The following is a 54,163-nucleotide window of genomic DNA, read 5'->3' as shown; positions in this document are numbered from 1 at the left end:
AGCCACATGAAAATAATGTTCTCTGTTAGCTGTTTGGCGATTTGTCGAGAGGAATAAATCCGGGTGGCATATGCATAAAGAATGACTTTTAGCATCATTTGAGGATGGTAAGGCGGCCGGCCTCCACTAGGATAAAGAGAGAGAAAGATTTTTGGGTTCATCTGGTCGACGGCAAGATCAATCAATCGGGCAAGGTGCTCTTGAGGAATCAATACTTGAATGTCCATTGGAAGGGTCAATTGGTTTGTGTTATAATTTTTGTACAAGAAAATCTCTCCTTCTGTTTGTTTTGTTGTGGTGACTTAATTATAACAAAAGAGGGATTTTCTTGTATTTTTTTGCGTAAAAAATGAATTAGAAACCTGAGTTGATTGGAGTGGAAGGCGCGTAGACTCCTGCGGCGCAGCTGGTCAGGTGAGACCCCGCAAGAGCGAAGCGATGAGGAGGCTCAGCGCCAGCCCCGCGGAAAGCGAAGCGCCTGGAACGGAAATCAACGGACTATTTTTACAAGCAGTCTAAAAAATAAAGAGGGTGCCCAAAAGTTTATACTTTTGGGACACCCTCTTTTTAACGGTTCAATTAATCTTCCATTGTAGACAGGTCGCCGGTTGGAAGGTCAAGTTCCCATGCCTTCAACACGCGGCGCATGATTTTACCGCTTCGTGTCTTAGGAAGCTTATCGCGGAATTCGATTTCACGAGGTGCTGCATGTGCTGCAAGACCTTTTTTCACGAATTGGCGGATTTCTTCGATCAACTCGTCAGATTGCTCATAACCGTCACGCAATGCGATGAACGCCTTGATGACTTCGCCGCGGACTGGGTCCGGCTTGCCGATGACACCTGCTTCAGCGACTGCAGGGTGTTCAACGAGCTTGCTTTCTACTTCAAATGGTCCGACACGCTCACCTGAGGTCATGATGACATCATCGATCCGTCCCTGGAACCAGAAGTATCCATCCTCATCCATGTATGCTGAGTCACCGGAAACATACCAGTCGCCAGGCATGAAATACGATTCATACTTCTGCGGGTTGTTCCAGATTGTGTGCATCATCGATGGCCAGCCTTTTTTGATTGCCAGATTGCCCATTCTGTATGGAGGCAGTTCATTTCCCTGGTCATCAACGATTGCCGCTTGAACACCTGGGATTGGCTTACCCATTGAACCAGGCTTGATTTCCATGCTTGGGTAATTACAGATCAGCTGTGCACCGGTTTCAGTCATCCACCAAGTATCATGGATGCGCAGGTTGAACACTTTCATTCCCCATCTGACTACCTCAGGGTTCAGCGGTTCACCAACACTCAGGATATGGCGCAGACAGCTCAGGTCGAATTTTTTCACGACCTCATCCCCCGCACCCATCAGCATCCTGAAGGCCGTCGGAGCACTATACCAGACAGTCACTCCGTACTCTTCAATCATCTTGTACCATGTCTCAGGATTGAAACGCCCGCCAATAATTACATTTGACGCTCCTGCAAGCCATGGTCCGAAGATTCCGTATGAAGTCCCTGTTACCCATCCTGGATCCGCTGTGCACCAGTAGACATCCTCTTCTTTAAGGTCTAGAACCCATTTTGCGGTCTGGTAATGCTGGATCATCGCATTATGGACGTGCAGTACCCCTTTTGGCTTTCCAGTTGAACCGGAAGTGTAATGCAAAATCAGTCCATCCTTGCGGTCAACCCATTCGATATCCAGCTTTTTGCTTGCTTCAGAAAGCTTTTGTTTAAAATCAATATACCGATCATTAGCTTCCAGGTTGTCACCAACAAGAAGAATATGCTTCAAGTCTGGCAGCTCATCGACAGGAACACGTTCCAGCAGCTCAGGTGTCGTGACCAATACCTTTGCACCGCTGTCTTGAAGCCTGTCCCGGACAGCTCCCTCCATGAACGCTTCAAATAATGGGCCTACGATTGCACCAAGTTTTACCGCCCCGAGAACTGCAAAATACAGTTCTGGAGAACGAGGCATAAAGATAAATACGCGGTCCCCTTTTTCCACATCCGCGTATGTTTTAAATACGTTACCAGCTTTATTGGTAAGTTCCTTCATTTCTTTGAAGGTATATTTTTCCTTGCGCACCCCATCCTGATAATATAGCGCAATCTTATTTTTTCTGAAACTTTCTGCATGGCGGTCAATTGCTTCATATGCAATGTTGACCCTTCCTGTATCAGACCAGGAAAACTCTTTTTCAGCTTCACCCCAATCAAATTGGCCATGAAGCTCTTCATAATTTTTTAAGTTATGATTCCCTTGCGTCACTGGCAGCGCTTCCACTTTCATGTATCCATCCCCCTTGGCTTATTTATTTAAAATACATTATAGTATAAAAATTCGATTTTCTCAATTTTTAAAATATTAGTAGAAAAGAAAGTCTGGTTTCCCTGCCAGCTTTTTCTGCTGATAAAGTCCTTGTCTAAAAACAGAAAATTTTGTGAAAGCGCTTTTATTTGTTAGATTTTATGTATAATAGAATTATCGTTTTAATTGTTGACGGGTGGTGACTGAATGGAACATAAAAAGACTTATAACGCAAAAGAACTGAAGACTCCTCATGGCCGTTTGATCATTGAAGGCCCGATTTCTCCTGAAAAACTGGCAAGCTATGAATTCCACGAAGATTTGGTGGCTTTCCGGCCTCCAGCCCAGCAGCACAAGGCGCTGGTTGAGATTTCCGGTCTGCCTGAAGGACGGATCATTGTGGCTCGTTCAGGGCATATGATCGTCGGCTATGTAACTTATCTGTATCCAGACCCGCTTGAGAGATGGTCTGAGGGAAAAATGGAAGATTTGATCGAACTTGGTGCAATCGAGGTCATACCTGAATTTCGCGGGTGCTCAGTCGGCAAGAATTTGCTGATGGTTTCCATGATGGATGACGCGATGGAAGATTATATCATTATAACTACTGAATATTACTGGCATTGGGACCTGAAAGGAACAGGGCTCAATGTATGGGAATATCGAAAAGTCATGGAAAAAATGATGAATGCAGGCGGTCTTGTCTGGTACGCGACAGATGATCCTGAAATCAGTTCGCACCCGGCAAACTGTCTTATGGCACGGATTGGCAAGAGAATTCCCCCTGAATCTGTGCAAAAGTTTGACCAACTGCGGTTCATGAACCGTTTTATGTATTAAAGCTTAAAAGATACCTCATCAGTCAAGGAGGAAGGAATTATGATCGTCGAGGAAATTATGAAAAAGAACGTCACGACGCTTTTTCCTGAAGATACCATTGCAGCCGCGATCAAACTGATGGCGGAAAATAAAATTCGGCATATTCCCATAGTGAATAAGGACCACGCAGTGATCGGACTCGTTTCCGATCGCGATATCAAGGATGCTGCCCCGTCGGTTTTCCACTGGGATGAACATAAGGGGGAGCTTGATAATCCGGTAAAATCAATTATGACCACAAATGTGATCACCGGGCACCCTTTGGATTTCGTCGAAGAAATATCAGCTGTGTTCTATGAACATAATATCAGCTGCCTTCCAATCATCAATGACAGGAAGCTGGTAGGTATTGTAACAGAAACAGATCTGCTGCATACGCTTGTAGAGCTTACAGGCGCCCACCAGCCCGGCTCCCAGATTGAAGTAAAGGTTCCCAACAAAGCAGGCATGCTTTGCGAGATAGCATCCTTGATCAGTATGCGGAAGGCAAATATCCAAAGTGTACTTGTCTACCCTGACCAAAAAGATGAGCGGTACAAAATCCTCGTTGTAAGGATTCAGACGATGAATCCAATCGCAGTGATCGAGGATCTGAAAAAAGCGGGACACCAAGTACTCTGGCCTAATCTCCCGGGTGTTTCATCATGACCGACCGCTCTGTGTTTGTCTTTTCAGACGAGCTGCTGAACTACCGGTTCAGCAGCAACCATCCTTTTAACCAGATGCGGTTGAAGCTTACGCTGGATTTATTGCGTAAAATCGGCGCAATTGAGGACAGTCAGATTGTTGCGCCACGGATGGCCACGGATGAGGAACTTCACCTCGTCCATGATCCCAATTTTGTAAACGCTGTTAAGCTTGCCGGCCAGGGAAAGCTTAAAGCTGAAACCGCGGAAGGATATGGACTGGGAACGGAAGACACGCCGATTTTTGACAATATGCATGAAGCAAGTGCTTTGCTTGTTGGCGGCACGCTGACGGCAGTGGATTATGTGATGAACGGAAAGGCTGATCATGCTTTGCACCTAGGCGGAGGCCTTCATCATGGGTTCCGCGGCAAAGCTTCGGGCTTCTGCATTTACAATGACAGTTCTGTTGCGATTAAATACCTGCAGAAAAAATACAATGCACGGGTATTATATATCGATACCGATGCCCATCACGGCGATGGCGTTCAATGGTCATTCTATGATGACCCGAATGTATGCACATTATCGATCCATGAAACCGGCCGCTATCTTTTCCCCGGTACAGGCAATGTGAATGAACGCGGGCAGGGCAAAGGCTACGGGTATTCTTTCAATATCCCGGTCGATGCTTTCACAGAGGATGACTCATGGCTTGATGCCTATCGAACATCACTGATTGAAATAGTCGAATTCTTCAAGCCTGATGTCATTCTGACGCAAAATGGTGCGGATGCCCACTATCTTGATCCATTGACCCATCTGTCGGCAACGATGAAAATCTATCGGGAAATTCCCAAGCTTGCCCATGAGGTTTCCCATAAATATTGCAGTGGCAAGTGGATTGCGGTTGGCGGCGGAGGCTACGACATTTGGCGCGTGGTACCAAGAGCCTGGTCACTGATCTGGCTTGAGATGATTGAAAACTCAAACTGTTATGGCAGTTTGCCGCAGGAATGGATCGATGAATGGAAGGATCAGGCACCTGTTGAATTGCCGCTTGAATGGGATGATCCAGAAAACTTATACCCGCCAATCCCGCGAAAACCGGAAATTACAGAAAAGAATGCCCAGACAGTCGAGAAAGCATTATATCCAATCCGCTCTAATAAAAAATCAGAAACTGTGTAAGTGCGAAACCGGGTGTTTGTATCCCGGTTTTTTGTTTTACAGAAGGGAGATATGCTGCAGGCAAGGTCGACATTTCGAGTTGGTCGAAAAAACTTGAAATGTGGTCGAAAAAACCGAAAATGTGGTCGAATTAATTTGAAATGTGGTCGAAAAAACTGAAAAAGTGATCGAATTAATTTGAAAAGTGATCGAATTAATTCAAAAAGTGGTCGGCTTACTTTAAATTGTAGGCGTTAAGGTTAAATAAAAGCAGCCGAGACTTTCATTGGTTAGTGCTGTATCAGAAGATTTGGCAGTATTTTTTTATATCACGTTGGATTTCACGTAATTTTGCTTAAAAAAGCCCCTTGCATTTGCTGCAAGAGGCTGCTCAGATTATTTCGTTGAATCCCTGTTTTCGATCCGGTGTGGCAGGACGACGATATTCTCATCCACTTTTTCTTTGTTCATGTATTTCGTCAATAAGCGCATGGCAACTGCTCCGATATCGTATAAAGGCTGGACAACCGTTGTAAGCTGAGGGCGTACCATTAATGTCAATCTTGTATTGTCCGAAGCGATTACTTCGAAATCTTTTGGAACGCTGTATCCTCGGTCAAAAGCACCGTGGATGACTCCAAGTGCCATTTCATCCGACCCGACCAGGATTGCTGTTGGCTTCTTGTCGAGCTCGAGGATTCTTTCAATTGCCTCGAGACCTGAATCATACGTATAATCTCCCTCGACCACAAGCTCTTCGTTATACTGAATTCCTGCGTCTTTTAATGCACGCTTGTATCCTTCAAGCTTTTTATCCTTGTTGATTGGCTCCAGCTGCGGCCCAATCACGAATGCAATTTCCTTATGGCCTTTTTCTACAAAAGTAGAAACTGCATCGAATGTCGCCTGCTCATAGTCGATATTTACAGATGGTATTTCACCTGTTTCCTCGATTGAGCCTGCGAGGACGATTGGCACTGGTGACTTTTTGAATTCCTCAACATGTTCTTCCTTAATATTGCCACCCATGAAAACAATTCCATCAACTTGTTTGCCAAGCATAGTGTTCAGCAAATGCAGCTCTTTTTCAATGTTTTGGTCAGAGTTGCTCAAGATAATATTGTATTTATACATTGTAGCAATATCTTCGATTCCCCTTGCCAGCTCCGCAAAAAACGGGCTTGCAATATCGGGAATGATTACGCCGACAGTTGTTGTCTTTTTGCTTGCCAGTCCGCGTGCAACCGCATTCGGACGGTAGCCAAGACGGTCAATGACCTCCATGACTTTCTTTCTTGTTGCTGGCTTAACATTCGGGTTTCCATTGACAACACGTGAAACCGTTGCCATTGAAACGTTCGCTTCCCGTGCAACATCATATATTGTAATATTCATCTATTTCACTCCTTAAGGTAATAAACGGCACTTTTCGCTTAGTTTACAGCAAAAATTGAAACTATAATCATTTTTTGAGTTTGTGATTATATGTACAAGTTTAATTATGTTATTAATCATACGATATCCACAACAATCCCGCAATCTGAACATCTTATTTTTATATATTTTTATTGCGATCAGGATATTGTCTTCTTTTTAAGTTACCCCTAATTGCTCAAGAAAAAAACCTTCCTTTTTAAAGGAAGGTTTCTGAACTTTACACTCTTACGAATGGAGTGGATTTTAATCCCTCTAAAAATTCATCAAACTGTTTAAGATCCATTTGCTGTGCGTTATCCGACAAAGCGACTGCTGGATCTGGATGCACCTCTGCCATGACGCCATCTGCTCCGATTGCCAGTGCGGCTCTAGCTGCCGGCAGCAATAAATCCCTTCTGCCAGTTGAGTGGGTAACGTCCACCATGACCGGCAGATGTGTTTCCTTTTTCAGGATAGGCACTGCGGAAATATCAAGCGTATTCCGGGTAGCTTTTTCATATGTCCGGATTCCGCGCTCGCATAGAATGATTTGGCCATTTCCCTGTGCCATGATGTATTCAGCGGCATTAATGAATTCTTCAATCGTAGCGGCAAGCCCGCGTTTTAATAAAATCGGCTTGTTCACTGCCCCTGCTGCTTTAAGAAGCTCGAAGTTTTGCATATTGCGGGCACCGATCTGTATGACATCCAGATAATCCACGGCAATTTCAATGTCAGCAGGTGTGACGATTTCACTGATGACAGCTAGATCATACTCATCCGCAACTCTTTTTAAAATCTTCAGTCCTTCGACACCTAATCCCTGGAAGTCATAAGGTGAAGTCCTTGGTTTAAAAGCACCGCCGCGAAGCAACTTGAAGCCTTTCGCTTTAACTGCTTCCGCCACTGTGGCTACTTGTTCATATGACTCGACTGAACATGGACCGAAAACAAAGTCCGGAGTTCCATCGCCAATTTTCAATCCTTTAATATCTATTATCGTATCTTCAGGCTTTTTCTTCCTGGAAACAAGAAGAGCTTTGCGGTGGTCATCTGATTGAAGTTCAAGTCCGGCTTTGAAAATTTCCTTGAAGATATGCTCAATCGTGGAATTTTCAAAAGGACCATTATTGCTTTCCTTGATCAAATCGAGCATTTCTCGTTCACGAACAGGGTCATAACGATAGACGCCCTGTGTTTCTTTTGCACGGCCAATTTCCTGGACGAGCAGGGCTCTTTCATTAATTAATGAGAGAAGCTCTAAATTCAATTCATCCACACGATTCCTAAGCTGGTCAAGATTTTTTGTCATTTTCCTTCCCGTCCTTTCGAAATTCATTTTAGCCCTACCTTTAAGAATCATCAAGAAAAGAACACCAGGTTCTTTTAATGCCAGGATGAGAAACAGTGATCACCTGAATCTTCTTTATAGCGATAGAGTTGTATGGTGCTTTTTTAATATCGTCGGCTTTCTGGAGCCCTGGCCTAAAGCAAAGGCATCAGAGACCGATAATATTAAGAGGGCCTTATGTAAAGAGCCTCATGTACTGTGGTTAAGCTATACAATATAATAAAAGTAATTATATCTGAAAAAAATATCGTTGTCACGCATTTTTCTTTAATAATTAAACGCTTTTAAGCGATAAAGCATCATATGATACTTTAAGTTAGAGGGTGCACAAATTTGCAAGTTAATAATAAACTATTTGCGTTAGATATCGGGACGCGTTCCGTAGTGGGAATCATCCTGGAAGAAACTGATGGACATTATGAAGCAATCGAAATCATAATCCGTGAACACAAGGATCGAGCGATGCTGGACGGCCAGATCCATGACGTCCTCTCCGTATCAGACATCATTTCTGAAATCAAAGAAGAATTGGAAGTTACACATGGCCCGTTATCCAAGGTTTGTGTGGCTGCAGCCGGCCGCGCCTTGAAAACAGAACGTTCAAAAGCAATTATCGATATTTCTGGCAATCCGATGTTTTCGAAGCAAGATATCCTCCATCTTGAACTAAGTGCTGTCCAGCTTGCACAAGCTGCCGTAGCTGGAGAAAAAAGCAATGATCTGGGACATCACTATTATTGTGTCGGATATTCTGTGCTTTATTACCAGCTTGATGGAGAAGTAATCGGGAGCCTGATCGATCAGCGCGGATCAGAGGCTTCTGTTGAAATCATTGCAACCTTCCTTCCTAAAGTGGTCGTGGAGTCACTGCTTGCCGCTTTGGATCGGGCTGGTCTGGAGATGGACGCCCTGACACTCGAACCGATTGCCGCAATCAATGTATTGATACCTGCTTCAATGAGAAGATTGAACGTTGCCCTCGTTGATATCGGTGCGGGGACATCAGATATCGCGCTCACGGATTCAGGGACTGTAATCGCGTATGGAATGGTGCCAGTTGCCGGAGACGAAATAACTGAAGCTGTCAGCGATGAATTCCTGCTCGACTTCCCTCTTGCTGAAAAAGCAAAGCGGGAGCTGCTCGAAAATGAATCCATTACCATTACCGACATACTTGGGTTCGAGACTGTCATCAGCAAAGAGGAAGCGATCGAAAGGATCACCCCTGCGATTGACCGCCTGGCAGAAACGATCGGTGATGAAATCCTGAGATTGAATAACGATAAATCACCAAAAGCAGTCATGCTTGTCGGTGGGGGCAGCCTGACACCTGATTTGACCAGAAGGCTTGCAAACAAGCTGAACCTGCCGGACAACAGAGTTGCCATCCGAGGTCTTGATGCCATCTCATCTGTTTCATTTGCGAGCCATATCGCGAAAGGACCCGAGCTTGTCACGCCAATCGGAATCGCGATTGCGGCAAGACAATCCCCTGTCCAGTATCATACGGTATACGTGAATGGACAGCCGGTGAGGCTTTTCGAAGTCAATAAATTGACCGTAGGAGACTGTCTGCTGGCCGCAGGCATCAAAATGAATAAGCTGTACGGCAAACCGGGACTTGCGATGATTGTCAGCCTGAATGGCAAGAATGTGACCATACCCGGCAAACATGGGCAGCCACCTGTTTTACTGAAAAATGATATACCTTGTACTTTTGATGATCAGGTGGATGGAGGCGATCAGCTGACTGTCGAGAAGGGTCAGGATGGTGTCAGAACAGCGCTGACACTCGAAGATTTGATTGGAGAGCTTCCTGCCAAAACTATCATCCTCAATGGAGAAAGGTATGAAATAAGGTCAAAATTGACCTGCAATGGCCTGCGTGTCCCGATTTCACAGCAAGTTGCCGACAGGGACGAAATCAGCTTTGAGATGGCAGACACAATTGAAGACGCACTGAAGGAACTCAATCAGGCAGAAATCCTTAGGGATACACGCCCTTTCTATGTCAAGATTGACGGGAAGGAACAAAAGATTGCGGAGTTCATGGGAAAAATTCATGTGAATAATGTGCCAGCCAGCCTGAATAATAAATTTGACCACCTTGATACGATACGCTTTGAAAAGGGAACAGAACCCACACTCCGAAGACTTACAGAGTTACTTGGCATACGGGCGATGGACACTATGCCTATCTTCTTTAATGGACAGCAGATCCAGCTGGAGCACGAAATAACAGCGTTCGTCAGGGAAGGTACCAGGATTGGGATGGACGAGCAAATCTTTAACGGAGACCAGATTACTACAAAACAAAAAGAGGTGCAGCCATTCATATTCCAGGATGTTTTCAATTTTGCCCAAATCGATATTCCCAAGGAGACACGCGGATTCACTTTGTTGAAAAACGGTGATAAAGCAGCGTTTGACGATTGTCTTGCACCAGGGGACGAGTTAAACATCACTTTTGAAAATCCGGTCAGTATAAAGTAAAAAACATCCTTTCGGATGTTTTTTTACTTTAGATTCTCTTCTTTTGCCGCAGACAGCGATTTTGCCGTGATTTTAAAGTGAGAAGCATGCCAAGCGACATCAGAATTGACAAATAGAATAGCCTGTGGCGATTCATGCTTAACATGGAATTTCTCGGCAATATGGTTTGAAAGATCGCGGGAATCCTGGACAGTTAAATAATATAATTGGCCGTTGCTTTTTTGCTCGAACTTGGCAAACTCATCATACCCAGCTGCGCTGATTGGACAGGTTGTGCTGTGCTTCAGCATGAAGAACGTTTCACCCGAATCGACAAGCTTATCGAATTCTTCAATGGAATTAATTTTTTGCATCCTACTCTCTCCTTTTTCATGGCTCTGATCGCTTTGCCTATTTATCATTCCTGATGATTCGCGAATACTTTGCAGAACGTTGAAGTGATTATCTATGCGAAAAAAGCTCTTTAAATAAAAATAAACGGTGAAGTAATCTTACCACTTCACCGTTTACATGACAAACTTACTGATTCAGTTTGCTTTCTGTTTCATCAAAAGCCTTTTGTGTTTCTTCAAGCTTTTTCTGAATTTCTTCTCCAGTGGCCGTATGCGTATTATCCATGGAGCTTGTCTCTGCCATGGAAGTTGGCACTTCCTGCAGCGGGTCTTCCTCGGAAACAGAAGAAGATGTTCCGTCCTGGTTTTTCATGTCCTTCACTTTGTTAACAAGATTAGAAGACTGCTGTGTCACAGTTTCTTTTAGCCCGCCTGCCTTCTCCTTCGCTACAGAAGCTAGATCCACGCCCTTGGTTTTAAGTGTTGAAGTTTGCTCATTGAGCGATCCACGCAACTCTTTCCCTGACTTCGGAGCCAGCAATAATGCCGCGATTGCCCCGGCAAGGCCGCCAACAATCGCACCAGTAACAAAATCTCTGGAATTGCTGTTATTACTGTTACTGTCCCTCATTGATCCATTAACATCATATTGACTTTGTTCCCTGTTCATTTTATCTCCACCTTTCATTAATACCTAACTCGTTCTCTTTGCCTCGCTACCATCTCTTCGCCTTCCATTTGATGGTCAATTCGTGCTGTTTTTTTTGACTGCCATTTGTCCTTCAACTCAAGGAATACATTGCTCCACTGAACAACCTGTGAAATCTTGTCCTTATTCCTGTCAATCTGAAGGTCAACCATTGTTTGAACATTATGGATCGATTGGTTGAATCTCTGAACAGAATTTCCTACATCCTTCACAGCATTAATGACACCGTTCAAGCTCTCAGATTTTCTGGAAATATCGTCAGCCAAATTGTTTGTTTTATGCAGAAGCTCCGTTGTTTCACGAGTCACACCATCCAACTGCTTCTCCAGGCCATCAAGCGTGCCTGACACACTGTCTAAAGTTGTTTGCAAAGATTTTAGAGTTTTGGATAATGAAACTACCAAAACTAAGAATGCGATTGCTATTACCGCAACACTTAAATACAAAATAATTTCCACTGTTGAACACCTCCGTTAGCATATGTACATTTTACCCAGCATAAGGCGACGTAAACCACCTTGTCCATTAACTATTTCAATAGACACATCCCCTTTTCCTTCCTCTCTTAGCATATCTTTCTACAACATAAAATTCCAGTTAAGTGATTATATATATTTAAGTTTTGCAGGAAGATAATATGGTTAAAAAGTGGGATTTCTTGCATTGCTGATAGCTTTCTGGGCATCCCTGTTTGAGGTGCGAAGCTGAATTTAACAGGTTTTCTCATATATCTGCTCAACCTGTCAAGATTCCATGCCTTTTTTGACAGCTTTTCCACTTTCCCTGCTCAACCTGTCAAGATTCTCTGCTTTTTTTGACAGCTTTTCCTCTTCACCAGCTCAACCTGTCAAGATTCTCTGCTTTTTTTGACAGCTTTTCCCCTTCACCCGCTCAACCTGTCAAGATTCCATGCTTTTTTTGACAGCTTTTCCTTTTCACCCGCTCAACCTGTCAAGATTCCATGCTTTTTTAGACAGCTTTTCTCCTTAACCAGCTCAACCTGTCAAGATTCTCTGCTTTTTTTGACAGCTTTTCCTCTTCACCCGCTCAACCTGTCAAGATTCCATGCTTTTCTTGACAGATTTTCTCCTTAACCAGCTCAACCTGTCAAGATTCTCTGCTTTTTTTGACAGCTTTTCCTCTTCACCCGCTCAACCTGTCAAGATTCCACGCTTTTCTTGGTAGCTTTTCCACTTTTCCTGCCCAACCTGTCAAGATTCCATGCTTTTCTTGACAGCTTTTCCGCCTATCCAACTCAACCTGTCAAAATAAACTGCTGATTCTGACAGCTTCCCTCCTTCTCGAGTCCAACCTGTCAAAATCCCATGCTTCTTTTAACAGATGTTTCCCTTTACCAATCCAAACTGTCAGAACTCTTGAAAGGAATTGAGCACAAATTTCGGCGTTTCGGTTACAATATGATTATGTGTTAAATTTTACATACTTAGGAGTGATTCATTTGAAAGACCCACGTATACAGAAGCTGGCGAAAAACCTGATCAATTACTCTGTCAAGCTTCAAAAAGGAGAAAAAGTCCTGATTGAGAACTTCGGCCTTCAGCGTGAGCTTGTTACGGCCCTTGTAAAAGAAGCCTACGAGGCTGGCGGTTATCCCTTCGTATCCTTGAAGGACCACCAGGTGGACCGGGCGCTGCTTATGGGTGCTCAGCAGGAGCAGTTTGATATGATTGCTGACTTTGAAGCCAATGTAATGAGTAAAATGGATGCGTACATCGGGCTGCGTTCTGGAGATAACATCAACGAGCATGCTGATGTCCCGGCAGACAAAATGAAAATCCATGGCAGTACAGTCGGCAAAAAAGTCCATCGGGATATTCGCGTTCCAAAAACGAAATGGGTTGTCCTACGCTACCCGAACTCAGCAATGGCACAGCTTGCTAAAATGAGCACGGAAGCTTTCGAGGACTTCTATTTCGATGTCTGCAACCTCGATTATGGCAATATGGACAAGGCAATGGACAGCCTTGCAGAGCTGATGAATCGCACAGACAAGGTAAGAATCACTGGACCAGGGACAGACCTGACTTTCTCCATCAAGGATATCCCGGCAGTTAAATGTGCCGGCGAGCTGAACATTCCAGATGGCGAAGTTTATACAGCACCTGTACGCGATTCGGTCAATGGTGTGATTACATACAATACTCCTTCCCCTTACCAGGGTTTCACCTTTGAAAATGTGAAGCTGACCTTCAAGGATGGAAAAATCGTGGAAGCGACTGCGAATGATACAGATCGCATCAACAAGATTTTCGATACCGACGAAGGAGCAAGGTATGTTGGAGAATTTGCGATTGGCGTGAATCCATACATCCTCCACCCGATGCAGGACATCCTGTTCGATGAAAAAATCGATGGAAGTTTCCACTTCACACCAGGACAATGCTATGATGATGCATTCAATGGCAATCATTCCAACATCCATTGGGATATGGTCAATATTCAGCGTCCAGATTACGGCGGCGGAGAGATCTATTTCGATGATGTCCTGATCCGAAAAGACGGCCGATTTGTCATTCCGGAATTGGAAGGCTTGAATCCCGAAAACCTAAAATAACAACAAAAAAGGATGCGGCTCACTTGGCCGCATCCTTTTTTAGTATCAGTAAGTATTAATTTTTTTCTTTGAGAATTGTCCAGCTCCAGCGTCTAGCCCCTCGAGACGCTTGTCTGGTGTCGCCTCCTAGAAACTCCGAAACTTCAACTCCGCCCGCAGAAGCAAAAAGCGCTTCTTTGTCGGAGTCTCCAGTTTCTGCGTTTCTGTACAGTCGGCTATACTTTTCGATTTCGGTCCTGCCAATGAAGTCAAAGAACGACTTCACTGTCAGGCCCTCCAGCGTTTGTCGGGGCTGACCAAGGCGCTTACGCTTTTCGCGTTACACTTGCAATTGTTTTTCATATGCTTCCTGGAACTTCTGGATATCGCCTGCACCCATAAACAGGATGACTCCATTGTCATGCTCCTTCAGCAATGTTGTATCATCTTCTGTGATGATTTCAGCGTCATCGATTTTATCTTTAAGATCCGTAATCGATAGTTTTCCATGAATCTCACGGGCTGAGCCGAAGATTTCGCAAAGATAAACCTTATCTGCCTTGTTTAGGCTTTCGGCAAACTCATTCAGGAATGCCTGTGTCCTTGTAAAGGTATGCGGCTGGAATACAGCAACAATTTCACGATCCGGATACTTTTGCTTTGCCGCATCGATTGTTGCTTTGATTTCTGTCGGATGGTGTGCGTAATCATCAATGATGATCTGGTCGGCAACCTTCTTTTCAGAGAATCTTCTTTTAACCCCTTCGAAGGTTTCAAGCTGTTCCTGGATGACCTTTGAGTCGATGTTCTCATAATGGCATAATGCAATGACACCAAGTGAGTTCAGCACATTATGGTCTCCAAATGCCGGAATCGAGAACGTGTCATAGAACGTATTCCGGACAAAGACATCAAAGGTAGTCCCACTTGTTGATTTAATGATATTCCGGGCCTGGAAATCATTTTCCTCCCCAAAGCCATAAAATACGACTGGCACCTTCGCCTGGATTTTTTGAAGCTGTTCATCGTCACCACATGCGAAAATACCCTTTTTGACCTGCCATGACATCTCCTGGAAAGCCGAGAAGACATCCTCGATATTGGCGAAGTAATCCGGGTGGTCGAAATCGATATTCGTCATGATCGCGTAATCAGGGAAATAGGATAGGAAATGGCGGCGATACTCACAGGCCTCAAATACAAAGTATTGAGCATCCTTATCACCTTTCCCGGTTCCATCACCAATCAGGAAGGATGTTGGTTTGGCACCCCTCATTACATGCGCAAGCAAGCCTGTAGTCGACGTTTTGCCATGTGCCCCTGTAACCGCCACACTCGTGAAGTTCTGCATAAAATCACCAAGGAAACGGTGGTATCTGATGATCGGAAGGCCGAGTTTCATTCCTTCCTGAATTTCTTCGTGGGTATCCGGATAGGCATTGCCGGCAATGATTGTCATCCCAGGCTGTATATTTTCCTTATTAAACGGAAGGATCTTTATTCCAGAATTCTCAAGGGCAACCTGGGTAAAAAAGTGCTTGTCATAATCGGAGCCCTGTACCTGATAATCCATATCATGGAGAACTTGAGCCAAAGCACTCATTCCAGACCCCTTTATACCTACAAAATGGTAAATAGTCATATAAAGAACCTCCAACAACGTCTGTATGTAACACAGTATATGACAGATATCCTGTTTTGCTCATTTAGCCTGTCTCCCTTAAGAAACTGCCGCACGAGCCAACTTAATCTTATCTATCTTATCTCTCATGTATTGAATCATTATAACATCATTACTGTAAATTACACAGTTTCATTCTTATTTCAAAATTATTATAGAAAATGGCAACATGGATAAATGCACTTTTTCCCTAAGTGAGTTTCTTTTAAACTTCTGTGCCGCGATTAGAATTCAACTTTTTCAAGACGAGGGTTTGGCCTGAACCTTCTCCCAGATTTCGCCTGATGTTTTCCATTCAGCATCACATTGTCACCGGTAAAACCAATCTTCAATTTTAAAAGGCTGCCGCCTACTCCATACATGTCGACTGGAACATTATGCTTTTCGAACTCAAGGATCCTTTTTTCACTGAAGCCGCCGCTGACGACAATTTTCACATGTTGAAAACCTTCATCATCAAGTGCTTTCCTTAAGGCGAAAATCAATTCAGCATTCACACCGCGAGGATCAAACGTTCCAAGCAGATGCTGGTTCCTGAGGAAATACTGGTCGATCATTGTACGAGAAGTGTCAACCCTTACTCCTTTTAACTTTTCCCCAAATTCCCTCGCGACTTTCAATGAATCTGTAACCGCGTCATTATTATAATCCACCAGAGCAATCAGATCATCTTGAGGAAATGTTTCATGATAAGCCTTGGTTGCTGCCAGGATATCACCGTCGAACATCTGGATTAAAGCATGAGGCATGGTTCCCATCCCCTGCTTGCCCCACCATTCGTTCATCGCGTGTGTGGCCTGTGCTGTGGCTCCTCCAATGTAGGCAGCATACCCATCTCCGGCTTGTGTCGTATAATGATCATCACGGTCCCCCATGAAAATCACCGGCTTTTGCTTGCCTGAATGGCTTGCAGCCTTGACGACATTATAAACATTCGTTGCTACAGATGTCCTTCTGGCCAGGATGCCGTCAATGATTCCTTCAAGATAACCGAAACTCTGGTAAGGACCTGTAATGGTCAGGACCGTTTCGAATGGAGAAATTTTATCTCCATCCTTAAGTGAGTAAATCTCAAGTTCCTCAGGATGGTCGGCAAATGTTTTTACCAGGGCGATGACTTCATCTGTCCCGCACAGGACTGCCTCATCTTTTTGAAAAAATTGCATGGTGATGATATTGTCTTCCTGGTATTTCTTCACTAGCTCTTGAGTCTTGAGAAAATACACGGCTGAAAACCAGCCATCCCGGATCCTTTCATCAAACTTGAATGTATGATTGGTCAGGCGGCTGATTTTCCCCTGCATTTTCAATTCAATTTCTTTCATCCAAAAAGCTCCTTCAATAACAACCCAACTTCTATATCAGTTATTCCTTATTATAAGTACATGCTAATAAAGAATACCATTTATTAATTGAATGTACTAGTTTCCTGGAGGGACTCAAGGTCCGAAGCCGTAATAAGGACGTCCCTTGGCTTGCTTCCCTTGCCTTCAGAAATGAACCCTTGCTGCTCCATCATCTCAATCAGTCTTGCCGCACGGTTATATCCGATTTTGAAACGGCGCTGGACACTTGAAGTAGAAGCGCCTCCCTGATCGATGACAAATTCGCATGCTTCATAAAAGAGTTCATCTTCGTCTTCAGTCACCTGGGCTTTTTTCAGCAGTTCATCCTGTTCAAACAAGTATTGCGGGTCCCGCTGCTCCCTGACAAAAGCAACAATGTCATCAATCTCATTGTCCGTAACGAATGTACCCTGCAGACGGAATGGCTTGGATGAACCATTTTCTAGGAACAGCATATCCCCGCGGCCGAGAAGCTTTTCGGCTCCGCTGATATCAATGATCGTTCTTGAGTCCACCTGTGAGGAAACAGAGAACGCTATTCTTGTTGGGACATTCGCTTTAATCAATCCTGTAATGACGTCAACAGATGGACGCTGTGTCGCAATGATTAAGTGAATACCGCAGGCACGCGCTTTTTGGGCAATCCGGCAAATCGCCTCTTCGACATCACCAGGAGCCATCATCATCAAATCTGCCAGCTCATCGATGACAATGACGATATACGGAAGCTTATCAGAAAACCTGCGATGCTTCTCGGCAAGTTCATTGAACCTGCTGATATCACGGACACCTGTATGTGCGAACAATTCGTAACGGCGTTCCATTTCCTCAACTGCCCACTTGAGCGAGGCTGTCGCTGCTTTTACATCAGTGATGACCGGGCTTACTAGATGAGGAATTCGGTTGTAAGGTGCCAATTCAACCATTTTCGGGTCAATCAGCAGCAGCTTCACCTCATCTGGATGGGCCTTATAAAGCAGGCTGACCAGCATCGTGTTGATGCAGACACTCTTTCCTGACCCGGTCGCACCGGCAATCAATCCGTGCGGCATCTTTTTCAGGTCAGTGACGATTGGATTTCCGGCTATATCAAGTCCCAGAGCAACCGACAACGGAGATTCAAGATCCATAAACCCTGCTGACTGCAAAATCTCACTCAATAATACCGGTCTGCTCGTATGGTTCGGCACCTCGATCCCAATCGTGTGCTTCCCAGGTATCGGCGCTTCAATCCGGATATCCTTTGCCGCAAGGCTTAGCTTGATATCATCTGATAGATTGGTAATTTTATTGACTTTTACTCCAGGTTCGGGCTGTACCTCAAATCTGGTAACAGATGGTCCCTGCGTCACGTTGACCACTCTTGCGCCAACATTGAAATTCCTCAGAGTTTCATTGAGCATATGTTCCTGTTCTGCAAGCCATTCCGGGTCTGGAGCCTTGAACACAGGCGGATTCAACAAATCAAGCGGAGGGAAGTCATATACCGCTGCCGGACGGACTTCAGAAGGACCATCCGAAATTCGGCCTGCTTTTTCTTCAGCCATAACCGAAGGTTGTGCCAACTCTTCCGCCGGCTGGCTTGTATGCATTTTTACCCCTTGTGCTTCTTGTACTAGTACTGTGACCACTTTCTCCTGTGCTGCTGGTTCTGCATTACGTTCGAACGACTGTGCATCCGTCCTTGTCTCGACTGGATGTGCCTCACGTTCGAACGACTGAGCATCAGCACTTCCCTCGACTGGCTGTGCCTCACGCTCGAATGACTGAGCAACAACGCTTCCCTCGACTGGATGTGTCTCACGCTCGAACGACTGAGCAACAGCGCTTCCCTCGACTGGATGATTTCCCTGCGTGACACTGTTCGCAGAAGAGGTCACAACTAATGAAGATTCCTCAGTTTCTGCCTCTGGATGGACTTCGTTCATTTCTTCAGTTGGCTGCTTTTGTGCATCAGCTTTTCGGCCATCTGTCATGAAAGAAGGATATTTAGACATATTGCGTGCTTCCCATTTCCTTTTATCCTGCTTAAGCATGAGGACATTGAAAGGAAGCTGCCTTTTCGGTTCTGCCGTTTTTTCCTCCTCCTGCTGGAGGTCTTGATCCGTTACAGGCTCTTCGGATGAGTTCTCAGATAGAAGAGTTTCCTCTTCTTCATAAGGCTGAACTGTCTCAGTGTAAGAAATCGCCTCTTCTGCTGTGTTTGCCTGAGGGACATTTTCTTGTTTTGCCTCTGCGAAGGTTTGATGATCCTTCTCTTTAGGATTTTCAGATGATGGAGCAGTCAGCTCTATCGCTCCCTGTACTTTCTCAGCATCATCCTCATGATGTACGAATACTTCTGACTCTTCACGAACCACTGCCGACACATGTTCGTTTTGACGAGGAGTCAGTACATCTGTAAGTTCATTGACCGCTACGGATTCAGCCGGGAGTTTAACGTCTTCTTCAAGTTCATTCCCTTTTGCGAAAACTTGATGATCGTTCACTTCACCACGAAGGATTACATCAAGTGCTTCTGTTTCGAGATTGAATTGAGCAATTTCATCCTCTATTTCAGGTGTCTTGATGTCCTGGGTTTCTGCAAGATCATCTTCTATGTAGTGATCTTGCTCCAGAAGTTTTCCCTGCATTTCAATCTGGGCTGGCTGTTCTAGCAGGACGCATTCCTGCTTTTCAATTTGGTCTGCCTGCTCTAGCAGAACTTCCTCCTGCTTTTCTATCTGGGCTGGCTGCTCTAGCAGAATACCTTCCTGCTTTTCCGTTATCATTGGCTGTTCTGGCTGAATCGGCTCTTTTTGGATAAAATCGATATCACTTCGTATGGGTTGTGATGCTTTGTTTTCCTGTGCCTTTTCAAACCCCGTCAATTCATACTCTACATCTTCCAGGCTCTTTTGATTCTGCTCTTTCCTTGGCGGCCTGTTGAATGCATAAATCGGAGATGGAATTTCTGTTGGCTTGAATGGCTGCGTGAATTTCGGTTTGCTGTCTTTTCGCGGTTCATATCGGAATTTCGAAGCAGCTTCCTCTGTTCTTCCAGTCTTCAATGGTTCCTTCACTTTTTCCGCTCGTTTTGTTCTGTGTGTGTCCTTAGTGTCCTCTACAGATTTTCGGCGCGGTCTTTGGTTGGAATCCTGCCGGGGGATACTGTCATTTTTAAAGCTGAACGAGCCTTTTTCATTGATAAAAGGCTTTATTTCTTCAACCGGGCCAACCCTTTCTTTCCGTTCTTTTCGCGGAGTCTCATTCCCTGGGTTACCATCGGGAATCAAAGGGAACCGGAACTGCCCCTTTGGATACTGGTACAATACCTTTGCCTCCAGATCTTTCTTTTGGCTGCGATTTTGTTTGTCTAGTTTTTGTAATGGTTGTTCTCTCTCAATATCATCAAATTCATCATCATCATTTTGGAACATCGTAAAAATTCTTTTAATCCAACTCAATTTAAATCACTCTTTCTTTCGCATTTCATTCTTTATTTTAACAGTAAATCTATATTTTTCGAGATAAATTGAAAGAATGAGCATTTTTTACGAGAAGAATTCTCCGGAGAGAATCAACTTTAGGCTCAGATATTTACAAAACATTACATCAGAAGTACATAAAGGAAAAAAGCCCGTATTATCGGGCTTTCATCTCCTGTCTATTCTATTCCTTTTTTGTTTTGCCCAAAATAAAGATTGGTTCCAATTCACCGTCATCATACAAAAAGCTTAAGGCTGTAATCGGTACCCTTCCACTCGCAAAAAAGCTCATGGTCATCTGGGCCAAGATATCATAGCCTGTGTTGTTCTCCACATCAGCGATGATCAGGACATCCTGGTGGGGAACGGCCACAGCCATGGTCCCCTTCATTCTTTTCTTCATTTCATTCAAAAAGCTCGTATTCAAGATTCGGCTCGCATCATATCCGTCATTGGTATTGAGGAAATAAAAGGTGTTATCAGCCACACGGTCCTCTTTAAGCTTGACGGAAAGTGAACGGACATTGAACAAAGCCGTCTCACGAACCTGGCCCTCTGACCATCCTTCTTTTTTCAAAAGCTTTGAATCAATCAGTCTGTATGTAGTGCCTAAATCCAAAGCATAATAGATCTTAGTTTCAGCGGTATGATCATCATATAGGAAAGGTGTCCCTTCCTCTGCTTCCGATGGAAATGACGTTGAGCGGATGACTGGGAAAATGTTCTTTTCTTTGCCTGACAGCTCAAGCTGGCTTTCCATCGCATTTAAGCCTTCCGAAACATAGTAGACCACTTCATCAATCGCCTTTTCCTTCTGATCCTGCCACTTGGCGACAATCCCGGGCAGGGCAATCGTGATGCCGCGTCCAGTGTTTTTATTTTCAATCCTTAACTGATCTTTTTCCCGGTCATAGGAAAAAGTCCGGTCAGGATGCTGCAGGCGTTTTTCAAGCTCTTTACGCATTTTTCTGCTGTCCACTGTAGTATCCCTCCACTTCTCCAGGAGTTTCTGCAACCCATTTTACATGAAATTTCCCTCCACCTCAAAAGATGGAGGGAAAGAATTAAGCAAGACCTTCAATAAAGTTTTCGATTTCACCCTGTGTCTTCCTGTTCTTGCTGACAAAACGGCCAAGCTCATTGCCATTTTCAAATGCGATGAAGCTTGGGATTCCGAAGACATCAAGCTGGATGCATAAATCGATGAAGTCATCCCGATCGACAGAGACAAATTCATAGTTGCTGTACTTGCTTTCAATTTCAGGCAAGACTGGCTCGATCACACGGCAATCCGGGCACCAGCCAGCCGTAAATAAAAATATATGTTTTCCATCGTTTTTCAACGTTTCGAATTGTTCCATAGACTCCAAGGTTTTCATATTGGTACCTCCCGGTTAAATCTCATTTTACTGTTCTTATTGTACCCATGCATGATAAAAAAAGAAACTAATCTGATTACGAGAAGGGATTCTTACCCACACCTGCAATTGGCGGCAATTGTGTAAGTATAAGAAGATAGGGGGGAGACAACTTAGGTAAAAAAATACTATAAGGAGTTTGAACACGACTCTACTTCGGACAGCTTTCACGTGAAATTGCAAAAACCTGTCCGAACCCTGCTCTACTTTGTATAGCTTTCACATGAAAAAACAAAAAGCTGTCTGAACTTATATTAGCTTCAGACAGCATAGGGTCGAGGTTTATTTTACTTTCACAGAATTCGCGATTTCCATCATGGCTTCTGCATCTTCTTTTACGTTTTCGGTTTCTGTGGTCAGCTTGACACCGCCGATACCGACAATTAACTGATACTGATTTTCCTTCAGCTGCTTGACCAGCATATAGCCAAATTTGCCATTTTTACTGAATGTCTCATTGGCGTCCCATTCTTTCTGCTGCTTGACAGTAGATTCATAGACCACTTTACTGTCTTCTTTCTCGTGTTGGTTATAGAAAAGAATATATGTTTTTGAGCCATTATTGAACAGGACATTATTTGGCGTTTCCTCTTCCACTTTAAACTCGGATGGCAAGTAATACTCTATGTCTTTAGTACTATTATTCGTTTTCTCAGGCTGAGTTTCAAATGTATTTGAAACTTCTTTTTTTATTTCAGCCTTTTGCTCTGAAAACTGGGCAGAACAACCGCTCAGCAGAATTACTCCTACTATAACGAGCCCAAATGCCCTACTGAACTTCATCATACTTTTTTCCCCCTTGCTAAGGACTTAACCACTCCTTTTCTATCATACCTTGCTTGTTTGATGGGTGACAAGACTTCTCAAGCATTTTTTGTTGGAAATTAAGATATTTTTCAGAAATTTGTCGATAAATCTTTATATTCGCCATTTTTTATATCAAAACTATAAAAGACAGCCTCTTTAGACTGTCTTATCCGTATTATATTCATATTGTCCAGCGAGCAGTTTCATGACATGAGTGAACATTTCGCTTCGGTCGATTTGTCCATTTGTAAAGATCCCGATAGCTCCTTCATTTTTACGGACATTTTGTTTTTTTGCGTAATCGTCCATCACTGGCCCGAGTTCGGAACCTGCCAACAATTGCTGTGCTACTTCATCCGGAAGCGGAATCCTGGCTCCTCCCGCAATGATCGGCTCCATCCCTTTCACTGCCAAAGCTCCCCAATTGCATAGCATTAGTCCGTATGGAGTTTGCTGGACTCCTCCTTCGAGGCCAATGCCAATTCCTGCTTCTCCTTTTTCGGCAGCCTCGATGGCTCTGTTGACAGCACCTCTGATGGTTTCCTCATCTGACATTGGCTGGTCGCTTACCCCAGATTCAGCATCTATTGAGACAATCTCATAATCTGTTCCTTGAAACGCTGCCTTAACTGCATTGATTTTTGCCGGATTCTTTGAACCTACTGCCACTTTCATATCCATTTCCACCTTTCATCCATGAAAAAGGAGCAGTGATCAGCTGCCCCTCATTTTGAGTAGATTAACTATTGTTTTTGATGGTTTCTACCGTTGTTTTATCAGCTGCTTTGACAAGTTTGACGAGCAATTCCTTCGCTGCCGCATAGTCATCGACATGGATCATGGACGCTGCTGTATGGATATAGCGTGAACAGATGCCAATGACCGCACTCGGGATTCCCTGATTGGAAGTATGGACTCTTCCTGCATCAGTTCCACCCTGGGAAACGAAGTACTGGTAAGGAATATCATTGGTTTCAGCCATGTCGAGGATGAATTCCCTCATACCTCGGTGAGTGACCATCGAACGGTCGAGAATTCTCAGCAATGTTCCCTTTCCAAGTTGGCCAAATTCATTTTTATCACCTGACATATCATTGGCCGGGCTCGCATCTAACGCAAAGAAGATGTCCGGGTCGATCATATTGGCAGCCGTCTGAGCGCCTCTTAAGCCGACCTCTTCCTGGACAGTCGCACCAGAGTAAAGCATATTTGGCAATTGGATGTCCTTTGTTTCTTTTAGCAATTCGATTGCCAGACCGCAGCCATAGCGGTTATCCCAGGCTTTTGCGAGAATCTTCTTTTCGTTTGCCATCGGCGTGAACGGACAGATTGGCACGATTTGCTGCCCTGGTTTAATCCCGATCCTGATCGCATCTTCCTTATCATCTGCACCGATATCTATCAGCATATTCTTGATTTCCATTGGTTTGTTGCGCTTCGACTCATCCAATAGATGAGGAGGGATCGATCCAATTACACCAGTAACTGGCCCATTTTTCGTAATGATCTGGACGCGCTGTGCAAGAAGCACCTGGCTCCACCAGCCACCAAGTGTCTGGAATCGGATCATTCCGTTTTTCGTGATCGAAGTTACCATGAAACCAACTTCATCCATATGTCCGGCGACCATGATTTTCGGGCCATCCGGATTTCCCTTTTTCACGCCAAATACACTTCCCAATTTATCCTGGATCAATTCATCAGAATATTGTCCAAGCTGCTCGCGCATAAATTTACGAACAGGATGCTCATTGCCCGGAGCTCCAGGCAATTCTGTCAAAGTTTCAAACAGGCTTAATGTTTGCTCGTTCATATGACTGCTCCTTTTAAAAAAGTTTAGGTTTGCTAAACATTATGTATACCATCCATTTTACAGAACATTTCCTCTGCTTGCCAGTCATATTCCTGCCAATCACATGAATAGTACGGTCATTAATCCTTTGCTCCAGCATAGGTATTTGTTATGATGAAGTTAACTTGAAATTCCATATATAACCTTGGAGGTACTTGACTATGAACTGGAAAGCCTTTGTCCTCGGCGTTGGCGCCGGCCTTGCTGGTGCATATGCAGTAAAGGAACTTGCCTCACAAAAAGAAACAGTCTCAGCTGAAAAAGTACTGAATGATGCAAAGGCCGCTTTTAAAAAATCCGGACCCATCAGCGGTTCATGGATCAATATGACGGTTGAAGCCTTCTCCAAACCGCCAATTGAATACCAGGTATACAAAGGCGGGGTCTCACGCAATGTTGACGGCAGGGTTGAGCAATATGAGTTTATCGCAGATGCAGCAACCGGTGCCATATTGGACGCCTACCCATTAAATTAGACGAAAAGAAACCCAGACCTGCCGCGGCAGGTCTATTTTTTTCTTTCAATGCTTTCAGTTATCTTCCCATCTTGGTCGAATTTGACGGCCCTGTACACAGAATCATGGTAAAAAGTAAACCAGGCGTTCCTGCTTATTCCATATTCCAGCCACTTCTGCTTGGCAAAAATCGAATCCATCGGATAATCATCGTACGCCATCACCCAGAGAGGGTTTTGATGAGCATGGGTCGGCATGATATCAGCCATGTGGACGACGGTTGAATCTCCATCCTCAATGATCAGTATTGAATGGCCATCACTGTGTCCTCCAGTGTGAATCATCTTGAGCGGCCCAAACGACCATTCTTTTTCAAAAGCCTCTACCTGCTGCTCGATTCCCTGCCAGTTTTCTCTCCAGTATGTACTCTTGGAACGGATATTCGGATTGCGCATTTCATCCCACTCGACCTGAGAAGTGATGATTTTTGCATTCGGAAAAACGGATGCCAGTTCACCATCGATCACTTTCGTCAATCCGCAGGCATGATCAAAATGCATATGCGTCATCAAAACAAAGTCAATGTCAGCGGCAGTCAGCCCCAATCGCTCCAGTTCCGCATCAAGGCTTGATTCTTCAAGGACACCAAAATTCCGTTTTTGCTTCTCATTCAGTTTCCCATTTCCAATCCCGCTTTCAACCAGGAAATTCTTTCCCTCTGCCTGAATAAGAATCGGGTCTGTCCTCAGTTCGATTTGATTTTTGTCATTCACTTCATATTTTCTGGTCCAAAGCGGTTTCGGTACAACGCCGAACATCGCTCCGCCATCCAGGTGGGTCACCCCGCCCTTCAGCCACTTTAGCTTAACATTTCCTAGCTCCAGATTTTCCATTGCCAATCCCCCTTTTTTCTTATGATTGTATCACTGGAATTTTAAATCTTTAAATAATTCAACTTCTATTTTGATTTTGATATAGAATCGCTGCTCATTTTTGGGGCTTCATTCCACGGAATTCTTTTAATTGGCGGAGTTCACAATATTATTGGCGATAATCTATTTTTATTCGGTGATTTTCAGATTTTATTGGCGAAAATAAATTTTTATTGGCGGCTTTCCAATTTTATTGGCGAAAATAAAATTAATTTGGCGAACTGAAATTTAATACGCCTTTTTTTCAATTTAAAAAACCGGTCGATGTAAAATCGCCGGTTCGATCGTCTTCATTATTCAGAAATAAATTGCACTTCACAGCGGTAAATCCGGCTGCCTCGTGACGAGAATTTTTCTTCGTATTCGGTCATGATATTGCCTTCGTAATCGCTATTGTGCAGGTCGAGGCTGACGTAATTCAGCTTCATGCCGTAATGTGAAAAGCTTACGAGCGAGTACTCGAACAGACCCTGATTATCCGTCTTGAAGTGGATTTCACCATTCTTCACAAGGATGGATTCGTATACTTCAAGGAAGGATTTGAACGTCAGTCTGCGTTTTTCATGACGCGTTTTTGGCCATGGATCAGAGAAATTCAAATAAACCCGGTCGACGTCCCCGCTTTCGAAATACTTGGCAAGTTCTGCTCCGTTCACATTCATCAGCTTGCAGTTTGGCAAGTCTTCTTCAATCAGCCTGTCCAGCGCGCTGACAATCACACTTTCCTGCAATTCAATGCCAATATAGTTAACATCCGGATTGGCTCTGGCCATCCCTGTAATGAATTGGCCTTTCCCGGTACCGATTTCGATGTGGAGCGGCTGATCCTTTTCAAAAACCTCTCCCCAATTGCCCCGATGGCTTTCCGGCTCCTGGATCACTAAATTCGAGTATTCCTGCAATTTATCTTTAGCCCAAGGCTTGTTTCTTAGTCTCATACTGACACCTCTGTACTATTTTCATTCGTTTCAAACAATATCATGCAACCCAGCGGTTTTCAAGGTGAAATTTCTCCCGGCTGCATAAACGTAAAAAGGAATCCACAATCTATAAGTGAATTCCTTTTAAAAGAAAGGGTGATCATTGTGCCTTTAAGCCACCATGACCAGGTAAATTTATTAAAGGATATATTAAGCAACCAGCACACTGACTGCTGCGGATCGGTTGCAGAGTATCAACAGCTGGAACGTCTGATTAAATCGCTGATGGTCAACACGAATGTGGATGGCAACATCAAAACGATCCTCCAGGATGTTTACCAGTATAGCCAGAACGGAGTAAATGCTTCCGACCTGGAACAGCATATCGAGACGAATCGGAATCAGTTATCCCAATGGGTCGATGATATCGGTCAATTCTCCTAAGAAAAATTAAAAAAGTGCCTTTAAGAAATCAATCCATTTTTCCATCTCTGGAATGCGATTCTGGTTCTTGTGCCATTGAATCGATGAAAGCGACTGGGCGAGCGCGTACCATTTCATTCGCAGCCTGAGGTTCTCTGTCAGGCTGATGCCGTACTTGTCCAGCCACGCTTCCCATTCCTCCAATGGTATATAGGAATAGAGGAGAAGCCCCAGATCGATGGCGGGATCAGCGATCATCGCGCCGTCCCAATCGATTAAATACAACTGGTTGTCTTCGGTAAGCAGCCAGTTGTTATGATTCACATCGCAATGGCAAACCACTTTTTCAGCGTGGTCGACATCGCCGACATATTCAGTCAGGAACTTCATCGCATCGATTACTGCAGGCTTCGTACGCAGTTCCACATCCAAATCTTCATTTAAGGCTTGAAGGAACATCTCGGGCTTCAGCGGACTCTTTCCCAGCCTTGTGAGCATCCCAAGAAGCGGATCTGACGCATGGATTTTCTTCAACAGCCTGGCCACACGGTCATTGTTCATATCCCCGGGCTTCAGCTCTCTTCCATTCATCCACTGCTGCGCCGTTATAACATCTCCGTTTTCTAACCTTTTAGTCCAAACAAGCTTGGGTACGATTCCTTCTGCGGAGAGTACAGCAAGAAAAGGGGATGAATTTCGTTTTAAAAACAGCCTTTGTTCTTCATGCTGTGCAAAATAGGCAGCACCGGTTGCGCCGCCAGCAGGAACGATCTCCCAATCCTGTCCAAATAAATGTTCCAAAGTTAGTCACCTTCATTTATCACTATTTCCCTTGTGCTGAAAACCGGAAATGGATTCTATAAAATCAAAAATCACCGTTGTTCTTATTATCGGAAATAAAAAGACAGCTATTGATAGGAAAATGCACACAATAGCTATCTTATAAATTTTATCCCCAGAGGCTCGGTACGTCAACCCCAACAGCACTAAATTAATATTGTTAAAAAGTTATCAAATCAAGGATCCTGCTATTTTGCCGCCACGAACAGTGAGCATGGCTCCAGCAAGACCTTATTCCCTTCCATATGGCGAAATGGCTCTGCAGACGCATTTTCATGGTCAACCAGGACATTCCATTTCGCCTCTTCCGGAAGTTCGGCCAGCTGCTGGTCCATTGAAGGATTGATCAGCACGATGATTTTTTCCCATCCTGCGCCTGCTTGCAGTTCATATCCGATCAACGGTGCCTGCAATGGCAAAAACGCCATTCGCCTGCGGATTTCTTCGCTGTCTCCAAGCCTGAAAGCTTCGTTCGCTTTTCGTATCGCAATGATCCCTTTGATGTAGCTGATATTATCCAGGTTTTCATCACGAAGGTCCCAATCTAGCCAGTTTATGTCGTTAGGAGATCGATAGCTGTTGCCGACTCCCTTCTTCGTCCTGAAAAATTCCTGGCCGCTGTGTAAAAACGGGATGCCCTGTGCCAGCAAGACCATCGATGTTGCCAGTCTGTGCTGCTTTTTCAAAATAGCATCCTCCACATCGGGAGTGCATATTTTCAGCTTATCCCACAAGGTATGGTTATCATGTGACTCAATGTAATTCACCGACTGGCCAGGCTGGAGGAACAGGCCGCTTTTCCGCTTGCCGATTCCAACGCTTCCTGCCATAACCTGTTTAGCTGCTTCCAGATACCGCTCATTTCCCAGTGCATATCCTTTGTCATAAATATTAAAGGTACTGCCCTTAATAGAATCTCGGAACCAGTCATTGAACTGGCCAATCCCCGGAAGCTTCCCCTGGTTGGCAATATTTGCTTTCCGGTCACCCGGCAGCGGGGTATTGAGATCCCAGCCTTCCCCAATAATCAGCATATGGGGTTTTACACCATCCACGGCCTTCCTGACGGCCGTCATCGTCTCAACGTCAAGGATTCCCATCAAGTCGAAACGGAAGCCGTCAACCTGGTACTCATTCAGCCAGAACAGGACTGAATCAACGATGTATTTCCTCACCATCAGTCTTTCAGAGGCGATATCGTTCCCCACTCCCGTTCCATTCGAGGGAAGACCATGTTCATCATGACGGAAAAAATAACCCGGGACTATTTTTTCAAAAGGGGAATCTTCCCGGATGTAGACATGATTATAAACCACGTCCATGATGACACCCAGATCCATTTTGTGTATCGCAGAAATCAGCTGCTTAAGTTCGGTTATCCGGCTGTAGGGATCTTCCGGATCCGTCGCATAGCTGCCATCTGGTACATTATAATGGACTGGATTATACCCCCAGTTATAGGAACCGAAAGTGTCCAGTTCATCTACCCCTTCGAAATCATGGAATGGAAGAAGCTCGATATGGGTGACACCGAGCTGGCGTATATATGCAAGGCCGGTACTCTCCCCCAACGGAGTCATGGTGTCCATTTCTGCAGCGCCCAGGTAGGTCCCCTTCCTGGAAGCCCCACTGTTCGGATGCATGGTCAGATCCCTGATATGGGCTTCATAGATAATCGCATCCACTGGATTTCTCAATGGAGTAAAACCGTCCTGTACATGGCTTGCTTTGGTTGGGTCGACCACAACTCCATATTCACCATTAACTGTTAAAGCGATTGCATACGGATCAACCGCCTCTCTCCATTCAAGATTGATACACACCAGGAACGAATAGCGATAAAGCTCCAGATTCCTTTCAACCGTAATGCTCCATACACCTTTCCCAGATCTTTTCATATTAATGAATTCAGGGTTTTGCCGATCATCCCGAAACAGCTTTAGCCTGATTTTCCCGGCGGTAGGAGCCCATAGCTTGAAAGTGCTTTTTTCAGGTGTATAGCTGACCCCAAGATCATTTCCCTCGTAAAAAAATAACCTGTCAAATTCCTCCGTACGGATGACTGCACCGATTTGCAGATCGGTTTCGCCGCCATGATCATCTGATACTTTATATGGTTTACCGATTTCCGGCCTGACACTGGCCAAACAAATATATTTCACTGTCTCCTCAAGGTATACCTTTTCCTGGATTGCCAAAGGCAAATCAACGCCCTCTCCTTTGAGCCGGAACTCTTTGGAGTCACCATCAAAATAAGAATAAGGCAGCAAAACTGTAATGAGATCTACTTGATCAAGATAGGCGTAAAACTCCCTTTCAACGGCAATCATTTATTTTCAACTCCTCGGTATGCCCTGGATGGTTTTTTTCTGTCAAAATCCTTGCTGCTTTTGGACATACATGGATTTTCAAAGGTGTATGCCCAATTGCTTCACCATCGGCATGGGCCAACACTGCCTCTGGTGATTCGATGGTAATGGACTTGCCGGTATATTGCTCAACTTCCTTGAACTTTGTGTGCTTTCCCCAGAAGACACTGGCGAAAACCAGCAGCAGCTTCCATCTGGAGATCCTGTGAACAACGGTAACATCGAGAATCGCATCATCCGGCAGAGCCTCCGGAGCGATCTTCATGCCCCCTCCGTAGTATGGCTGGTTCGAAACGGTCACAAACCACGCATTATCAAAATGAAACCCTCTCCCGTCAATCGTTATATAAAGAGGGAGGGTTCGGAAAGTGAGCAGTTTTTTTGCAAGAATATAAACATAGACAAGCCTGCCCAGCGAAACACGGTTCAGCAGCAGTTTCATCCTTGATTCATTGGATTCTTTTGCGACCGCGGCATCAAAGCCTACCCCCATATTATTCATGAAATAGGTTTCATGTAATTCCTTGTGCTGGATTTTTCCGAGGTCGATTTCAAAAGTCCGGGAATTGCTCTGGTCAATCACCAAACGCAATGCTTCGGATGCTTTTCGCGGAATGGAAAATCCCCTTGAAAAATCATTACCGGACCCGCCGGGAATGAAACCAATATTAATATTAGGATACGTTGCCGTGCCATTCACCACTTCATGCAGCGTACCGTCTCCCCCAACTGCCGTGATTGTTGCCTGCCTGCCGCTTAACTTGCGCGCGATTGACCCGGCGAGCTCTTCCGCATGTCCCGCTCGTTCGGTAAAAAAGGCAAGGTACGGGATATCCATGGTTTCGAGCTCTGCCTCTAGCCTTCTCCAAATCTCCCTGCAGCTCCCATTTTTCGCATTCGGATTGACGATGAAATAGGTTTTCTCCATATGACCAAACCTTTATCTATTTATTAGGTTCTTAACTTGCCAAATCTCTTACTTTTCTTCCCCAGGGCGGTTTTCCCATTCAAGTCTCCTGACCGATGTTGTCTGGCAAAATTGGAGCAGTACCTGTGCCGCTTTTAATTGCATATGCTTTAATGGAGATTTCATTCCTCTCTGGGCCAAGAACCATTCCTCGAAATTTCGTTTATCGATGAACTGCACCCCATATGGCGGCAAAGGATAGTCAAAGTAGCCGTTTCGGCTCAACAGCAATTTTTGCACAGGCAGATCCACCCCGTACATATCAAAAAGAGATTTGACGATTTTCTCTGTTCTGTTCAAGGCAATCAGCGGATTGAGGATTTTCGTTTCCTTATTTTTTGTCTTTTTTATCCAGAATCGGTCCTTCGAGCCGACAAAAGCAGCATCCTCTTCTGCTTCAACAAATGAAATACAAATAGCTGCAGAAGGAGTGACCAATACCAATTCTGCTTCAACCGGCGCTTTTTTCAGTAAAAAGATAGGTTTATATAAAATGAGGAAGGTATCCGGAAAACGCTGAAGCAAAAACTTCAGGGTCCGGTCATGGGTGAATTCTTTTGCGATAAAGGATCTTTCTATCAATGTGGAACTTGCCCACTTAAGCTGGAACGGCAGCAAATTATCGAGGAAATGCTGCTTCAATTCATCTTCTGTTTTAATGCTGCTGATAGAAGATAATGCATCGGCATCCATAAGAATGTCGTGGTCATCACTTTGTCCCGGGCTTTCAGGAACAATTTCCTCATCCTTTACTGTTCCGGGCTGGCGGATCCTGCTCTTGATTTTATCAAGGATAGAATCAGGCAGTTCTGGTGATGATTCGTTCTTTAAATCTTTATATGGCTGGCCATGTCCGTTCTCCCATTTCTCCTTCAATCCCTCCCATTGCTTTTTCTTCAGCCGGACATATCTCGAAGGATAAAGATAAATATCCTGGGCATAGCGTGATACATAGTCTTGTAGTTTGATTAATTGTGCCATAGATTGACCTGCCTTCGTACCTGTATCCCAGTGGCTTTATTTACCGGGAGCAAGCGGGAATTGTTTGATTGGTTCATATTTAGGACTTTTCCCCAGATGGGTCTTGTACAAAACGACCCTTCCGGCCTGAAAAGAAATTTGTTCGTTTTTAAATGTGTTCACTGCCTCAAGTGTTCCAGAGGAAAAAGGAGTTTCCCCCATCCATTTCCTGGCGATGGTAATATGAGGACTGAAGGGACGCTTTTCAAGGGTGAACCCTGAATCCAGGCAAGCTGAGAATACATCCTGCCTTACTCCCCTCAACTCCTGTGATTCTTCGAGCCCAGCCCAGAAAATCCGTGGTGCGTCTCTGCGGCCAAAAAAGCCAAGGTGATCGATTTTCATCTCAAATGGGGTCTTCAACTTTATAGCTGCTTCAATTCGTTCACTGGCAGCTTTCATTTTGTCATCAGGAGCATTCCCAAGAAACGCCAGTGTGATATGTAGATCCTGAGGATGGACCCAGGTTTTGAATGGTAATTCTTCCTGCAGGTGTTCGATTTTGCTCTTGAATACTTCTTTGACTTCCCCAGGAAGTTCAAGAGCATAGAAAAAATGAGCATGCTGTCCCATTAATGAAATACACCCTTTCTCGTCCACTTGAATTTATTGTAGCAAATGGCATGTAATATTGGCAGAAATTCCTTATGAACATTTATAATCCCTACAAGTTGATAGGAATAGTCTTTTTTTATATGATAAAGAGAAGTTAACATTATTTTTCAGTTGCTGATAATCAATTATTCACTTAGATGGAATACTAAAGCAATCGAGTACATTCAAGGAGGCTATCTTATGAGAGTCGTTAATAATATTGCAGCATTAATCGGTGAAACACCGCTGTTAAAATTAAACCGCCTGGCACCTGAGAGCGGAGCATCAGTTTATCTGAAGCTTGAATACTTCAATCCGAGCAAAAGTGTAAAAGACAGAGCTGCCTTTAACATGATCGTTACAGCAGAAAACGAAGGGAAGCTTAAGCCGGGCTCAACCATCATCGAGCCAACAAGCGGCAACACCGGAATCGGACTGGCGATGAATGCTGCGGCAAGAGGCTACAAAGCAATCCTCGTCATGCCCGATACAATGACAATGGAGAGAATCAACCTGTTAAAAGCTTACGGCGCAGAAGTCGTACTCACACCTGGAGATGAAAAAATGCCAGGTGCAATCAAAAAAGCAGAAGAGTTATTGAAGGAAATACCAGACAGCTATATGCCAATGCAGTTCGAAAATGAAGCTAATCCTGATGCCCACCGGATGTCAACGGCAAAGGAAATCATCGAAGCGATGAAGGAACTAAAAAAACCGCTCAGCGCGTTCGTGGCTACAGCTGGAACAGGAGGCACAATCACCGGAACGGGTGAGGCATTAAAAGAAGAATACCCAGACGTGGCAGTGCACGTTGTCGAACCAGCAGGGTCCCCTGTCCTGTCAGGCGGCAAGCCAGGGAAGCATAAACTGGTTGGCACAAGCCCCGGATTCATTCCCGAGATCCTTAATCAGGATGTTTACGAAAAGATCCATAAAATCGAAGATGAGGACGCCTACGAAACCGCAAGAAGGCTCGCCAGGGAGGAAGGAATCCTAGTCGGCCCATCATCAGGCGCCGCATGCTTCGCAGCCATCAATGTCGCAAAACAGCTTAAGCCAGATGAAGTCGTCATCTGCATTGCATGCGATACCGGGGAAAGATATCTTTCAAGCGATTTATTCCGGTTCGATGAGTAATCTATAGAGGACTCGCCATGAGATGGCGAGTTTTTTTATAGGAGATTCATACCTTCTTGGTGTTTTAGTACCCTTATGTGTTCGGTTTCTCCTGCATAAGGGTATCTCCCGGGCTTTTTCTTACCCTTATGCTTCCGGTTCCTCAGGCATAAGGGTACCTTTCCGGCTTTTTCTTACCCTTATGCTTCCGGTTCCTCTGGCATAAGGGTATCTCCCGGGCTTTATCTTGCCCTTATGCATCCGGTTCCTCTGGCATAAGGGTATCTCTCGGGCTTTATCTTGCCCTTATGCATCCGGTTTCTCTGGCATAAGGGTATCTCCCGGGCTTTTTCTTACCCTTATGCTTCCGGTTCCTCTGGCATAAGGGTATCTCCCGGGCTTTTTCTTACCCTTATGCATCAGATTTCTCTGGCATAAGGGTATCTCCCGGGCTTTATCTTACCCTTATGCATCCGGTTTCTCTGGCATAAGGGTATCTCCCGGGCTTTATCTTGCCCTTATGCATCCGGTTTCTCTGGCATAAGGGTATCTCCCGGGCTTTATCTTGCCCTTATGCATCCGGTTTCTCTGGCATAAGGGTTCCTTTCCGGCTTTATCTTACCCTTATGCATCCAGTTCCTCTACCATAAGGGTACCTTTCCGGCTTTGGGGTCTCTCTTGTACCGACAAAATGAAAAACTGCAGACAAACAATAGTTCGTCTGCAGTCTTAATGATTTATCAGCACATGTCTTCTTAGTGCTATTTGTCCATCTCTTCGTCTTCGTCTTCGTCTTCAAAAATCGTCCCCGAATGGAGTGTCACTCCGGACACGATTTCTTCCATTTCAGCTTGGATCCTTTCGGTGATTTCTTCCCGTTCCTCGGGGGACAAAGATTCTTTCGTATAGCCGAAAAGATAATTATCTAAATCAAATTCTCTTAGCTTGCATTTGGTATGGAAAATGTTTTCCTGGTAGACATTGATATCGACCATATCAAATTGATCTTTCACATTTTCCGGAATGTAGTTTTGAATCGAGCTTATGTCGTGGTCGATGAACAGCTTGTTCCCTTCTTTATCCCTTGTAAAGCCTCTTACCCTATAATCAATCGTCATCACATCGGTTTCGAAGGAATGGATAAGATAATTCAGGGCTTTCAGCGGTGTGATTTCTCCGCAGGTGGAGACATCGATATCGGCGCGGAATGTACTGATTCCTTCATCCGGGTGGAACTCCGGGTACGTATGGACCGTGATATGGCTTTTATCAAGCTGTAAAACTACATTGTCCGGAAGCGGCCCGGGCGATTCATCATACGCTTCATCCGGCACCTCGACGACCGGCCCTTCGGATACAAGGATGGTCACGCTGGCTCCCTGGGGCACGTAGTCCTGCTTGGCCACATTAAGGACATGTGCTCCAATGATATCCGCAACATGAGTAAGGATTTTGGTAAGCCGTTCTGCACTATACTGTTCATCAATATATTCAATATAAGCTTCACGTTCTTCCTTCGTCCTCGTATAACAGATGTCATACATATTAAAACTTAATGATTTTGTGAGATTATTAAATCCATGCAGTTCGATATGCTGTTCAGGTGTGAATTTCATATCTGTTCCCCCTGTTCGGTTTTCCTGCTGTACATTGTCTGAATGAACAAAAGCAGTCCTGGTGTTTTAAATATTTTTATGATACCCATTCCTGCCAAGAAAAAACAAAGCAAGCGATAATGGCAAAAGGGGTTCTGAACTGAAATGAATCTTACCGCATTAAAAAAACCTGCAGCTTTTAAGCCGCAGGTTCATGATCAGATATTTCCGCATTGGCGTTCGATTTCTGCTTTAAAAAGGGTTTGAAGCTTCCTCGTGACTGAACCAGGCTGCCCGTTTCCGACAGGTTTACCGGCCACCTCGACAACTGGCATAACTTCGACGGTTGTACCAGATGAGAAGACTTCATCGGCTGAAGATAATTCCTCAAGCGTATATGCTCGCTCCTCAAAAGGAATGCCTTCATTCCTGCAGATTTCCAACACCTTTTGCCGTGAAATGCCATTCAGAATATGGTTGTCAGCCTGGTGGGTGATGACCACACCATCTTTAACAATCGAGATATTGGAATGGCTGCCCTCCGTAACAGTTTCTCCGCGATGGAGAATAGCCTCGAAACAGCCTGCTTCTGCCGCTTTTTGTTTCGAAAGCAAATTACCTAGCAAGTTCAGGCTTTTGATGTCACAGCGAAGCCAGCGGATATCTTCGTCAAGGATAGCACGTACACCTTTCTCCATCGGATCCACAGGGCGCGGTACCTTGCGCGTATATGCAACAAAGGTTGTCGCCACTTCTTCGCCTGGAAAAACATGATTTCGGGGTGAAGTTCCCCTTGTGAATTGCATGTACACGGTTCCGGTTTCCACTTCGTTTTTCGAAATTAGCTCTTCCATTCTTGCTAAAAGTTCTTCAGGGCTGTACGGGAGCTTCATCCTGATTTTTTCGGCACTCTCTGCAAGCCGGTTCAAATGCTCAATCCCGGTGAACATCTTCCCGTTGTATACACGAATGACCTCGTATACGCCATCACCAAACTGATAGCCTCTATCCTCAATATCCACCTTGGCTTCGGTCCTGTCCAGCACCTTATCGTCTACAATTACATATTCCATTCGATTTCCCCTCCTTGATTTTTAAAAAAACTATTATTTTGCCAATTCATAAATAGCCTGCGCGTAGATCGCCGTTGCTCGCAAAAGGTCCTCAATGATCATATACTCATCCTTCTGGTGTGCGATATCAGGTCTGCCAGGGAACAGCGGGCCAAATGCAACGCCGGATTTCAGTGACCTTGCATAAGTTCCCCCGCCAATCGAGATCAGCTCAGCCTTTTCACCAACCTGCTCTTCGTAAACCTTTTTTAACGTCTGGATCAGGAAATCATTTTCATCGACATGATGCGGATTGGAATTCGAGAAATTCTCGATGGCCAATCCTTCAGCCTCCAAAAGCTGATGCAGGATTTCTTTCGTTTTTTCCAGATTCGTCGTAACCGGATAACGCATATTCAATCCGGCACGGCCCCCGGTCTCGCGGGTATATGAAAGTTTGCCGACATTGATCGTCAAGTCTCCGGTGATATCATCGGAAAATGCCACACCCAATTCCCTGCCTCGTGAATCCTTGCCCAGGTATTTAGCGGCAAACTGAAAGAATTTTTCACTGTCTCCATCAAGACTCAATTCCGAAAGGAAGGCAGACATGAAAAGTCCTGCATTTTTTCCGTTGTCAGGCTCCATGCCATGGGCTGAAACTCCTTCCAGCTCAAGGACTAGCCTGCCGCTCTCGACGGTCACCTTGCCATCCATTTCATTTTTTCGCTTAAATTCGTCAAAGCGCTGGACAATATCTGTCTGGCCCTGCTGAACAGCCAGCACAGCTTTTGCAAAATCAGGCACCATATTATATCGGCGTCCGGATGAAAATTCGATTACTTCGGCATCAAAGCCTTCTTTTTCTATACCAGCGGCCTTGCACACTAAATCATAATCAGCGATTCCTTTTTCAGCATAGATGATCGGAAAATCAGCATCCGGAGCGAATCCCATCGAAGGCATTTCTTCATGCTCAAAATAGTGGTCGACACAACGCCAGTCGCTTTCCTCATCTGTGCCAATGATCATTCTTACACGCTTATTAAGGGGCAAGCCCAATTCTTTGACGATTTTCATAGCATAATATGCTGCCATGGTTGGACCTTTGTCATCGATTGCGCCGCGGGCATAGATTTTCCCATCACGAATTTCAGCGCCATAAGGGTCGCTGGACCATCCATCCCCTTCTGGCACGACATCGACATGACAGAGAACACCCACAATATCATCTCCCTGCCCGAATTCGAGATGGCCGGCAAGATTGCCAACATTTTTGGCGGTAAAGCCATCCTTTTCACCCAATTGAAGCATGAAATCCAATGCTTCTTTTACACCTTCACCAAGCGGCGCGTCTGGAGTGCTGTTCTCTTCATCAAGAACACTCTTGATTTTCAACAGGTCCTGAGCATCTTTGATCAAATCCGCTTCTCTTTTCTCTACTTCCTTCGTCCAGTTGATCGAAGTCATGGTCAAAAACCTCCAAATGAGAGTTATATGTATATCTTTCTTTCCCCTGAAAGGATTCACCTAAGCGGGAAGATGTTCTTATTGTACCGCAAATCCCCACTTGAAAACTTGAATTTTATTTTACTCCTTCCATTCGCTATTCGTAAACTTTCAACCTCAATAAACTTTTCAAATTTTCTAACAACTGTCATATTTAGCCTGTTTAAAACCATATCGTTAAGTATATAAACCATATAGAGGGAGGCAGATAAATAACTAATTGTTAAATTTTCATAAAAAACAGTGAATAATCTGGAATTTTGTATTATTTAAGTGTAAAATAGTCCAAAAGGTAGGACATCTTATGACTTCCTTTTTAAAATGGACGCAAAAGGAGCTGTCTGGAAAGAAGAAAACTACATACTTGAGGATTCGTCTTCAATCAAAGTCGGTTGCAGGAAAATGACAAAGGGGTTTAAAAAAGGATAGGGAGTGGTTGTTTGAAACCTTCGACTAACCGGATGATAAACCGCATCAAATCCATCTACATGTATATATGTCAGAATGGAACTGTCACAACTCAAGATCTTGTAGAGGAATTCGGAATTACTCCTCGAACCATCCAGAGGGATTTGAATGTCCTGGCTTATAACGACTTAGTGAAAAGTCCGAGCCGAGGTAAATGGACAACGACCCGGAAAAAAGTAAAGATGTCGTCATAGCAGAAAAATAGAAACGTATGGCACTAAACAATTAAAAATAAGAAAAAAATCGCCGGGGGAGCACCCTCGGCGATTTTTTATACTTCATAGTTTTGCAGCATTTCGACTTCTTCGTCGGTAAGCTCCCTGTACTCTCCAAGTTCGAGTGTTTCATCAAGCTCAAGCGGGCCCATCGACAATCTCTTCAGGTATACAACCCTTTTCCCCACTGCCTGGAACATCCTCTTCACCTGATGGAACTTCCCTTCTGTAATAGTCAGTTCGATATCGGAAGTCAAACCGGATTTTAAGATGACAAGCTCCCCAGGTTTTGTCTCATAGCCGTCATCAAGGGTGACACCCTGTTTAAATGCTTCAATGTCCGCTTCTGTTACTTCCCCCTCGATCACTGCAAAATACGTTTTCGGAACATGCTTTTTAGGCGATAGCAGCCTGTGGGACAACTGTCCGTCATTCGTGATCAATAGCAGGCCTTCCGTATCCTTATCAAGCCTTCCGACCGGAAAAGGCTCAAAGACCAAATCCTCCATCTCAAGCAGGTCGATGACCGTCTCATCATGGTTGTCTTCAGTTGCAGAGATGACACCAGGCGGCTTGTTCATCATCAAATAAATAAACTCTCGATAATGAATTTCCTCTCCATTCAAAGTGATGAAGTCTTTTTCAGGGTCAACATGCTGTTTAGCATCCTTGATGGCTTCGCCATTCACTTTAACAGCACCATCTTTTAAAAGTTTTTTCACATCTTTCCTGCTCCCATATCCAAGGTTGGAAAGCACTTTATCTATTCTCATGGTATACCCCCTCTAATTCACATGGGCATAAGCCCATTCCATTTCCTTTTGCCATACATAGACTAATATCATAATTTACATCAGATTACGAGGAGATGACCTTAATGAATTACCGACAGCAAGGGCAAGGCTTGTACATTCCCCTTCCCGGAGTGCCAGGCGGAGGCTATCCAGGAGGTGGATATCCTGGTGGCGGATATCCTGGCGGCGGAGGCCAATTTAATCAGAGGCTCAACCAGCTCGAAAGGCAAATCCAAAGATTGAACAATCAGATCGACCGGCTGGACCGCAGGGTCGACAGGATTGAGCGCCGTCTGAACATCCGCGACAATGACCAGCAGTTTTACTATTAGGATGCATTAAAAATGGCCTTCATAAACGAAGGCCATTCTTTATTAAACCGGCAGCCTTAATTTGCGCTTGATTTTTGTGACCCGATCCCCAAAGAGCTTGTCCACCAGTTTGGTCCGGAAACCAAGATAAAAATACACACCCGCACCTACAACAGCAGAAATAACAATGATCATAATGGATTCGAACTTTCCTGCCGGTGACAGGAACTGGACAAGCACTCCATAGAAGGCAGCCGTTACGCCTGCCATTAACCCTGAGAACACAAGGATCAGGATAATCCTTCTCGTTACAAATCCCATTGGATACCTTGCGAACTTTTTGATCACCACCATATTGATGATGATTGCAACAATGTAACCTATCGCAGTAGAGATCACTGCCCCCTGTGTTTCATACAGCTTGATCAACGGCATGTTAAGGCTCAATTTTACCAGCAAACCCGTCAACAGGCTTAAAATCGTAAAACGCTGTTCATTGATTCCCTGCAGGATTGCCGCTGTTACGGAAAATAGCGCAAACAGGATGGCAACTGGGGCGTATGTGGCCAGTACTTCTGTTCCAAGATCATTATGTGCATAGAAGACGGTATACATTGGTTCCGCCAGAAGGGCAATTCCAACTGCAGCAGGCACAGTCAGATACATCAGGACCTGGAACGTTTGGTCAAGCTGCCTCCTCATTCCCTTACGGTCGTTCTCCGTAAAAGCTTTCGTGATGCTTGGCACCAGCGTCAATGAAAAAGCCGTAGCCAGAGAAACTGGAATGATCACTAGCTTATGGGATTGGAAATTCAGCACTGAAAACGCCGTATTCGCTTCATTCTGGCTATTCCCAATTGCCATCATCGCTCTGTTGAAGGTCATCATATCAATAAACTGGAACAAAGGATTGGCAATCCCGACAAATACAAATGGCGCTGCATAAAGAAGGATTTCCTTATAAATGTCCTTCAAGGAAATATCCATCGTCTTTTTATCTTCTTCCAGCAATTTATCCAAATGCGGTTTTCTTTTGACCCAATACCAGCCAAGCACCCCAAGACTGCCGAGTGCACCTATGAACGCAGCAAACGTAGCTACGCTGACCGCGGTAACCATATCACCTTCAATTACGTTCAGAACAAAAAATGCACCTGCAAGGACGAAAACAATCCTTACAATTTGCTCTACCACTTGCGATACGGCTGATGGTCCCATCGATTGATGTCCCTGGAAGAAACCGCGGATCAAGCTCATGAATGGAACAACGATCAGCGCGAAACTGACTGCCCGTATCACCGTTGTCACATCTTCAGCCGTTATTTTCGCATTTTCTTCCCCACTAGTGTTCATGACTATATCAGCCAGACCCGGAGCCGTTACATACATGATCAGGAACGACAAAATGCCTGTCGCAAGCATGACAGCGACTCCTGATTTGAATAACTTCCTGCCGACGGCATACTCCTCAAGAGCATTATATTTTGCTATGAACTTTGAAACAGCCAGCGGCACACCGGCTGTGGCGATGCTTATGAAAATTGTATATGGAATGTAAGAGAACGAATATAGGGCGGTCCCATAATCTCCTACGATCGCAAAAAAGGGAATAACATAAAACAATCCCAGTACTTTGGATAAAATCGTGCCAATTGTCAGTATGAACGTCCCTCGTAATAGCTTAGATGACATATAATCCCTACTTTTCAATCTATAAAATAAAATCAGTTTACAAACTTGTATTTTACCATAAACACTATCCGGCACTATGATATTTATCAACGGATGCAGAAATTTCCTGCATTCCCTAGTTTACTCCTTCTTCAGCCTGACTGCCAGTTTTCAGGCTGAAGAGATTTGAATTTCTCAGTCAGGGAAATGTTTTTAAAGAAGAGATGCATTATAATAAGAAAAGTGCGCAACTGCATTTATAAATAGTGAAACGAAAAGTTGGTGAAGCAATGAAATACGATGTAATCGTCCTTGGCGGCGGGCCTTCTGGCTTGATGGCTGCGATTGCTGCTGGCGAGAAAGGTGCAAAGGTGCTGCTGATCGATAAAGGGGACAAGCTCGGCCGAAAGCTGGCCATCTCCGGCGGCGGACGCTGCAATGTGACAAATCGCCTCCCTGTCGATGAAATCATTAAACATATACCCGGAAACGGGCGATTCCTATACAGTGCCCTTTCGATTTTCAGCAATGAGGATATCATTTCATTTTTTGAAGGGCTCGGAATCAAGCTGAAAGAAGAGGACCATGGCCGGATGTTCCCAGTCACAGATAAAGCCCAATCGGTTGTCGATGCTCTTTTATCAAAGCTAAGAGAGTTAAAAGTAGAAATTAAGACAAATACTCCTGTGGCCGATGTGCATTACAGGGACGGAAAAGTTGATTCAGTGGAATTAAAAAATGGAGACAGGATTTTAGCAGACAGCGTGATCATCGCAGTAGGCGGGAAATCCGTTCCCCATACCGGTTCGACTGGTGATGGATACGCCTGGGCGGAAAAAGCAGGCCACACCATCACCACCCTGTTCCCTACAGAAGTGCCCGTAACCTCTTCTGAACCCTTTATTAAGGAGAAGATTTTGCAGGGGCTTTCCTTGAGAGGGATTGCGCTCAGTGTCCTGAACCCTAAAGGAAAGGCGCTTATCACACACAAGATGGACATGATTTTCACCCATTTCGGAATCAGCGGCCCTGCCGTGCTTCGCTGCAGCCAGTTCGTCGTCAAAGCGATGCAAAAGTGGAATCTGAAAGAGATCGTCATGTCCCTGGACGCTCTTCCTGACATGAAGGAAGAAGAATTGTTCCAGGAAATCAATAAGTTGATAAAAGCTGAGCCAAAAAAAGCGCTGAAAAATCTGCTTAAGGGACTTTTGCCTGAACGCTATTTATTGTTCCTGTTTGAGCGGAATGAAATTGACCCAGCAATGCAGGGCGGACAGCTGGGACATGAAAAGATCAGGAACTTTGCGAGTTCGGTGAAACAATTCGAGTTCAAAGTCAACGGCACTCTGCCGCTTGATAAAGCATTCGTCACCGGCGGCGGCGTATCCGTCAAAGAAGTCGAGCCGCAAACAATGGCATCCAAGAAAGCAGAAGGACTATATTTCTGCGGGGAAATCCTCGATATCCACGGATATACAGGAGGATACAATATCACATCCGCGCTAGTTACCGGAAGGCTCGCCGGAACCAATGCAGCTGGATTTGCGCTGAGGAAATAGAGATTTGTATTTAGTGTCCACACGCACTTTGCGTGGTGGACACTTTTTTTGTTTTTTTCTGTTTTTCTGTCCGTCATGGGATTGATGAAGGACACTTTTTCTCGGTTTCCATCCGTTTTTGTCCGTCATGGACCTGATGACGGACACTTTTGCTAGGTCTCCATCCGTTTTTGTCCGTCATGGACCTGATGACGGACACTTTTTCTCGGTTTCCACCAGCTTTTGGCCATCATAGACTGGATGACGGACATTTTTGCTAGCTCTCCATCTATTTTTGTCCGTCATGGACCTGATGACGGACACTTTTGTTCGGTTTCCACCAGCTTTTGGCCGTCATAGACTGGATGACGGACATTTTTGCTAGCTCTCCATCTATTTTTGTCGGTCATGGAGCTGATGACGGACACTTTTGTTCGGTCTCCATCAGCTTTTGTCCATCATGGCTTGGATGACGTACACTATTCCCCGTTAGTACCTTGTCACGAATCTTTTTCACATAAAAACAGAGCCTGATTCAAGGCTCAGGCTCTGTATACAATCATGGCTGAAAAACAGTAAATCTGCTCTTCATCCTCTTCTTCAGGTATGACCGCGACATTGTATTTAATGTCGAGCAGTTTTTTTTCATCTAGTTTTTCAAGAAACACGTTCATATCCTGTTCGAGATCTTTTTCATGCTCATGATCAAACACTCTGACCTGGATCAAGGTAATCTTCCTTCCTTTTTACCATCCATTCTGGCCAGATTTTCAGAATTTTATAATTATGGGCGCTTTGTTTCTCCGCCCCAGCTCATCATGCCGCCAACCATGTTACGGACTTTGTAGCCTTGCTCGTTCATGTAGTGGCAGACATTGCCGCTGCGTGCGCTTGAACGGCAGATGAAGATATATTCCTTGTCCTTGTCGAATTCGTTCATTCTTTCAGGGATTTCGCCCATTGGGATGTGCTTGGCTCCAGGGATCATGCCGGATTCAACTTCGTCATGTTCACGTACGTCAACCATTTCAAGCTTTTCGCCTGCTTCCAGTTTCTTTTGAAGCTCTTCAGTTGAGATTGTTTCAATTTTATTCATAAGTCATTTCCTCCAATTTCCAATAAAATTTATCCTTATTATTCAAGGATCCAATACCATATTGTATTTTCCCCTATTTATTATATAAAAACTCTTTTTATAATACAAAGGAAAAACCTCATGGGGTATTTCAATTTTATAAAACAAAGGACCGCAAAAGCGATCCTTTGCAAAACGTATTAGTTAGCGACAATGTTGACAAGCTTTCCTGGTACTGCGATCACTTTGCGGACTGTCTTACCGTCGATTTGTTCTTTAACGGTATTATCGCCCATAGCAATCTGCTCAAGAGTCTCTCTGTTGGCATCGGCAGGTACCATCATTTTTGCTTTGATTTTGCCGTTCACCTGGACAACGATTTCGACTTCGTCATCAACAAGCTTGGCTTCATCATATGCTGGCCATGCTGCATAGGTGATAGACTCGCTGTGCCCAAGCTTTTCCCAAAGCTCTTCTGTGATATGCGGTGCAATCGGAGCAAGCATTTTCACAAATCCTTCTACATATCCCTTAGGAAGTTCCTCAGCTTTGTATGCTTCGTTGATGAAGACCATCATCTGTGAGATCGCTGTGTTGAAACGAAGTCCTTCATAGTCTTCTGTTACTTTTTTAACCGTCTGGTGGTAGACTTTTTCAAGGTTTTGGTTTTCCACATCCTTGATCTTCGAGCTCAGGCTTCCGTTTTCATCGACGAACAGGCGCCAGATACGGTCAAGGAATCGGCGTGATCCATCAAGTCCATTTGTTGACCATGCAATCGATGCCTCCAGCGGTCCCATGAACATTTCGTAAAGGCGAAGTGTATCCGCACCGTGGCTTCCGACGATTTCATCCGGGTTGACGACATTGCCTTTTGATTTACTCATTTTTTCATTATTTTCACCAAGGATCATCCCCTGGTTGAAAAGCTTCTGGAATGGCTCTTTCGTATGGACAACACCCACATCGTAAAGAACCTTGTGCCAGAAACGAGCGTAAAGCAAGTGAAGTACTGCGTGCTCCGCGCCTCCAATGTAAATATCGACAGGCAGCCATTGCTTTAATTTTTCTTCATCGGCAAGCGCCTGATCATTCTTCGGATCGATGTAGCGAAGGTAATACCAGCAGCTGCCAGCCCATTGCGGCATGGTGTTCGTTTCCCTGCGGCCCTTTTTGCCTGTTTCAGGGTCAACCACATTCACCCAGTCAGCGATATTGGCAAGCGGGGACTCGCCTGTGCCTGATGGCTTGATTTCAGTTGTTTTAGGAAGGACAAGTGGCAGCTGATCATCTGGAACTGCTGTCATTGTGCCATCTTCCCAGTGGATGATTGGAATCGGCTCACCCCAGTAACGCTGGCGGCTGAACAGCCAGTCGCGAAGGCGATATGTGACCTTCTTTGTACCAATGCCTTTTTCTTCAAGCCAGGCAATCATCTTGCTGATGGCATCTTCCTTATTCATGCCGTCAAGGAATTCAGAGTTTACATGATCACCGTCGCCAGTATAGGCTTCTTCCTGGACGTTTCCGCCGGCTACAACTTCCTTGATTTCCAACTCGAATTTTTTAGCAAACTCGTAGTCGCGCTCGTCATGCGCAGGAACTGCCATGATTGCGCCAGTTCCGTATGACGCAAGAACATAGTCTGCGATCCAGATTGGCATTTTTTCGCCGTTTGCTGGATTGATCGCATAAGCCCCGGTGAAGACTCCAGTTTTGTCTTTTGCTAAATCGGTACGCTCAAGATCGCTCTTGCTCTTGATTTCATCAATATATTTTTCTACTGCAGCTTTTTGTTCAGAAGTAGTGATTTTATCAACCAATTGATGCTCTGGTGCAAGCACCGCGTAAGTTGCGCCGAACAGTGTATCCGGACGGGTTGTGAAAACCGTGAATGTTCCCTCATGTCCTTCGATGTTGAAAGTGATTTCCGCACCTTCTGAACGGCCAATCCAGTTGCGCTGCATATCCTTCAGGCTCTCCGGCCAATCAAGTAAATCAAGATCCTCAAGAAGACGGTCTGCATACGCAGTGATCTTCAGCATCCATTGCCTCATCGGACGGCGTTCCACCGGATGTCCGCCGCGCTCGCTTTTACCATCGATTACTTCTTCGTTCGCTAAAACTGTTCCAAGTGCCGGGCACCAGTTAACAGCGACTTCGTCAATGTACGCTAGCCCTTTTTCATAAAGCTTAAGGAAAATCCACTGAGTCCACTTGTAGTATTCAGGGTCAGTCGTGTTGACTTCGCGGTCCCAGTCGTATGAAAAGCCTAATGCCTTGATCTGGCGGCGGAACGTGTTAATGTTCTTCTCCGTAAATTCTGCCGGGTCATTCCCTGTATCAAGTGCATACTGCTCTGCCGGCAGTCCGAATGCGTCCCAGCCCATTGGATGAAGGACGTTGAATCCCTGCATCCTTTTCATGCGGGAAAGGATGTCTGTTGCCGTATATCCTTCCGGGTGTCCAACGTGAAGGCCGGCACCTGATGGATACGGGAACATATCAAGCGCGTAAAACTTCTCTTTCCCTTTATCTTCAGTTGTTTTGAACGTTTTGTTCTGTTCCCAATAAGCTTGCCATTTTTTCTCGATTTCCTGATGGTTGAAACTCATCGTCATGTCCTCCTGTTTGGTTTCGATTTATTTTAGCGGATGAATTTTTGCAAATAAAAAACTCCCGCCCCTGTAAAAAGGGACGAGAGGTTATGTATGATCTCCCGCGGTACCACCCAAATTAGTGTGTAACACTCGCTTCATTCATCCTTAACGCGGAAAACGGCAAACGCTACTTGTGTGTTCACGTCTGCGACTCAAAGGCGAGTTCATGATGGTCCCGTCTGGCTTGCACCAACCGCCAGCTCTCTTCCTCAGGTTTATCACCACTACTACTCCTTGTCGAAGTCTTTCATTATGATATAGGGATATTGTAATAAAATTCCCTTGCAGATGCAAGCAGGGAGGAAAATAAATGATTATAGAGAGTATTATACGAATAAGCCGGCTTGGCGGTGCGGGTCTTTATACCTGTTCATCATGCAAAATTAAATCCCCTTATGGATAAGTGCCCATCTCTGCAAATAGAGATGGGCCTTCAAAGATCACTTCTCGGTTTGTGCAGCTTCCAATAGCAGGTCCACAATATGCACGCCTCTCATTCTCTCAGAGAGTCCTTCGCGCTCAATTCCAAGCTTCATCTGCAGCAGACATCCCGGGTTTGCGGTTACAATCGTCGTTGCATGGGTGGCCTTTGCCTGAACCATTTTGGAGTCTAGTAACTGCATGGACATTTCACTTTCGACAATATTATAGATTCCTGCCGAGCCACAGCAACGGTCGGCATTCTGCATCTCGCTGAATTCTGCCCCTTTGATTGATTGCAGCAGCGTCCTGGGCGCTGAAGCTGTTTTCATCACATTGCGCAAGTGGCATGAATCCTGGTACGTAATAGTTTGCGGCGACAGTTCCAGCTTCACTTTTTCATGAAAACCGACCTCCATCAAAATCTGCGATATATCCTTGATTTTATCAGTAAAGGCCTGTGCCCTTTCCTTCCATTCCGGATCATCTTTAAGCAAGTGGTCATAGTCGATCAGGAAGGCGCCACAGCCTCCTGCATTCGTGATGATAAAATCGACTCCGGTATCCTCGAAGGCTTTAATGTTCCGCCTCGCAAGTGCTTTCGCATCTTCCTTTTCTCCGCTGTGTCCATGAAGCGCTCCGCAGCAGGCCTGATCCTTAGGGATGACAATTTCACATCCTGCGAGCTGCAAAAGCTTCATCGTCGCATTGTTAGTTTCGAGGAACATTGTATCCATCAGGCAGCCGCTGAAGAATGCGACCTTATGAGTCTTCGGGCCGATGGGCTCAAGAAGTTCAGGCCGATTTTTCATTTCCTTCATTGTCGGCACCTGAGGGAGTACTTTCTCCATCGTGGCGAGCGATTCAGGGAAAAGCTTCATCACTCCTATGCCGCGTGCAACCTTCTGCAGGCCGGAGCGCTGATAGAAGCCTATAAGGCCAGTCAGCCCCCTCATCCGCTCCTGGTGAGGAAAAAGTCCTTTGAAAACAGCTTTCCTTACCATTTTGACTGGTATTGAGAATTTCTTGTTTTGATTGACAATATCCCGGGCATCTTCAAGAAGATGTCCATAATTCACCCCGGACGGGCAGACCGGTTCACATGCCCGGCAGCCAAGGCAAAGATCAAGTGACCGCTCAAAATCTTCATCAGGTTCGATAAGGCCATCGACTACTGCCTTCATTAAAGCGATGCGGCCCCTGGGAGAATGCGATTCTTGATAGCCAGATTCGATATAGGTGGGACAAGTCGGCAGGCAGAACCCGCAGCGCATGCAGTTCAATAGCTCATCCTGGTTCATCTTTTCCTGGAATTGTGTCTGGATTCTTTGCTGTTCCTGTACCGTTGTCATTTTGTTACCACCACTCGTTTCCTGCTGTCTTTCGCAAAAATCTTTCCGGGATTCATGATATTGTTTGGATCGAGTGCCATTTTCACAGCCTTCATTGCTGCGATCCCTTCTTTTCCCAGCTTAAGCTCGAGATACGGTGCTTTCATGACCCCGACTCCGTGCTCGCCCGTAATTGTACCGCCAAACTCGATTGCCTTCTCAAAAATTTCCGCAAATGCCTTCTCGACCCGTTCCATTTCCTCATGATTGCGTGAATCAGTCGGACATGTAGGATGAAGATTTCCATCTCCTGCATGACCAAACGTGCAGATATCCAACTCATACTTTTTCGCGATTTCATTGATTGCATTGACCATTCTGGCAATCTCTGATCTTGGCACAGTGGCATCCTCCAAAATGGTCGTCGGCTTTAACCTGGCCAATGCAGATAGGGCACTCCTGCGCGCAGTCCTTAGTGCTTCCGCCTCAGCTTCAGATTGCGCCAGCTGCACAGACACAGCCTTTTCCTCTTTGCACACCTCGGCAATCCTGGCCATGTCACGCTCGACAACTTCAATCGGGCCATCCTGCTCGATCAATAGAACCGCTTCAACATCTGTTGGCAGCCCGATTTTGGCAAAATCCTCGACAACCCTTAAAGTCGGCTGATCAAGGAATTCCAGCGTAGCAGGGATGATTTTGCTCGCAAGGATCTTTGATACCGATTTAGCTGCCGCTCCAAGATCTTGATATAGAGCAAGCATCGTTTGTTTTGTCTCAGGCATCGGAATCAATTTAAGGATAGCTTCAGTAATGATGCCAAGCGTACCCTCGGAACCGACGAGCAACCTGGTAAAATCATATCCCGCGACATCCTTTGCCAGTTTCCCTCCTGTACGGATGATATCCCCATTTGGCAGCACTGCTTCAAGACCGATTACGTAATCCCTCGTCACCCCATACTTCAATCCGCGCAGGCCGCCGGAATTTTCGTTGATATTGCCGCCGATGGTTGATATTTTCATAGAGCCAGGATCTGGAGGGAAAAACAGCCCTTTTGGTTCCACCGCATTGATTAAATCAAGCGTTACCACCCCGGGCTGGACGGTGGCAGTCAGATTCTCTTCATCCACCTCAAGGATTTTGTTCATGTGTTTAAAAAGAAGCACGATTCCGCCTTCTGTCGGGCAAGTGCCTGCGCAAAGATTCGTCCCGGATCCGCGAGGCACAATCGGAATTTTATATTCATTGCAAAGTTTAACAACCTCAGATATCTCCTGTTTGTTCCGCGGACTTACAACGGCATCCGGCATTGATTGAAAGTTAGGTGTTGCATCATATGAATAGACCAGCCGACCCGTTTTGGAATCATCAAAATTAGCAGCAGTTACGATTGTGATTATTTTTTCTTTCACTGTGTTTGGAAGCATGAAAGTTCCCCCTAAAATAGATAAATAAAGCCAGGCTTCTTTTCAAACTGAAAGAAGCCTGGAATTTTTCTTGTAAATTTTTCACTTATCTTTATGGAATCATCCAGGACAGGACGCTATTTTGCAGGAATGTAAGAATTCCGACCAGCGTCACAAGGAACAAACTGTGTTTGATCGTGAAGCGGAACAGTTCGGATTCTTTTCCAGCAAGACCTACTGCTGCACAGGCGACGGCAATCGACTGCGGCGAAATCATTTTTCCGGTTACACCTCCCGAAGAGTTCGCTGCCACAGCAAGGATCGGATCCATGCCAACGGAAGTCGCGGTGATTTTCTGCAGGTTTCCGAATAAAAGGTTAGCAGATGTATCAGAACCAGTGATGAAAACGCCAAGCCATCCAAGGAATGGAGAGAAGAATGGGAACAGGACAGCACCAGTTTTTGCAAGCGTCATGCCAAGTGTCGTGCTCATCCCGGAAGCATTTGTCACATAAGCGAATCCCACGACCGAACCGATGGTGATGACAGGATACTTTAATTCATTCAGCGTCTCTCCAAAGGTAGCAGCCCAGTTTTTCCAGGAGATGCCGACAACGAATTTAGTAAGTATAGCGGCGATCAAAATCGCTGTCCCTGCGGCTCCGAGTACCTCCAGTTTAAATACGGCAGCAATCGGGGCGCCTTCAGAATTGATGATTCTGTTATTCAAGAAAGGTACTTCCGGTGCATATGTCAGTGAATGTCCTAAAGAGTTGATTGCCTTTAAAATCGAATTTGTTCCTTCATAATGGCCTATCAGGGCAAGCTTGATGGAAGGGATGCCCCATACAGAAATGATTGCAGTCAAAATAAGGAATGGGGACCAGGCTTTGAAAACTTGTGCCCCCGTATTCTGCTGTTTTGTTTTTACTGGCAGATTAACAGCTGATGTGGCTGCCATTTCCTCTTCTGCATCAAATCTGAAAATAGTCTTTGGCTTCCAGAACTTGAGGAAGATTGCCAGCGCGAACAATGAAACAAGCGCTGATAAAATGTCAGGCAGCTCCGGTCCAAGGAAGTTTGATGCCACGTATTGAGTAAGTGCAAATGAAACTCCGGAAACGAGGACAGCTGGCATTACTTCCATTGCCCTTTTGAACCCTGCCATGATCACGACCAGGTAGAATGGGATAAAGACAGATAAGAATGGCAGCTGTCTGCCGACCATTTTTGAGATTTCCATCGCCGGAATGCCGGTAGGGCCTTCAACAGCAATAATCGGAATACCAATCGCACCAAATGCAACTGGTGCTGTGTTGGCGATCAGGCAAAGTCCTGCAGCGTAAAGCGGCCTAAAACCCAATCCCACCAAAAGAGCAGCCGAAATCGCTACCGGTGCTCCAAAGCCAGCGGCACCTTCAAGAAATGCCCCGAATGAGAACGCTACCAAAAGTGCCTGCAAGCGGCGGTCTTCTGTTATAGACAGTACTGAATTGCGGATAATGTCAAACTGGCCAGTTTTAACTGTCAGCTTGTACAAAAATACGGATGTAATGATGATCCAGCCAATCGGGAGGATACCATACACTGCCCCCTGTGAAGCTGACATCAAAGCCATTCCCGCAGGCATTTTAAAAGCAACAATTGCAATAAGCAAGGCAACAGCAAGTGTTGTCAGGCCCGCTATGTACCCCTTCATCTGTTTGATAGCAAGTGCCCAGAAGAAATATAAAATCGGAATCAGTGCGACGATTGCGGACAAGGCCAGGTTATCCCCTACCGCTGTGAAATTTTGTGTGAACGACATACTTTACCCCCTGCTTTGATGATTTTTCTTTTAAAAACATTTTCCAGCTTAAAGTCATCAAGTAATCGCTTACATATAATGATAAGGTCATCTGATGACTAGGTCATTAACTAATTTGAATTATAGAATGGACTTTACAAAATTATCAATATATTTTTTGAAATTTAGTAAAATATAATCAGAAGCGAGTACGGTTCTTTAAATTGAAATTTCCCGCTTATAGTGATAAACAATATTACAGAGCTGAGGAAAAATTGTATAATGGGAGTCAAGAGAACGAACTTTGGAGGCTTTACTTTGCAATATAAAAGAATCAAACCTAAAAAGATATATGAAGAAGTTGCCGAAACAATCCATGGCATGATCAGGTCTGGACAACTGAAACCAGGCGATAAACTGGATTCGGTCCAGCAGCTGGCTGAGAATTTCCATGTAGGGCGCTCTGCCATCAGGGAGGCATTGAGTGCCTTAAGAGCTATGGGACTCATTGAAATAAAGCAAGGAGAAGGGACATATGTCAGGGAATTTGAAACTGAACAAATCAGCTTCCCCCTTTCCACTGCTATACTGATGAATGTCCATGATACGGCGCATCTTCTGGAAGTGAGGAAGATCCTGGAAGCCGGCACTGTTTTTTCAGCAGCAAAAAAACGGACTGAAAAGCAGCTGCAGACAATGAGAGAGGCGCTGGAGGAAATGAAACATGCTAACGGCGATGAGGAGCTTGGAGAAAAAGCGGATCTGCAATTCCATTTGGCGATTGCCGAAAGTTCGCATAATCCGCTGCTGATCAGCTTGATGAACCATGTTTCCGGCTTGATGGGCGAGACGATGAAAGAAACACGCCGGCTCTGGCTTTACTCGAAACAAACAACGACCGCCCGGCTTCATGATGAGCATTATGCCATCTACGAGGCAATACATGCGCAGGATTCCGAAGAGGCAAGGAATTTGATGCTAAACCATATCGAGAGTGTGGAAGACATTCTCCATAAATACATTAAACAGGCAAAAACAAAACCAACACTCTAACCACATTTCTCACCTGGAAGTGTGGTTTTTATTTTATGATTAAAATTCAATCTTTCACACAAAATTTTCTGAAACCCCTTTCATAGAGAGATATTTTTGTAGTACTATTAATTTCAAATACAGTATTCAGGTCATCAGATGACCTGTTAATTATCATTCAGGAAAGAGGTTGGACAATGAAGGTAACCCTTTTTGCTACTTGTTTGGTCGATATGTTCCAGAGCAGTGCGGGCAAAGCAACAGTCGAACTGCTGGAGCGGCTTGGCTGTGAAATCGATTTTCCGGAATCACAGGTTTGCTGCGGTCAGCCAGCTTATAACAGTGGATATGTGAAAGAAGCAAAAGAAGCAATGAAATCTATGATCGATACATTTATTGATGCTGAATACGTCGTATCCCCTTCCGGTTCATGCATTACCATGTTCCGTGAATATCCTCATGTCTTCAAGGGAGATCCCGTTTGGGAACCAAAAGCGAAGAAACTTGCGGCCAAATCCTATGAATTGACGCAATTCATTGTAAATGTCTTAAAGATTGAAGATGTCGGGGCCAGCTTTCAAGGCAAGGTTACCTATCATACATCCTGCCACATGACGAGATTGTTAGGTGTCAAAAAAGCCCCTATGATTCTATTAAGCAATGTCAAGGGCCTCGAGTTCACAGAACTTCCGGGCAAGGAGCAATGCTGCGGCTTCGGCGGGACCTTCTCCGTCAAAATGGCCCAGATTTCCGAGCAAATGGTTGATGAAAAGGTTCGGCATGTAGAAGAAACGGGTGCCGAATATTTGATCGGAGCTGATGCTGGCTGCCTGATGAACATTGGAGGCCGCATCGAAAGGCAAGGAAAACCAATCAAGGTGCTTCATATAGCAGAAATATTGAACAGCCGATAAATCTTGGAAAAGGGGGAATTTCCTATGCCAATGAAAATTGGATCAGATAATTTTAAAGAGCGTGTGGACCAGGGTATAAATGATTCATTCATGAGGGGCGCAGTTGCCGGAGCCCAGGAGCGGATGGGCACCCGGAGACAGGATGTTACTGAAGAAATGGGAAACTGGGAAGATTGGCGCAGCCATGGCGAAGAAATCCGCCAGCATGTCCTCGAAAATCTTGACTTTTACCTTGAACAGCTCAGTGAGAACGTTGCAAAGCGCGGCGGCCATGTTTTCTTTGCACAGACTGCCGAAGACGCTAATGAATATATAAAAGGCGTTGTCGAA

At 44.9% G+C, this 54,163-nt stretch carries 48 protein-coding genes and 1 other annotated feature (1 of these 49 only partly in view); of the genes, 14 read left to right on the top strand and 34 right to left on the bottom strand.

All coding sequences use genetic code 11. The features are described from left to right. A partial coding sequence (locus M3593_RS21295; RefSeq protein ID WP_251544729.1) for a transposase occupies positions 1–266 on the bottom strand: 266 nt, incomplete at its 3' end. Between the two features lie 313 nt (positions 267–579). Then, complete coding sequence (gene acsA / locus M3593_RS21290) at positions 580–2,298, bottom strand: acetate--CoA ligase (protein ID WP_144477270.1); 1,719 nt, start codon at positions 2,296–2,298, stop codon at positions 580–582. A 225-nt stretch (positions 2,299–2,523) separates the two neighbouring features. On the opposite strand from acsA, the gene M3593_RS21285 reads away from it, so the two are divergent. Genes M3593_RS21285 through M3593_RS21275 form a run of 3 tightly spaced genes read left to right on the top strand, consistent with a single transcriptional unit; the run spans position 2,524 to position 5,012 of the window. Next, entirely contained in the window at positions 2,524–3,156 is a 633-nt protein-coding gene (locus M3593_RS21285) for a GNAT family N-acetyltransferase (protein ID WP_144477268.1), read from the top strand. Positions 3,157–3,195: 39 nt separating this feature from the next. After that, positions 3,196–3,843 (top strand): acetoin utilization AcuB family protein, encoded by a 648-nt coding sequence (locus M3593_RS21280; RefSeq protein ID WP_144477265.1) that lies wholly within the window; start codon positions 3,196–3,198, stop codon positions 3,841–3,843. Continuing rightward, positions 3,840–5,012 (top strand): acetoin utilization protein AcuC, encoded by a 1,173-nt coding sequence (locus M3593_RS21275; protein ID WP_251544730.1) that lies wholly within the window; start codon positions 3,840–3,842, stop codon positions 5,010–5,012. Before M3593_RS21280 ends, M3593_RS21275 begins: the two co-directional genes overlap by 4 nt. A gap of 375 nt (positions 5,013–5,387) precedes the next feature. Here M3593_RS21275 and ccpA read toward each other — a convergent pair whose 3' ends face one another. Continuing rightward, positions 5,388–6,386, bottom strand: coding sequence for a catabolite control protein A (ccpA, locus tag M3593_RS21270; protein ID WP_144477259.1), 999 nt, complete (start codon positions 6,384–6,386; stop codon positions 5,388–5,390). A gap of 259 nt (positions 6,387–6,645) precedes the next feature. Continuing rightward, positions 6,646–7,719, bottom strand: coding sequence for a bifunctional 3-deoxy-7-phosphoheptulonate synthase/chorismate mutase (locus tag M3593_RS21265; RefSeq protein WP_251544731.1), 1,074 nt, complete (start codon positions 7,717–7,719; stop codon positions 6,646–6,648). A gap of 372 nt (positions 7,720–8,091) precedes the next feature. Here M3593_RS21265 and pilM point away from each other — a divergent pair, with 372 nt between their 5' ends. Then, positions 8,092–10,251, top strand: a complete 2,160-nt coding sequence (gene pilM, locus M3593_RS21260; protein WP_251544732.1) for a pilus assembly protein PilM — start codon at positions 8,092–8,094, stop codon at positions 10,249–10,251. A 23-nt stretch (positions 10,252–10,274) separates the two neighbouring features. Here pilM and ytxJ read toward each other — a convergent pair whose 3' ends face one another. From ytxJ to M3593_RS21245, 3 genes are all read right to left on the bottom strand, one after another. Next, complete coding sequence (gene ytxJ / locus M3593_RS21255) at positions 10,275–10,604, bottom strand: bacillithiol system redox-active protein YtxJ (protein ID WP_251544733.1); 330 nt, start codon at positions 10,602–10,604, stop codon at positions 10,275–10,277. Between the two features lie 166 nt (positions 10,605–10,770). Next, on the bottom strand, positions 10,771–11,253 hold the full coding sequence (locus tag M3593_RS21250) for a YtxH domain-containing protein (RefSeq protein WP_251544734.1): 483 nt from the start codon (positions 11,251–11,253) through the stop codon (positions 10,771–10,773). A 17-nt stretch (positions 11,254–11,270) separates the two neighbouring features. Beyond that, positions 11,271–11,750 (bottom strand): DUF948 domain-containing protein, encoded by a 480-nt coding sequence (locus M3593_RS21245; RefSeq protein WP_144477247.1) that lies wholly within the window; start codon positions 11,748–11,750, stop codon positions 11,271–11,273. 1,001 nt (positions 11,751–12,751) lie between these two features. On the opposite strand from M3593_RS21245, the gene M3593_RS21240 reads away from it, so the two are divergent. After that, positions 12,752–13,867 (top strand): aminopeptidase, encoded by a 1,116-nt coding sequence (locus M3593_RS21240; protein ID WP_144477244.1) that lies wholly within the window; start codon positions 12,752–12,754, stop codon positions 13,865–13,867. 55 nt (positions 13,868–13,922) lie between these two features. Here M3593_RS21240 and M3593_RS21235 read toward each other — a convergent pair whose 3' ends face one another. The 9 genes from M3593_RS21235 to M3593_RS21195 form a co-directional block, all read right to left on the bottom strand. After that, positions 13,923–14,132, bottom strand: a complete 210-nt coding sequence (locus M3593_RS21235; protein WP_144477241.1) for a hypothetical protein — start codon at positions 14,130–14,132, stop codon at positions 13,923–13,925. 54 nt (positions 14,133–14,186) lie between these two features. After that, positions 14,187–15,488 (bottom strand): UDP-N-acetylmuramate--L-alanine ligase, encoded by a 1,302-nt coding sequence (gene murC / locus M3593_RS21230; protein ID WP_144477238.1) that lies wholly within the window; start codon positions 15,486–15,488, stop codon positions 14,187–14,189. Positions 15,489–15,751: 263 nt separating this feature from the next. After that, complete coding sequence (locus M3593_RS21225; protein ID WP_144477235.1) at positions 15,752–16,852, bottom strand: nicotinate phosphoribosyltransferase; 1,101 nt, start codon at positions 16,850–16,852, stop codon at positions 15,752–15,754. Between the two features lie 83 nt (positions 16,853–16,935). Continuing rightward, positions 16,936–20,319 carry a DNA translocase FtsK gene (locus tag M3593_RS21220; protein WP_251544735.1) on the bottom strand — a complete coding sequence of 1,128 codons (3,384 nt, stop codon included), beginning with the start codon at positions 20,317–20,319 and terminating at the stop codon, positions 16,936–16,938. A 205-nt stretch (positions 20,320–20,524) separates the two neighbouring features. Next, positions 20,525–21,319, bottom strand: a complete 795-nt coding sequence (locus tag M3593_RS21215) for a DUF1444 domain-containing protein (protein ID WP_251544736.1) — start codon at positions 21,317–21,319, stop codon at positions 20,525–20,527. Between the two features lie 85 nt (positions 21,320–21,404). After that, entirely contained in the window at positions 21,405–21,719 is a 315-nt protein-coding gene (locus M3593_RS21210; RefSeq protein WP_251544737.1) for a thioredoxin family protein, read from the bottom strand. Between the two features lie 321 nt (positions 21,720–22,040). After that, positions 22,041–22,544 (bottom strand): hypothetical protein, encoded by a 504-nt coding sequence (locus tag M3593_RS21205; protein ID WP_144477225.1) that lies wholly within the window; start codon positions 22,542–22,544, stop codon positions 22,041–22,043. 177 nt (positions 22,545–22,721) lie between these two features. Next, on the bottom strand, positions 22,722–23,240 hold the full coding sequence (locus M3593_RS21200; RefSeq protein ID WP_251544738.1) for a DUF84 family protein: 519 nt from the start codon (positions 23,238–23,240) through the stop codon (positions 22,722–22,724). Positions 23,241–23,304: 64 nt separating this feature from the next. Next, a complete protein-coding gene (locus M3593_RS21195; RefSeq protein WP_251544739.1) occupies positions 23,305–24,378 on the bottom strand; it encodes a M42 family metallopeptidase in 1,074 nt (357 codons plus the stop codon). A gap of 200 nt (positions 24,379–24,578) precedes the next feature. On the opposite strand from M3593_RS21195, the gene M3593_RS21190 reads away from it, so the two are divergent. After that, complete coding sequence (locus M3593_RS21190; RefSeq protein ID WP_144477216.1) at positions 24,579–24,893, top strand: PepSY domain-containing protein; 315 nt, start codon at positions 24,579–24,581, stop codon at positions 24,891–24,893. Between the two features lie 32 nt (positions 24,894–24,925). Here M3593_RS21190 and M3593_RS21185 read toward each other — a convergent pair whose 3' ends face one another. Then, positions 24,926–25,765, bottom strand: a complete 840-nt coding sequence (locus M3593_RS21185) for a YtnP family quorum-quenching lactonase (protein ID WP_144477213.1) — start codon at positions 25,763–25,765, stop codon at positions 24,926–24,928. A gap of 332 nt (positions 25,766–26,097) precedes the next feature. Continuing rightward, on the bottom strand, positions 26,098–26,742 hold the full coding sequence (gene trmB, locus M3593_RS21180; RefSeq protein ID WP_251544740.1) for a tRNA (guanosine(46)-N7)-methyltransferase TrmB: 645 nt from the start codon (positions 26,740–26,742) through the stop codon (positions 26,098–26,100). A gap of 147 nt (positions 26,743–26,889) precedes the next feature. Between trmB and M3593_RS21175 the strand changes: the two genes are divergently transcribed. After that, positions 26,890–27,168, top strand: a complete 279-nt coding sequence (locus tag M3593_RS21175; RefSeq protein WP_144477207.1) for a YtzH-like family protein — start codon at positions 26,890–26,892, stop codon at positions 27,166–27,168. A gap of 6 nt (positions 27,169–27,174) precedes the next feature. Here M3593_RS21175 and M3593_RS21170 read toward each other — a convergent pair whose 3' ends face one another. The 5 genes from M3593_RS21170 to thpR form a co-directional block, all read right to left on the bottom strand. Next, positions 27,175–27,948 (bottom strand): phosphotransferase family protein, encoded by a 774-nt coding sequence (locus M3593_RS21170; RefSeq protein ID WP_144477204.1) that lies wholly within the window; start codon positions 27,946–27,948, stop codon positions 27,175–27,177. A 227-nt stretch (positions 27,949–28,175) separates the two neighbouring features. Then, the gene (gene pulA / locus M3593_RS21165) at positions 28,176–30,317 is read right to left on the bottom strand and encodes a type I pullulanase (protein ID WP_251544741.1); all 2,142 of its coding nucleotides are present in this window, start codon (positions 30,315–30,317) and stop codon (positions 28,176–28,178) included. Next, the gene (locus M3593_RS21160; RefSeq protein ID WP_251544742.1) at positions 30,304–31,284 is read right to left on the bottom strand and encodes a diacylglycerol/lipid kinase family protein; all 981 of its coding nucleotides are present in this window, start codon (positions 31,282–31,284) and stop codon (positions 30,304–30,306) included. Before M3593_RS21160 ends, pulA begins: the two co-directional genes overlap by 14 nt. A 48-nt stretch (positions 31,285–31,332) precedes the next feature. Beyond that, positions 31,333–32,304, bottom strand: a complete 972-nt coding sequence (locus tag M3593_RS21155) for an NERD domain-containing protein (protein WP_251544743.1) — start codon at positions 32,302–32,304, stop codon at positions 31,333–31,335. A gap of 36 nt (positions 32,305–32,340) precedes the next feature. Continuing rightward, positions 32,341–32,916, bottom strand: coding sequence for an RNA 2',3'-cyclic phosphodiesterase (gene thpR / locus M3593_RS21150; RefSeq protein ID WP_251544744.1), 576 nt, complete (start codon positions 32,914–32,916; stop codon positions 32,341–32,343). A 222-nt stretch (positions 32,917–33,138) separates the two neighbouring features. On the opposite strand from thpR, the gene cysK reads away from it, so the two are divergent. Then, positions 33,139–34,074: a cysteine synthase A gene (gene cysK / locus M3593_RS21145; protein WP_144477190.1), complete on the top strand. Its 936-nt coding sequence runs from the start codon at positions 33,139–33,141 to the stop codon at positions 34,072–34,074. Positions 34,075–34,814: 740 nt separating this feature from the next. Here the strand turns inward: cysK and speD are convergent. From speD to pepV, 3 genes are all read right to left on the bottom strand, one after another. Further along, entirely contained in the window at positions 34,815–35,669 is an 855-nt protein-coding gene (speD, locus tag M3593_RS21140; RefSeq protein WP_251544745.1) for an adenosylmethionine decarboxylase, read from the bottom strand. Between the two features lie 197 nt (positions 35,670–35,866). Next, positions 35,867–36,721: a D-amino-acid transaminase gene (gene dat / locus M3593_RS21135; RefSeq protein WP_144477184.1), complete on the bottom strand. Its 855-nt coding sequence runs from the start codon at positions 36,719–36,721 to the stop codon at positions 35,867–35,869. Positions 36,722–36,754: 33 nt separating this feature from the next. Then, positions 36,755–38,170 (bottom strand): dipeptidase PepV, encoded by a 1,416-nt coding sequence (pepV, locus tag M3593_RS21130; protein ID WP_251544746.1) that lies wholly within the window; start codon positions 38,168–38,170, stop codon positions 36,755–36,757. Between the two features lie 479 nt (positions 38,171–38,649). Here pepV and M3593_RS21125 point away from each other — a divergent pair, with 479 nt between their 5' ends. Then, a complete protein-coding gene (locus tag M3593_RS21125) occupies positions 38,650–38,871 on the top strand; it encodes a DeoR family transcriptional regulator (protein ID WP_079510115.1) in 222 nt (73 codons plus the stop codon). A 77-nt stretch (positions 38,872–38,948) separates the two neighbouring features. Here the strand turns inward: M3593_RS21125 and M3593_RS21120 are convergent, their stop codons facing one another. Beyond that, on the bottom strand, positions 38,949–39,665 hold the full coding sequence (locus tag M3593_RS21120; RefSeq protein ID WP_144477178.1) for a pseudouridine synthase: 717 nt from the start codon (positions 39,663–39,665) through the stop codon (positions 38,949–38,951). A gap of 104 nt (positions 39,666–39,769) precedes the next feature. Between M3593_RS21120 and M3593_RS21115 the strand changes: the two genes are divergently transcribed. After that, complete coding sequence (locus M3593_RS21115) at positions 39,770–40,018, top strand: hypothetical protein (protein ID WP_144477176.1); 249 nt, start codon at positions 39,770–39,772, stop codon at positions 40,016–40,018. A 42-nt stretch (positions 40,019–40,060) separates the two neighbouring features. On the opposite strand, the gene M3593_RS21110 is transcribed toward M3593_RS21115, so the two are convergent. Continuing rightward, a complete protein-coding gene (locus M3593_RS21110; RefSeq protein WP_251544747.1) occupies positions 40,061–41,689 on the bottom strand; it encodes a putative polysaccharide biosynthesis protein in 1,629 nt (542 codons plus the stop codon). A gap of 269 nt (positions 41,690–41,958) precedes the next feature. On the opposite strand from M3593_RS21110, the gene M3593_RS21105 reads away from it, so the two are divergent. After that, positions 41,959–43,227 (top strand): BaiN/RdsA family NAD(P)/FAD-dependent oxidoreductase, encoded by a 1,269-nt coding sequence (locus tag M3593_RS21105; RefSeq protein ID WP_144477170.1) that lies wholly within the window; start codon positions 41,959–41,961, stop codon positions 43,225–43,227. A 521-nt stretch (positions 43,228–43,748) separates the two neighbouring features. Here M3593_RS21105 and M3593_RS21100 read toward each other — a convergent pair. The 6 genes from M3593_RS21100 to M3593_RS21075 all read right to left on the bottom strand — a co-directional run bounded on the left by M3593_RS21100 (position 43,749) and on the right by M3593_RS21075 (position 51,908). Continuing rightward, positions 43,749–43,934, bottom strand: a complete 186-nt coding sequence (locus tag M3593_RS21100) for a sporulation protein Cse60 (protein WP_144477167.1) — start codon at positions 43,932–43,934, stop codon at positions 43,749–43,751. A gap of 56 nt (positions 43,935–43,990) precedes the next feature. Then, complete coding sequence (locus M3593_RS21095; RefSeq protein WP_144477164.1) at positions 43,991–44,302, bottom strand: rhodanese-like domain-containing protein; 312 nt, start codon at positions 44,300–44,302, stop codon at positions 43,991–43,993. 179 nt (positions 44,303–44,481) lie between these two features. After that, the gene (leuS, locus tag M3593_RS21090; protein WP_144477161.1) at positions 44,482–46,896 is read right to left on the bottom strand and encodes a leucine--tRNA ligase; all 2,415 of its coding nucleotides are present in this window, start codon (positions 46,894–46,896) and stop codon (positions 44,482–44,484) included. A 75-nt stretch (positions 46,897–46,971) separates the two neighbouring features. Then, positions 46,972–47,191: a binding site (T-box leader), on the bottom strand. 190 nt (positions 47,192–47,381) lie between these two features. Further along, positions 47,382–48,713: a (Fe-S)-binding protein gene (locus M3593_RS21085; RefSeq protein ID WP_251544748.1), complete on the bottom strand. Its 1,332-nt coding sequence runs from the start codon at positions 48,711–48,713 to the stop codon at positions 47,382–47,384. Continuing rightward, positions 48,710–50,122 carry a glycolate oxidase subunit GlcD gene (gene glcD, locus M3593_RS21080; RefSeq protein WP_251544749.1) on the bottom strand — a complete coding sequence of 471 codons (1,413 nt, stop codon included), beginning with the start codon at positions 50,120–50,122 and terminating at the stop codon, positions 48,710–48,712. Before glcD ends, M3593_RS21085 begins: the two co-directional genes overlap by 4 nt. A 91-nt stretch (positions 50,123–50,213) precedes the next feature. Next, the gene (locus M3593_RS21075; RefSeq protein ID WP_144477152.1) at positions 50,214–51,908 is read right to left on the bottom strand and encodes an L-lactate permease; all 1,695 of its coding nucleotides are present in this window, start codon (positions 51,906–51,908) and stop codon (positions 50,214–50,216) included. 297 nt (positions 51,909–52,205) lie between these two features. Here M3593_RS21075 and M3593_RS21070 point away from each other — a divergent pair, with 297 nt between their 5' ends. The 3 genes from M3593_RS21070 to M3593_RS21060 all read left to right on the top strand — a co-directional run. Next, the gene (locus M3593_RS21070) at positions 52,206–52,940 is read left to right on the top strand and encodes a FadR/GntR family transcriptional regulator (RefSeq protein WP_285848151.1); all 735 of its coding nucleotides are present in this window, start codon (positions 52,206–52,208) and stop codon (positions 52,938–52,940) included. A gap of 176 nt (positions 52,941–53,116) precedes the next feature. Then, positions 53,117–53,833: a (Fe-S)-binding protein gene (locus M3593_RS21065; RefSeq protein ID WP_144477147.1), complete on the top strand. Its 717-nt coding sequence runs from the start codon at positions 53,117–53,119 to the stop codon at positions 53,831–53,833. Positions 53,834–53,857: 24 nt separating this feature from the next. After that, positions 53,858–54,163: the 5' portion of a LutB/LldF family L-lactate oxidation iron-sulfur protein gene (locus M3593_RS21060; RefSeq protein WP_144477144.1), read on the top strand. Its footprint extends 1,125 nt past the window's final position; only the first 306 of its 1,431 coding nucleotides appear in the window; it begins with the start codon at positions 53,858–53,860; the stop codon falls past the right edge of the window.

It is taken from the genome of Mesobacillus sp. MER 48 (assembly GCF_023714225.1).
Taxonomy (GTDB): domain Bacteria; phylum Bacillota; class Bacilli; order Bacillales; family Cytobacillaceae; genus Mesobacillus; species Mesobacillus oceanisediminis_A.
Note: the sequence above shows the minus strand (reverse complement) of the source record. Positions and strands in the feature narration are given on the sequence as shown.

Coding starts and splice junctions, on each gene's coding strand:
- M3593_RS21190 (WP_144477216.1), top strand. CDS start 24,579: ATGAACTGGAAAGCCTTTGTCCTCGGCGTTGGCGCCGGCCTTGCTGGT.
- M3593_RS21280 (WP_144477265.1), top strand. CDS start 3,196: ATGATCGTCGAGGAAATTATGAAAAAGAACGTCACGACGCTTTTTCCT.
- dat (WP_144477184.1), bottom strand. CDS start 36,721: ATGGAATATGTAATTGTAGACGATAAGGTGCTGGACAGGACCGAAGCC.
- M3593_RS21105 (WP_144477170.1), top strand. CDS start 41,959: ATGAAATACGATGTAATCGTCCTTGGCGGCGGGCCTTCTGGCTTGATG.
- M3593_RS21275 (WP_251544730.1), top strand. CDS start 3,840: ATGACCGACCGCTCTGTGTTTGTCTTTTCAGACGAGCTGCTGAACTAC.
- glcD (WP_251544749.1), bottom strand. CDS start 50,122: ATGCTTCCAAACACAGTGAAAGAAAAAATAATCACAATCGTAACTGCT.
- leuS (WP_144477161.1), bottom strand. CDS start 46,896: ATGAGTTTCAACCATCAGGAAATCGAGAAAAAATGGCAAGCTTATTGG.
- M3593_RS21155 (WP_251544743.1), bottom strand. CDS start 32,304: ATGGCACAATTAATCAAACTACAAGACTATGTATCACGCTATGCCCAG.
- M3593_RS21250 (WP_251544734.1), bottom strand. CDS start 11,253: ATGAACAGGGAACAAAGTCAATATGATGTTAATGGATCAATGAGGGAC.
- ytxJ (WP_251544733.1), bottom strand. CDS start 10,604: ATGCAAAAAATTAATTCCATTGAAGAATTCGATAAGCTTGTCGATTCG.
- cysK (WP_144477190.1), top strand. CDS start 33,139: ATGAGAGTCGTTAATAATATTGCAGCATTAATCGGTGAAACACCGCTG.
- M3593_RS21160 (WP_251544742.1), bottom strand. CDS start 31,284: ATGGAGAAAACCTATTTCATCGTCAATCCGAATGCGAAAAATGGGAGC.
- acsA (WP_144477270.1), bottom strand. CDS start 2,298: ATGAAAGTGGAAGCGCTGCCAGTGACGCAAGGGAATCATAACTTAAAA.
- M3593_RS21110 (WP_251544747.1), bottom strand. CDS start 41,689: ATGTCATCTAAGCTATTACGAGGGACGTTCATACTGACAATTGGCACG.
- M3593_RS21115 (WP_144477176.1), top strand. CDS start 39,770: ATGAATTACCGACAGCAAGGGCAAGGCTTGTACATTCCCCTTCCCGGA.
- M3593_RS21285 (WP_144477268.1), top strand. CDS start 2,524: ATGGAACATAAAAAGACTTATAACGCAAAAGAACTGAAGACTCCTCAT.
- ccpA (WP_144477259.1), bottom strand. CDS start 6,386: ATGAATATTACAATATATGATGTTGCACGGGAAGCGAACGTTTCAATG.
- M3593_RS21200 (WP_251544738.1), bottom strand. CDS start 23,240: ATGAAAGTGGCAGTAGGTTCAAAGAATCCGGCAAAAATCAATGCAGTT.
- M3593_RS21075 (WP_144477152.1), bottom strand. CDS start 51,908: ATGTCGTTCACACAAAATTTCACAGCGGTAGGGGATAACCTGGCCTTG.
- pepV (WP_251544746.1), bottom strand. CDS start 38,170: ATGACTTCGATCAACTGGACGAAGGAAGTAGAGAAAAGAGAAGCGGAT.
- M3593_RS21085 (WP_251544748.1), bottom strand. CDS start 48,713: ATGACAACGGTACAGGAACAGCAAAGAATCCAGACACAATTCCAGGAA.
- M3593_RS21210 (WP_251544737.1), bottom strand. CDS start 21,719: ATGAAAACCTTGGAGTCTATGGAACAATTCGAAACGTTGAAAAACGAT.
- M3593_RS21265 (WP_251544731.1), bottom strand. CDS start 7,719: ATGACAAAAAATCTTGACCAGCTTAGGAATCGTGTGGATGAATTGAAT.
- M3593_RS21065 (WP_144477147.1), top strand. CDS start 53,117: ATGAAGGTAACCCTTTTTGCTACTTGTTTGGTCGATATGTTCCAGAGC.
- M3593_RS21120 (WP_144477178.1), bottom strand. CDS start 39,665: ATGAGAATAGATAAAGTGCTTTCCAACCTTGGATATGGGAGCAGGAAA.
- trmB (WP_251544740.1), bottom strand. CDS start 26,742: ATGAGACTAAGAAACAAGCCTTGGGCTAAAGATAAATTGCAGGAATAC.
- pulA (WP_251544741.1), bottom strand. CDS start 30,317: ATGATTGCCGTTGAAAGGGAGTTTTACGCCTATCTTGATCAAGTAGAT.
- M3593_RS21205 (WP_144477225.1), bottom strand. CDS start 22,544: ATGATGAAGTTCAGTAGGGCATTTGGGCTCGTTATAGTAGGAGTAATT.
- murC (WP_144477238.1), bottom strand. CDS start 15,488: ATGACTATTTACCATTTTGTAGGTATAAAGGGGTCTGGAATGAGTGCT.
- M3593_RS21185 (WP_144477213.1), bottom strand. CDS start 25,765: ATGGAAAATCTGGAGCTAGGAAATGTTAAGCTAAAGTGGCTGAAGGGC.
- M3593_RS21225 (WP_144477235.1), bottom strand. CDS start 16,852: ATGAAAGAAATTGAATTGAAAATGCAGGGGAAAATCAGCCGCCTGACC.
- M3593_RS21195 (WP_251544739.1), bottom strand. CDS start 24,378: ATGAACGAGCAAACATTAAGCCTGTTTGAAACTTTGACAGAATTGCCT.
- speD (WP_251544745.1), bottom strand. CDS start 35,669: ATGAAATTCACACCTGAACAGCATATCGAACTGCATGGATTTAATAAT.
- thpR (WP_251544744.1), bottom strand. CDS start 32,916: ATGGGACAGCATGCTCATTTTTTCTATGCTCTTGAACTTCCTGGGGAA.
- M3593_RS21095 (WP_144477164.1), bottom strand. CDS start 44,302: ATGAATAAAATTGAAACAATCTCAACTGAAGAGCTTCAAAAGAAACTG.